Annotated in this window: 28 protein-coding genes (1 of these 28 running past the window's edge); 13 read left to right on the top strand and 15 right to left on the bottom strand. The window is 73.0% G+C overall.

What is annotated here, in order from left to right; genetic code table 11:
- Positions 1-406: the 3' portion of a TetR/AcrR family transcriptional regulator gene (locus ACZ7OH_RS42030; protein WP_470286004.1), read on the top strand. Its footprint begins 161 nt before the window's first position; the window shows 406 of its 567 coding nt (coding positions 162-567); its start codon lies off the left edge, out of view; the stop codon is at positions 404-406.
- 84 nt (positions 407-490) lie between these two features.
- Here ACZ7OH_RS42030 and ACZ7OH_RS42025 read toward each other — a convergent pair whose 3' ends face one another.
- Positions 491-1,483, bottom strand: a complete 993-nt coding sequence (locus ACZ7OH_RS42025; RefSeq protein WP_470286003.1) for a carbon-nitrogen hydrolase family protein — start codon at positions 1,481-1,483, stop codon at positions 491-493.
- Positions 1,484-1,564: 81 nt separating this feature from the next.
- Positions 1,565-2,524: an AraC-like ligand-binding domain-containing protein gene (locus ACZ7OH_RS42020; RefSeq protein ID WP_470286002.1), complete on the bottom strand. Its 960-nt coding sequence runs from the start codon at positions 2,522-2,524 to the stop codon at positions 1,565-1,567.
- A gap of 822 nt (positions 2,525-3,346) precedes the next feature.
- Here ACZ7OH_RS42020 and ACZ7OH_RS42015 point away from each other — a divergent pair.
- The 5 genes from ACZ7OH_RS42015 to ACZ7OH_RS41995 all read left to right on the top strand — a co-directional run bounded on the left by ACZ7OH_RS42015 (position 3,347) and on the right by ACZ7OH_RS41995 (position 38,477).
- On the top strand, positions 3,347-4,621 hold the full coding sequence (locus ACZ7OH_RS42015; RefSeq protein ID WP_470286001.1) for a serine hydrolase domain-containing protein: 1,275 nt from the start codon (positions 3,347-3,349) through the stop codon (positions 4,619-4,621).
- A gap of 71 nt (positions 4,622-4,692) precedes the next feature.
- A complete protein-coding gene (locus ACZ7OH_RS42010) occupies positions 4,693-22,293 on the top strand; it encodes a non-ribosomal peptide synthetase (RefSeq protein WP_470286000.1) in 17,601 nt (5,866 codons plus the stop codon).
- A gap of 10 nt (positions 22,294-22,303) precedes the next feature.
- Entirely contained in the window at positions 22,304-37,024 is a 14,721-nt protein-coding gene (locus ACZ7OH_RS42005) for a non-ribosomal peptide synthetase (protein WP_470285999.1), read from the top strand.
- A complete protein-coding gene (locus ACZ7OH_RS42000) occupies positions 37,021-38,280 on the top strand; it encodes an MFS transporter (RefSeq protein ID WP_470285998.1) in 1,260 nt (419 codons plus the stop codon). The genes ACZ7OH_RS42005 and ACZ7OH_RS42000 overlap by 4 nt, the downstream gene beginning before the upstream one ends.
- Entirely contained in the window at positions 38,280-38,477 is a 198-nt protein-coding gene (locus tag ACZ7OH_RS41995) for an MbtH family protein (protein WP_400881891.1), read from the top strand. The genes ACZ7OH_RS42000 and ACZ7OH_RS41995 overlap by 1 nt, the downstream gene beginning before the upstream one ends.
- 43 nt (positions 38,478-38,520) lie before the next feature.
- Here the strand turns inward: ACZ7OH_RS41995 and ACZ7OH_RS41990 are convergent, their stop codons facing one another.
- From ACZ7OH_RS41990 to ACZ7OH_RS41980, 3 genes are all read right to left on the bottom strand, one after another.
- Complete coding sequence (locus ACZ7OH_RS41990; RefSeq protein ID WP_470285997.1) at positions 38,521-39,015, bottom strand: roadblock/LC7 domain-containing protein; 495 nt, start codon at positions 39,013-39,015, stop codon at positions 38,521-38,523.
- Positions 39,012-39,380 (bottom strand): hypothetical protein, encoded by a 369-nt coding sequence (locus ACZ7OH_RS41985; RefSeq protein WP_470285996.1) that lies wholly within the window; start codon positions 39,378-39,380, stop codon positions 39,012-39,014. The genes ACZ7OH_RS41990 and ACZ7OH_RS41985 overlap by 4 nt, the downstream gene beginning before the upstream one ends.
- A gap of 221 nt (positions 39,381-39,601) precedes the next feature.
- Entirely contained in the window at positions 39,602-40,252 is a 651-nt protein-coding gene (locus tag ACZ7OH_RS41980) for a DUF4230 domain-containing protein (RefSeq protein ID WP_470285995.1), read from the bottom strand.
- Positions 40,253-40,311: 59 nt separating this feature from the next.
- On the opposite strand from ACZ7OH_RS41980, the gene ACZ7OH_RS41975 reads away from it, so the two are divergent.
- Positions 40,312-40,458: a hypothetical protein gene (locus tag ACZ7OH_RS41975; RefSeq protein WP_400890526.1), complete on the top strand. Its 147-nt coding sequence runs from the start codon at positions 40,312-40,314 to the stop codon at positions 40,456-40,458.
- Between the two features lie 45 nt (positions 40,459-40,503).
- Here ACZ7OH_RS41975 and ACZ7OH_RS41970 read toward each other — a convergent pair whose 3' ends face one another.
- Together ACZ7OH_RS41970 and ACZ7OH_RS41965 are read right to left on the bottom strand one after the other, a co-directional pair.
- Entirely contained in the window at positions 40,504-41,862 is a 1,359-nt protein-coding gene (locus ACZ7OH_RS41970; protein WP_470285994.1) for a glycoside hydrolase family 10 protein, read from the bottom strand.
- An 11-nt stretch (positions 41,863-41,873) separates the two neighbouring features.
- Complete coding sequence (locus ACZ7OH_RS41965; RefSeq protein ID WP_470285993.1) at positions 41,874-42,626, bottom strand: GH12 family glycosyl hydrolase domain-containing protein; 753 nt, start codon at positions 42,624-42,626, stop codon at positions 41,874-41,876.
- A gap of 235 nt (positions 42,627-42,861) precedes the next feature.
- Between ACZ7OH_RS41965 and ACZ7OH_RS41960 the strand changes: the two genes are divergently transcribed.
- Together ACZ7OH_RS41960 and ACZ7OH_RS41955 are read left to right on the top strand one after the other, a co-directional pair.
- Positions 42,862-45,738 carry a glycoside hydrolase family 9 protein gene (locus tag ACZ7OH_RS41960; RefSeq protein WP_470285992.1) on the top strand — a complete coding sequence of 959 codons (2,877 nt, stop codon included), beginning with the start codon at positions 42,862-42,864 and terminating at the stop codon, positions 45,736-45,738.
- A gap of 118 nt (positions 45,739-45,856) precedes the next feature.
- Positions 45,857-47,467 (top strand): long-chain fatty acid--CoA ligase, encoded by a 1,611-nt coding sequence (locus tag ACZ7OH_RS41955; protein ID WP_470285991.1) that lies wholly within the window; start codon positions 45,857-45,859, stop codon positions 47,465-47,467.
- Here ACZ7OH_RS41955 and ACZ7OH_RS41950 read toward each other — a convergent pair.
- The gene (locus ACZ7OH_RS41950; protein ID WP_470285990.1) at positions 47,464-49,137 is read right to left on the bottom strand and encodes a helix-turn-helix domain-containing protein; all 1,674 of its coding nucleotides are present in this window, start codon (positions 49,135-49,137) and stop codon (positions 47,464-47,466) included. The two genes, ACZ7OH_RS41955 and ACZ7OH_RS41950, sit on opposite strands and share 4 nt — an antisense overlap.
- Positions 49,138-49,282: 145 nt before the next feature.
- Between ACZ7OH_RS41950 and ACZ7OH_RS41945 the strand changes: the two genes are divergently transcribed.
- Positions 49,283-50,665: an MFS transporter gene (locus tag ACZ7OH_RS41945; protein ID WP_470285989.1), complete on the top strand. Its 1,383-nt coding sequence runs from the start codon at positions 49,283-49,285 to the stop codon at positions 50,663-50,665.
- A gap of 157 nt (positions 50,666-50,822) precedes the next feature.
- Positions 50,823-52,304, top strand: coding sequence for a tannase/feruloyl esterase family alpha/beta hydrolase (locus ACZ7OH_RS41940; RefSeq protein WP_470286116.1), 1,482 nt, complete (start codon positions 50,823-50,825; stop codon positions 52,302-52,304).
- On the opposite strand, the gene ACZ7OH_RS41935 is transcribed toward ACZ7OH_RS41940, so the two are convergent.
- From ACZ7OH_RS41935 to ACZ7OH_RS41925, 3 genes are read right to left on the bottom strand one after another with little or no spacing between them, the layout of a single operon-like run.
- Complete coding sequence (locus ACZ7OH_RS41935; RefSeq protein WP_470285988.1) at positions 52,286-53,026, bottom strand: FAD:protein FMN transferase; 741 nt, start codon at positions 53,024-53,026, stop codon at positions 52,286-52,288. The two genes, ACZ7OH_RS41940 and ACZ7OH_RS41935, sit on opposite strands and share 19 nt — an antisense overlap.
- The gene (locus ACZ7OH_RS41930) at positions 53,023-53,145 is read right to left on the bottom strand and encodes a hypothetical protein (RefSeq protein WP_470285987.1); all 123 of its coding nucleotides are present in this window, start codon (positions 53,143-53,145) and stop codon (positions 53,023-53,025) included. Before ACZ7OH_RS41930 ends, ACZ7OH_RS41935 begins: the two co-directional genes overlap by 4 nt.
- Positions 53,146-53,178: 33 nt before the next feature.
- Positions 53,179-54,117 carry an SDR family NAD(P)-dependent oxidoreductase gene (locus ACZ7OH_RS41925; protein WP_470285986.1) on the bottom strand — a complete coding sequence of 313 codons (939 nt, stop codon included), beginning with the start codon at positions 54,115-54,117 and terminating at the stop codon, positions 53,179-53,181.
- 63 nt (positions 54,118-54,180) lie between these two features.
- On the opposite strand from ACZ7OH_RS41925, the gene ACZ7OH_RS41920 reads away from it, so the two are divergent.
- Positions 54,181-54,729: a TetR/AcrR family transcriptional regulator gene (locus tag ACZ7OH_RS41920; protein ID WP_470285985.1), complete on the top strand. Its 549-nt coding sequence runs from the start codon at positions 54,181-54,183 to the stop codon at positions 54,727-54,729.
- A gap of 5 nt (positions 54,730-54,734) precedes the next feature.
- On the opposite strand, the gene ACZ7OH_RS41915 is transcribed toward ACZ7OH_RS41920, so the two are convergent.
- On the bottom strand, positions 54,735-55,187 hold the full coding sequence (locus ACZ7OH_RS41915) for an ATP-binding protein (RefSeq protein ID WP_470285984.1): 453 nt from the start codon (positions 55,185-55,187) through the stop codon (positions 54,735-54,737).
- 105 nt (positions 55,188-55,292) lie between these two features.
- Here ACZ7OH_RS41915 and ACZ7OH_RS41910 point away from each other — a divergent pair, with 105 nt between their 5' ends.
- Positions 55,293-56,138 (top strand): MerR family transcriptional regulator, encoded by an 846-nt coding sequence (locus tag ACZ7OH_RS41910; RefSeq protein WP_470285983.1) that lies wholly within the window; start codon positions 55,293-55,295, stop codon positions 56,136-56,138.
- Here ACZ7OH_RS41910 and ACZ7OH_RS41905 read toward each other — a convergent pair.
- The 3 genes from ACZ7OH_RS41905 to ACZ7OH_RS41895 form a co-directional block, all read right to left on the bottom strand.
- Positions 56,103-56,396: a DUF3099 domain-containing protein gene (locus ACZ7OH_RS41905; protein ID WP_470285982.1), complete on the bottom strand. Its 294-nt coding sequence runs from the start codon at positions 56,394-56,396 to the stop codon at positions 56,103-56,105. The genes ACZ7OH_RS41910 and ACZ7OH_RS41905 overlap by 36 nt on opposite strands.
- Positions 56,393-56,761 (bottom strand): hypothetical protein, encoded by a 369-nt coding sequence (locus ACZ7OH_RS41900; protein ID WP_470285981.1) that lies wholly within the window; start codon positions 56,759-56,761, stop codon positions 56,393-56,395. The genes ACZ7OH_RS41905 and ACZ7OH_RS41900 overlap by 4 nt, the downstream gene beginning before the upstream one ends.
- The coding region (locus tag ACZ7OH_RS41895; protein ID WP_470285980.1) for a cytochrome b at positions 56,758-57,671 on the bottom strand (914 nt) is incomplete at its 5' end. The genes ACZ7OH_RS41900 and ACZ7OH_RS41895, both read right to left, overlap by 4 nt.

The following is a 57,671-nucleotide window of genomic DNA, read 5'->3' as shown; positions in this document are numbered from 1 at the left end:
GTCCGAGCAGCTGCTGCTCGACGTCATGGAGGGCGCGGACCTCCCGCTGTTCAAGGACCCGGAGACCCCGGTCCGGCCCTGGCTGCGGCGGCAGCTGCGGCAGCTGGCCGACGAGGTGCTGCCGCCGGCCGTCGCCGCGCTGTCGCTGGCCATGATGCAGTCGGCGATCTGGGACGCGGAGCTCGCCCGCCGCCGCGACGAGTCGAACGCGACGATCCGGACGCGGATCCACGAGGCGATCCGGATGGCCGTCGCGGCGCACGAGCTCGAAACGGACGCCGACCCGTCGGACCTGGTGTCGCTGCTGGTCGGGCCGATCGTCTACCGCACGGCGATGCAGCGCGACGCGGTCCCGGACAGCCTGATCGACCGGTTGCTCGACAGCATCGGGACTTGGCGCGGCTGAGCCGCGCCGCCCGGAAGATCGCCACGTGGGTCGGGTGGGCTCCGCTCGACCGTCAGGTGGGCCGGGATCGCGGACTCCACGCCGTCACGCCCCTTCGGGGACGAGGTCGACGTCCTCGAACTCCGGCGCTCCACTGTGGACGATCCGGGGCGTGGGCGCGAGGTTGACCTGCAAGCGGAACACGTCCGGGCGCGCGTAGTGGCCCACCGGGTCCGCGGCGGACTTGGCGATCGCGATCAGCGAGAAGTCCAGGTCCGCGAACAACAGTCCCTCGTCGGTCTCGGCGAGCGGGGCCGCCAGTTCGCTGCCTTCGGGACCGTAGATCCGCGCGAACCCGCCGCCCTTGAGCAGCAGCTGCTTCTTCGTGTCGTCGTCGCAGAACACCTCCTGCGCCGCGTCGCCGACGACCCCGCACGGCGCGAGGACGAAGGTCTGGCCTTCCACCGCGTAGACGAGGCTCGCCGCGGTGTTGACCTCGGGACCCAGCGCCCGCGCGCCGCCGCGGTACACCGAGAAGCTCGGCCACGAGCCCACGTGGATCTGCTCGCCCAGGCTGTACATCGTGTACTTGGTCAGCGGCTGGAAGTGCTCCCAGCAGTTCAGCCCGCCGAGGCGGCCCAGCTTCGTGTCGTGCACCTGCAGGTCGCTGCCGTCGCCTTCGCCGAACACCGCGCGCTCGACGTGCGTCGGCTTGAGCTTGCGGCGCACCGACAGGACGCGCCCGGTGTCGTCGATGAAGGCTTGCGCCATGTACAGGCTGCCGCCCGCTTTCTCGCTGAAGCCGAGGACGACGTGCACGCCGTGCTCGGCCGCGGCGGCCGCGATCCGGGTCATCTCGGCGCCGTCGCGGGTCATCGAGTTTTCGCGGTAGCCGGGCACGAACCGCATGCCCCAGGCGGGCGAGGCGAGCCAGATCCACCACGGGTAGCCGGGCAGGAAGGTCTCCGGGAACGCGACCAGCCGGGCCCCGCCGGCCGCGGCGCCGGCGATCAGGCCGACGACTTGATCGACTCCGGCGGCCAGCTCCAGCCACTTCGGTTCCGCTTGGACAACGGCGACGCGCACCTGCTCGGTCATGGCCGGCCTCCTGGGTGAGTCGTGGGTGCCCCCCACTATCGGGCGCTCACGGCGGGGCGCGGACCGACAGCCCGTGCCACCTCACTGACCGGACGTGCCGCGGAACTGCCCGGGCGTCCGGCCGGTTTCGGCCCGGAACACCCGGTAGAACTGGCGCTCCCCGGCGAACCCGCACGCCGCTGCGATCGACTCGAGCGGGCGGGTGCGGTCGGCGCGCAGCAACGCCTTCGCGTGCTCCACCCGGATGCGCCGCAGCACCGTGCTCACCCCGTCGGGGCTGCCGTCGAACAGACGGTAGAGCGTCCGCTTCGAAACGAGGAACGCGTGGGCGACGTCGTCGACGGTGAGGCCGGGGTCGGCGTGCCGGGCGTGCAGGAAGGACTGGACGCGCCGGCGGGTCAGGGCGTCCCCGTGCGGCGGCTCACCGGCGGAAAGGGTGAGCGCGGCCGCCATCAGCCCGCGGCCCTGCGTCGCGAGCGCGGCCGCGCCCAGCGGGTCGGCCTGCTGGAGGCGGGCGAGACCGTGGAAGAACTGGGCGACGACGCCGGCGGTGCTGTGCGCGCCGAGCTTCGTCGCGGTGACGCCCCGCGCGTCGCGCAACCCGGTTTCGGCGAGCATGTCCCGCAGCGGCACCTGCACGACGACCTGCTCGAAGGCGGCGTCGAAGTGCAGGGTGTAGGGGCGGGTGCTGTCGTAGAGGGCCATTTCGCCGGGAGCGAGCTCGGCGACGCGGCCGTCCTGCTCGATCCGGCCGCGGCCGCGCGTCTGGATGCTGGCGAGCAGGTACTCCTCGCCGGCGCGCGCGATCAGCCGCGGGGTCCGGCGCACCCGCTGCCCACCGGCGTGCACGGTCGTCATTTCGAACGACCCGAGGTCGGCGTGCGCCAGCCGGCCGTCGAACGGGCCCGGCGTGGTGGGGGCCGCCGACAGCTGGACGAAGGTGTCGCAGATCAGGTCCCGCCAGTATTCGAAAGCGCGCGCCGAAGTGACCGCCGATGTCGACCAGACGTCGGCGGAGCCCGGGCGCGGCTCGCCGTTCATCGCGTCATGATGCGCCGCCGCGCGCGGGCCGTGCAACAGGCGGAATAGCGACGCCGTATTCGCCGTACGGGCTCTCCGCTCGGCCGGTGAAACGGCGCGACCGGGCCGTCCGGAGCGGCGCCGTAAGGGCCGAAAGTCGGGAAAAAGCGGCTTCTCGTTTCGTTACAGGTCAATCGTGTGATCGTGAAAATATCCTTTCTCGCATTCTGGAACGGTGTGACACATATCGCGAGATGTGTTCACTGCACACGAGAATGCACGTGCGCTCGACGGGCGGGTCCGGTTTCCGGAAGAAGATGGTGGCCGCATTTCCGCAGTTCTGAGCGCTGCCGGGGGATGTGGTGATGATCCTTTTCGCAATGGGCTCCGGTTGGCCGATCCAGGGTCGCGTTTCCCCGCGTTTGAGAGCGGGTGGCCGTGGGAAGACTGCATCGGCGGCAGCGAAGCCGCAGGTGCGCGGAGTGGCAAGGAACTCGCGGCTGGAGTGGGCGAAGGGAGCAGGGGCGCAGGGGCAGTCCGCCTGGTCGGCGCGTCGATTGTCGGGGCGTTGTTTTGTGCTGCTTGATTGTGGTATTCGGTCTCGTTGCCGGTAGTTCACGTTCCGGAATGGTGTCGGTAATGTCGCGACGGGGAGTGGCCGTGAATGCGGATCGGCCGCCGATCGAATCCCACTATTGGCGGTACTGACGATCACGGTATGCGCGGCAGCGTATGTGTTCCAGCCGAGCTGAAGCCGCCGGCTGACGGGGGATGGAACGGTTCGGTACGGGGTGTGCGCAATTCCCGGCACCGGCCACACGAAGCTCGAAAGGGTTCGCTCAGATGCAGTCCGAAAGAGATGTCCTCGACCGGCGGACGTGCTCGCGCCCGGTGCCGGCGGCCCGGCTGGACGCGCTCCTCACGGGGCTCGCCCGCCGCTACCGGGTGCCCGGGGCGCAGCTCGCGGTGTGGCAGGGTGACGAAGCCGCCGTGGTGCAGGCCGGCGTCCGCCACCGCGGCCGGGGCGGGGCGATGCTGCCCGCGTCGGCGGTCCCGGTGGGGTCGATCACCAAGCTGGTCACCGCGACGCTCGCGATGGTGCTCGTCGCCGACGACGACCTCGACCTGGACGAGCCCGTGGGCGACGTCCTGGGTGTCTCCGGGCTGCCCGGCGAGCTGACCACCCGGCGGCTGCTGAGCCACACCGGCGGTCTCCCGTCCGACCCGGCCGACGGCGCCGGCTCGGTGCTGAGAGAGGTGCGCGGCGCCGCGCCCGTCTGTCCACCCGGGACGGCGTTCTCGTACTCGAACCTCGGTTACGCGCTGGTCGGCTCGGTGATCGAAGCGGTCACCGGGATGGGCTGGCGCGAGGCGGCCGAGGCGATCGTCCTGCGCTCGCTGAAGATCGACCCGGTCTTCATCGACGACCCGGGTGTCGTGTCCGGGCACGCCGGTGACCACCCGGTCGAGCAGATCCTGCCGCCGATGCTCGACCCCGCCGGCGCGCTCGCGATGAGCGCCGCCGACCTCGTCGCGCTCGGCCGGGTCCACCTCGGCAAGCCGGGCCTGCTGGACGTCGTCACCGCGGCCGACATGCACCGGCGGGTCCCGGTCGCCGAGCCGTTCGGCCTGGCCGACGGCTGGGGACTGGGCATCGCGCACTTCGGCGACGCCGACACCGGCTGGCTCGGGCACGACGGCACCGCCGACGGCACCTCCTGCCACCTGCGGATCGACCAGGCCGGCGCCTGCGTGGTCGCCCTGACCACCAACGGCACCACCGGCGCCGATCTGTGGCACGCCTTGGCCGCCGAGCTGGCCGACCTCGGCATCGACGTCCCGTCCCGCGCCGCCCAGACCGCCGACGCGACGCGCGTGGTCCCGGTGCCGCCGGGCGACTTCGGCACGTACCGCAACGGCGCCATCGACTACGTGATCACGGCCGACCGCCTCGTCGTCGACGGGGAAGTGTTCCCCGAGCTGGTGCTCCACGACGACCGGACGTTCACCGTCCGCGACCCGGCGACCGGCCGGGTCACCCCCTGCGGCCGGTTCCGCGGCGAGCCCGGCGCGTCCGCCGCGGTCGAAATCGGCGGCCGTCTCGCCGGGCGTCGCTGAGCAAGTCCCCCCCTCTCCCTCCCCGCCGGCACCGGCGGGTTCCCCGTCCTGCCCGGAAGGTAGCGAAGACGATGACCGTGCAAGACACGCCGGCCGAAACGGACGGTACGGCGCCGAGAACCGTCGGCCTCGCGGAACTGTTCGCCGCGCGGGCCCTCTCGGCGCCGGACGCCGTCGCCGTGCAAGGCGAAAACATCCGGCTGACCTACGGCGAACTGCACGAACGGGCCGACCGGCTCGCCGCCCACCTCGTGCGGCTCGGGCTGCGGCCGGAGGACCGGGTCGGGTTGCTGCTCGACCGGTCGGCGGAGCTGGTCGTCGCCGAGCTGGCCGTGGTGACGGCCGGGGGCGCGTACGTGCCCCTCGACCGCCGCGCGCCGGACAGCCGGCTGCGCACCCTCCTGGCCGACGCGGCGGTGTCGGTGCTGGTGACCGACGACCTGGACCGGGCCAGAAAGATCCACAATGGACTCACCGTGCCCGCTGCGGACCCGTTGCCGGACGCGGAATTCGTCGTGCCGCCGGCGGACCCGGACCGGCTGGCGTACCTGATGCACACCTCGGGCTCGACCGGGACGCCCAAGGGGGTCGCCGTCCGGCACCGTGACGTCGTGGCGCTCGCCGCGGACCGCCGCTTCGCCGGCGGCGCCCACGAGCGGGTGCTGCTGCACTCGCCGGTCGCCTTCGACGCGTCGACTTACGAGCTGTGGGTGCCGTTGCTGGGCGGCGGCACCGTGGTGGTCGCCCCGCCTGGCGACCTCGACGTCGAGACGCTGCGGACCGTGCTGGCGCGGCACCGCGTGACGGCGCTCTGGCTGACGGCGGGCCTCTTCCGCGTCGTCGCCCAGGAAGCACCGGACTGCTTCCGCGGCGTGCGCGAGGTCTGGACCGGCGGCGACGTCGTCCCGGCCGAGTCCGTGCGGCGCGTGCTGCGGGCGTGCCCGGGCCTGACCGTGGTCGACGGCTACGGCCCGACCGAGACGACCACGTTCGCCACCTCCCACCGGCTCCCGTCGGCGGACCGGGTGCCGGCGGCCGTGCCGATCGGCCGCCCGCTCGACGACGTGCGCGCGTACGTCCTGGACGGCGACCTCACCCCGGTCGCCGACGGCCAACCCGGCGAACTCCACCTGGCCGGCGCCGGACTGGCCCGCGGCTACTGGGCCCGGCCCGGCGCGACGGCGGAGAAGTTCGTCGCCGACCCGGCCGGCGCGCCCGGCGACCGCATGTACCGCACCGGAGACCTGGTGCGCCGCACCGGAACCGGCGAGCTGGAGTTCCTCGGCCGGGTCGACGACCAGGTCAAGGTCCGCGGCTTCCGGGTCGAGCTGGGCGAGATCGAGACCGTGCTCGCCGCGGCCCCGGGCGTCGCCGAGGTCGTCGTGGTGGCCCGCGAGGACCGGCCCGGGGTCAAGCGCCTGGTGGCCTACGTCGTGGGGGAGCCGGGGGACCTCGAAGCGGTGGCGGCCGCGTCGCTGCCCGACTACATGGTGCCGTCGGCGTTCGTCGTGCTCGACGCGCTTCCGTTGAGCAGCAACGGAAAGGTCGACCGCCGGGCCCTGCCCGCGCCGCCCGCCGAGCCCGCCGAAAGCGCCGAGCCACGGACGGACACCGAGCGTGCCGTGGCGGCGGTCCTGGCGGACGTGCTGGGCGTCGCGCGCCTCGGCGTCGACGAAGACTTCTTCGCCCTCGGCGGCGACTCGATCCTGGCGGTCCAAGCGCTTTCGCGCTTGCGCCGGGAGTTCGGCGCCGGGCTGTCGGCGCGGACGCTGTTCGACGCGCCCACCGTGGCCGCGCTGGCGAGCGTCCTCGAGAAAGCGCCGCGAGATGACGCCGCTATCCCGGTCGCGCCGTCGTCGGACGTGCTCCCGCTGTCCCCGGCCCAGCGGCGGTTGTGGTTCCTCGACGAACTGACCGGCGGCAGCGCCGAGTACAACACCGGCGTCGGGCTCCGGCTGTCCGGCCCGCTCGACGTCGACGCGCTGCGCGGGGCGCTGGCGTCGCTCTGCGCGCGGCACGAATCGCTGCGGACGACGTTCGGGGACGGTGTCCAGCTGATCGCGCCCACGGGCGAGATCCCTTTGCGCATCAACGAAGAACCGCCGGACGACGACGTGCTGAAGGCCGAGCTGAGCGAGCCGTTCGACCTGCGGACCGGCCCGCTGACCCGCGCCACGCTGTTCCCGCTCGGCCCCGGCGAGCACCTGCTCCTGCTGTGCCAGCACCACATCGTCACCGACGGCCGCTCGATCGGCGTGCTCACCGAAGAACTCCTCGACTTCTACAGCGGCGTGACCCCGCCGCCGCTGACCCTGGGCTACCGCGACTACACGCACTGGCGGCTCCAGTCCACTTCGGACGACCAGCTCGGCTACTGGCGCGAAACCCTGGCCGGCATCGAACCGCTCGCCCTCCCGACGGACCGGCCCCGCCCGCCGCAGCGCACGACCGACGGCGCGGTGCACCGTCACGATCTCCCGGCCGGCCTGGTCCGCCGGCTCGCCGACGCCGGCCGTCCGCACGGCGCCACGCTCTTCATGACGCTCACCGCCGCGGTGCAGGTGCTCCTGGCCGCCTACGGCGGGCAGCGCGACATCGCCATCGGCACCGCCGTCGCGGGACGCGACCGGGCCGAACTCGAGGCGCTGACCGGCTTCTTCGTCAACACCCTCGTCCTGCGGTCCGTTGTGGACGGTGACCGGCCGTTCGCCGGGTTCCTCGGCGAGTTCCGGGAGACCGTGCTGGCGGCGTTCGCCCACGGCGACGTCCCCTTCGACCGCGTCGTCGAAGAGGCGCAGCCGAATCGCGACCCGTCCCGGACGCCGCTGGTGCAGGCCGTCGTCGTCCTGCAGACCCCGCTGGTGGCTCCCCGCGAGGTGGCCGGCCTGCGGGTGAGCGAGTACGACCTGCCGCGCCCGTCGGCCCGGTTCGACCTGGTCGTCGAGTTCTGGCCGCACGCGGGCGGCCTGCGCGTCACCGTCGAGTACGCCACCGCGCTCTTCGACGCGGCCACGATCGAGCGCCTCACGCGCAGCCTGGAGACGCTGCTGACCGGGATCGCGGCCGACCCCGCGCGCCCGGTGGGCGACCTCCCGCTGCTCACCGACGAAGACCGCCGCTTCCTGCTCCCGGCGCCCACGAAAAGCGCGGAAGGCACCGTCCCGGACCTCTTCGACCGCCGCGCCGACCGTCACCCGGACGCGACGGCCGTGGTCGGCGACGACGAGCTGACCTACCGCGAACTGAAGAACCGCGCCGACCGGCTCTCGCGGCGGCTGGTCCGGCTCGGCGTCCGCCCGGAAGACCGCGTCGGCGTGCTCATGGACCGCTCGGCCGACCAGGTCGTCGCGGTGCTCGCGATCCTCAAGGCCGGCGCCGCCTACCTCCCGCTGGACCTGCGGGCCCCGGCGGACCGGATGCGGCTGGTCCTCGACGGCACCCCGCTGCTGCTCACCGACGAGCGCTGGCAGGACACCGCGGCCGACGTCCACCCGGCTCCCTTCGTCGTCGCGGACGTCGACGAGCCCACGTCGGCGCCGGACCTCGCGCTGGATCCGCACCACCTGGCCTACGTCGAGTACACCTCCGGGTCCACCGGCGTCCCGAAGGGCGTGGCCGTGCGGCACGCGGACGTCGTGGCGCTCGCCGCCGACCCGCGGTTCGCCGGCGGCGCCCACGAGCGGGTGCTGCTGCACTCGCCGCTCGCCTTCGACGCCTCGACCTACGAGCTGTGGGTCCCGCTGCTCACCGGCGGCACCGTCGTGGTCGCGCCACCCGGCGACCTGGACGCCGACGCCCTGCGCCGGCTCACGGCCGAGCACAAGATCACCGCGCTGTGGCTGACCGCCGGGCTCTTCCGGCTCTTCGCCGAAGACGACCCGGCGTGCTTCGCCGGCCTGCGCGAGGTCTGGACCGGCGGCGACGTCGTCCCGCCGGCCGCCGCGCGCCGGGTTCTCGACAGCTGCCCGGGCCTCACGGTCGTCGACGGCTACGGCCCGACCGAGACCACCACGTTCGCCTCGTCGTTCCCGATGCCGTCGGCGGCCGCGGTCCCCGAGACCGTCCCGATCGGCACGCCACTGGCCGGCATGCGGATCTACCTGCTCGACGACCGGCTCCGGCTGGTGCCGCGCGGCGCGCTCGGCGAGGTCTGCATCGTCGGCGCCGGTCTCGCCCGCGGGTACTTCGACCGGCCCGGCGCGACCGCCGAGCGGTTCGTCGCCGACCCGTTCGGGGCCCCGGGCGACCGGATGTACCGCACCGGCGACCGCGGCCGCTGGCGCACCGACGGCACCCTGGAGTTCGCCGGCCGCGCCGACGACCAGGTCAAGATCCGCGGCTTCCGCGTCGAACCCTCCGAGGTCGAACGCGTGCTGGCCGCCCAGCCGGGCGTCGCGCAGGCCGTCGTGGCCGTCCGCGTCACCGGCGCGCGCAAGCAGCTGACCGGGTACGTCGTCCCGGCCGAAAAGTCCACTGTGGACACCGAAGCGTTGAGGCGCGCGGTGGGGCGCACGGTGCCGGACTACATGGTGCCGTCGGCGATCGTCGTCCTGGACGCGTTGCCGCTCAACGCCAACGGCAAGGTCGACCGGCACGCCCTGCCCGAGCCGCGCTTCGAGTCCACCGGGGACCGGACGCCGCGCACCGAGCGGGAAGCGGTCCTCGCCGGGATCTGGGCCGACGTGCTCGGCGTCGACCGCGTCGGCGTCGAGGACAACTTCTTCGCCCTCGGCGGCGATTCGATCCTCAGCATCCAGGTCAGCGCCCGGGCCCGGCGCGCGGGCCTCGCCGTGACCACGGCGGACCTGTTCCGGCACCAGACGATCGCGGCGCTCGCCCCGGTGATCGGGGACGCCGCCGCGAGCCCGGACCGGGGGCCGGTGACCGGCGACGTCGTGCTCACGCCGATCCAGCGCTGGTTCTTCGAGACCGTCGCCGTGCCGTACCGGTTCGACCAGGCGATCGCGGTCGACCTCGCGGACAACGTCGGCGAGGTCGCCCTCGCCACGGCGCTGGCCGCGCTGGCCGAGCACCACGACGCCCTGCGGATGCGGTTCGAGCCCGACGGCGCCGGCTGGCGGCAGCACAACGCTCCCGTCGGCGAGGGGCACTCGATGCTGCGGTGGGCGCTGTCCGGCGAGCCCGGCCGGCGCGTGCTGCACCTGGCCGCGCACCACCTGGTCGTCGACGGCGTGTCGTGGCGGCTGCTGCTCGAAGACCTCGACCGCGCCTATCACCAGGTCACCCGCGGCGAAGCGGTCGACCTCGGCCCGCGGACGACGTCGTTCCGCGACTGGGCCGCCCGCTTGGCCGCCCACGCCGAAGCCGGCGGTTTCGACGACGAACTCGACCACTGGCGGCGCCTGCCCGAGGCGGCCCCGATCCCCGTCGACGGCCACGGCGCGAACACGGTCGGTCGGGCCCGCGAGGTCACCGTCCGGCTCACCGCCGAGGAGACGCGGGCGCTGCTGCGGCAGGTGCCCGAGGTCTACCGGACGCAGGTCAACGACGTGCTGCTGACCGCGCTCGGCCGCGTGCTGGGGGAGTGGACCGGGCACGTACCGGTGATCGACCTCGAAGGCCACGGCCGCGAAGAACTGTTCGACGACGTCGACCTCTCGCGGACGGTCGGCTGGTTCACCAGCATGTTCCCGGTCGCGCTCGACGTCCCGGACGACTGGGGCATCGCGCTGAAAGCGGTCAAGGAGCAGCTGCGGGCGGTGCCGCGCCGAGGGATCGGCTACGGCGCCCTGCGGTACCTGACCGGGACGGCGCCGGTGGTCACGCCGCCCATCAGCTTCAACTACCTCGGCCAGTTCGACCTGCCCGGCGACCTCTACGCCGGCCTGCACCGCGAGCTGACCCTCGACGCCGACCCCAGCGACAGCCGGCCCCACCTCCTGGAGGTCGTCGGCCAGGTCGACGGCGACACCCTCGAGTTCGGCTGGCACTACGCCGAAGGCGTCCACGACGAAGCCACCGTCAAGCGGCTGGCCGACGGGATGCTGGATGCGTTGCGGGCGATCGCCGCGCACTGCGCGGACCCGGCCGCGGGCGGCCGGACGCCGGCCGACTTCCCCCTCGCGGGACTCGACCAGTCCACTCTGGACGAACTGGTCGGCGACGGCCGCGAAGTGGAAGACATCTACCCGCTGACGCCGATGCAGGCGGGCATGGTCTTCCACGACCTGGCCCAGCCCGGCGAACGCGTCTACTTCGAACAGATCTCGTTCACCCTCGACGACGTGCCCGACCCGCGCCGGCTCGGGGAAGCGTTCCAGCGGATCGTCGACCGGACCCCGGTGCTGCGCACCCGGATCGTCTGGGACGGCGTGCCCGAGCCGCTCCAGATCGTCCGGCGCACCGCCGAACTCCCGGTCACCTACGACGTCGACGAAGCCGAGTACCTCGCCGCGGATCTGGCCGAAGGGCTGGACCTGACGAAGGCGCCGCTGGCCCGGCTGGCCGTCGCGAAGGTGTCCGGGACGACCGTGCGCGTGATCTGGACGTTCCACCACGTCCTGCTCGACGGCTGGAGCGTCTTCGGCATCCTCAACGACGTCGTCGCGCTGCTGCGCGAAGAAGAACCGCCTTCGCGGCGGCCGTTCCGCGAGTACGCGGCCTGGCTGGCCGACCAGGACGAGACCCTCGCCGAGACGTACTGGCGTGCGGAACTCGCCGGCGTGACGCCCACCGCGTTGCCCGGCGACCGAGCCTCGGGTCGGGCCCACTCGGCCAGTTCCAGCGCCCGTGTCCCTCTCGAACTCGACGACGCCGGGTCGGCGGCGGTGTACGCCTTCGCCCGCCGCCACCGGCTGACCGTGAACACCCTCGTCCAAGGCGCCTGGGCGGCCCTGCTGTCCCGCTACAGCGGCGAACCCGAAGTCTGCTTCGGCGCGACGGTCTCCGGCCGCCCGGCCGAACTGCCCGGCGCGGACGACATCCCCGGCCTGTTCATCAACACGCTCCCGGTGCGCGTCCGGCTCGACCGGGACCACGGTGTCGCCGCCTGGCTGCGCGAACTCCAGGCCGCGCAGGCGGAATCCCGGCGGTTCGGCCACGTCGGGCTGCCCCGGCTGCAGACGTGGAGCGGCAACGGCGGCAGCCTGTTCGACAGCATCGTCGTGTTCGAGAACTACCCGGTCGACGAAGTCTCCGGGCTCCGGGACGTCCGGGCGGCCGAGCGCACCAACTACCCGCTCGGGCTCGTCGCCTACCCGGGCCGCCGGCTGTCGCTGGTGCTGACCCACGACCCGGCGCTCATCGCCCCGGCCGTCGCCGCGCGGCTCGCCGCCCACCTCGAAGCCCTGGTCCGGGGCATGGTCGCCGCGCCGGACGAACCGGTGACGCGGGTGCCGATGCTGTCCGCCGCCGAGGTCCGGCAGCTGGTCACCGACCGGAACGACACCGCGGTCCCGGTGCCGGCGGTGACCGTGCCCGAGCTGTTCGCGGCCCGCGTCCGCAGCCATCCGGGCGCGGTCGCGCTGGTGACCGACGACCGGAGCGTCACCTACGGCGAGCTCGACGTCCGCGCGAACCGGCTGGCCCACCGGCTGCTCGACCTCGGCGTCCGGCCCGAGGACCGGGTCGCCGTCCTGATGGACCGCTCGCCCGCGCTCGTCGTCGCCGAGCTGGCGATCCTCAAGGCCGGCGGCGCGTACCTGCCCCTGGACCTGCGCGCCCCGGCCGACCGGCTGCGGCTGCTGCTCGCCGAAGCCGGGGCCGACGTCCTGGTCGCCGACGAGACCTGGCTGGCGACCGCCCGCGAAGTCCACAGTGGACCGATCGTGACCGGCGCGGACGATCAGCCGGAGACCGCGCCGGGCGTGGCCCTCGAGCCCGACCAGCTCGCCTACGTCATCTACACGTCCGGGTCGACGGGCAAGCCCAAGGGCGTGGCCGCGCGGCACCGCGACGTCGTCACGCTGGCCGCGGACCGGCGGTTCGCCCCCCACGACCGGGTGCTGCTGCATTCGCCGCAAGCCTTCGACGCCTCGACCTACGAGCTGTGGGTGCCGCTGCTGAACGGCGGCACGGTCGTGCTCGCTCCGCCCGGAGACCTCGACGTCCACACGCTCGGCCGTGCGCTCACCACGCACGGCGTCACCGGCGCGTTCCTCACCACCGGGCTGTTCCGGCTGGTCGCCCAGGAAGCCCCCGAGGTCTTCGCCGGTCTGCGCGAAGTCTGGACCGGCGGCGACGCCGTGCCCGCGGCCGCCCTGCGCCGCGTCCAGGCCGCCTGCCCCGGCCTCCTCGTCGCCGACGTCTACGGCCCGACCGAAACCACCACCTTCGCGACCGTGCACCCGCTGCCCGGCGAAATCCCCGACGTCGTCCCGATCGGGGCGCCGCTGGACAACACGCGCGTCTACGTCCTGGACGGCGACCTGCGGCTGGCCCCGCCGGGCGCGCCCGGCGAGCTGCACATCGCCGGCGCCGGGCTGGCGCGCGGCTACCTCGGCCGGCCCGGCCTGACCGCCGACCGGTTCGTCGCGGACCCGTTCGGACCGCCGGGGGAGCGGATGTACCGCACCGGCGACCTCGTGCGCTGGACCGACGACGGCGCGCTCGAGTTCGTCGGCCGCGTCGACGAGCAGGTGAAGGTCCGCGGGTTCCGCGTCGAGCCGAGCGAGATCGAGGCGGCGCTCGGCGAGCACCCGGACGTCGTGCAGGCCGCGGTGCTGGCCCGCGCGGACGGCGGCGTGAAGCGGCTGGTCGCCTACGTCGTCGGCGAGACCGCCGGGCTGGCGGAGTTCCTCGGCCGGACGCTGCCCGACTACATGGTGCCCGCCGCGTTCGTCCGGCTGGACCGGTTCCCGGTGAACGTCAACGGCAAGCTCGACCGGAACGCGTTGCCCGCGCCCGACTTCGGCGGCCGGGAGCACGTGGCCCCGCGCACCGACCGCGAACGCGTGGTCACCGAAATCTGGGCGGAGGTGCTGGGCGTCGAGCGCGTCGGCGCGACGGACGACTTCTTCTCCCTCGGCGGCGATTCGATCCTCAGCATCCAGGTCGTGTCCCGCGCTCGCCGGGCCGGGCTGGAGCTGTTGCCCGGCGACTTGTTCGCCCACCGCACGCCGGCCGCGCTCGCCGCGGCGGCGCGCACCGCCACCGAGACCGTCGAACGCGGCCCGGTCAGCGGCGCCGTGCCGCTGACGCCGATCCAGCGCTGGTTCTTCGGGACGCAGACCGCCGCACCGGACCACTTCCACCAGTTCGTCCACTTGGGACCGGACGCCGTGGACGGCGGCGCGGCCAGCCAGGCCGTCGACGCCCTGCTGGCGCACCACGACGCCCTCCGGATGCGCTTCACCCACGACGAAAACGGGTGGCACCAGGAGAACGGCCCGGTCGGCGCGGAGACCCCGCTCGTCCGCCTCGACGTCTCCGAACACGATGTCAAGCTCGCCGTGCACCACCTGGTGGTAGACGGAGTGTCCTGGCGAGTGCTCATCGAGGACTTCGAGCGCGCCTACGAACAAGCGCTGGGTGGCGAGCCGATCGACCTCGGCCCGCGCACGACGTCGTTCCGCGAGTGGGCCACCCGCCTGACCGAGCACGCCGAGGCCGGCGGCTTCGACGACGAACTCGCCCACTGGCGCGGCCTGCCCGAGGCGGCGCCGATCCCGGTCGACGGCGAAGGCGACACGACGGTCGCGGGGATGCGGTCGGTGACCGTCCGGCTGCCCGAACCGGAGACGAACGCGCTGCTGCGCGAGGTCCCGCCGGTCTACCGGACGCAGGTCAACGACGTGCTGCTGACCGCGCTCGGCCGGGTGCTGCGCGACTGGACCGGGGCGACGCCCGTCGTCGACCTCGAAGGCCACGGCCGCGAAGACCTGTTCGCCGATGTCGACTTGTCGAGGACGGTCGGCTGGTTCACCAGCGTGTTCCCGGTGGCCCTGGACGTCCCGGACGACTGGGGCGCCGCGCTCAAGGCCGTCAAGGAGCAGCTGCGTGCGGTCCCGCGCCGCGGTCTCGGCTACGGCGCCCTGCGGTACCTGGCCGATGCGGCCCCGGCGATCGACCCGCAGGTCAGCTTCAACTACCTCGGGCAGTTCGGCTCCGGGCGCCTCGAATCCGACGAGAGCCCGCGTTCGGCGCGGGCGCACCTGCTCGACGTCGTCGGCCGCGTCGAAGCCGGCGAACTGGAACTGACCTGGTACTACGCCGAGGGTGTCCACCAAGAGTCCACTGTGGACTCACTGGCCACCGCGATGCTCGACGCCCTGCGCGCGATCGTCCGGCACTGCGCGGAACCCGGCGCGGGCGGCCGGACGCCGGCCGACTTCCCCCTGGCCGCGCTCGATCAGTCCACTCTGGACGAACTGGTCGGCGACGGGCGCGCGGTCGAGGACGTCTACCCGCTGACGCCGATGCAGTCCGGCATGGTCTTCCACGCGCTCTCCCAGCGCGAGGAACGCGTCTACTTCCAGCAGGTCTCCTTCGTGCTCGACGGGGTCCGCGACCCGGCCGCGCTCGACCGCGCGTGGCGGCGGGTCGTCGACCGGACGCCGGTGCTGCGGACGCGGATCGTGTGGGAGGACGTGCCCGAGCCCGTCCAGGTCGTGCAGCGCCACGCCGATGTCCCGATCACCCACCTCGACTGGCGCGGCCACACCGCGGCCGAGCGGGATCGGGCCTGGCAGGACCTCCTCGAAGCCGACCGCGCGCGCGGCCTCGACCTCACCGAGACGCCGTTGCTGCGGCTGGTGCTGGCGCGCCTGTCCGACACCGAAGTCCGCGTGCTGTGGACGTTCCACCACGTCCTGCTCGACGGCTGGAGCGTCTTCGGCGTGCTGTCCGACGTCTTCGCCGCCTACGCCGGTGCTGAGCTGCCCGAGCGGCCGCCGTTCCGCGACTACGTGGCCTGGCTGGCCCGCCAGGACGACTCCGCGGCCGAACGGCATTGGCGAGCGGAACTCGGCGACTTGACGGAACCCGCTCGGCTGCCGTTCGACCGCGTGCCCACGCAGGCCCACACCACCCGGTCTTCGCAGTGGCTGCGCATTCCGCTCGAAAACTCCGAGCGGTTGCGGGACGCGGCCCGTCGCGCCGGGCTCACGGTGAACACCGTCCTGCAGGGCGCGTGGGCGCTGCTGCTGGCCCGCCTCGGCGGCGAGCCGGACGTCTGCTTCGGCACGACGGTCTCCGGCCGCCCGGTCGAGCTGCCCGGCGCCGACGACGTCACCGGCATCTTCATCAACACCCTGCCGGTGCGCGTGACCGTGGCGGGGTCATCGGTGGCGGAGTGGCTGACCGCGTTGCAAGGCCGCCAGGTCGAGTCGCGCCGGTACGGGCACCTGCCGCTGACGAAGCTGCAGGCGTGGAGCGGCAGCACGGGAAGTCTGTTCGACAGCATCGTCGTGTTCGAGAACTACCCGGCCGACACCGCGGCGGCGCACGGCCTGAGCTTGCGGGACGTCGACGCGGCCGAGACGACCAACTACCCGCTCAGCGTCGTCGCCTCGCCGGGGGAGCGGATCACCCTCGACGTCGGCTACGACCCCGACCTGTTCGACACCGCGACGGCCGAGCGGATCGCCCGGCAGCTCACCGGCGTCCTCGACGCCTTCGCCGCGGACTTGAACCGGCCCCTGGCCGAGGTCGACCTGCTCACCGACGCCGAGCGCCACCAGGTGCTGGTCGAGTGGAACGCCACCGCGCACCCGCTGCCCGAGGGCGACCTGGCCGAGCTGTTCGCCGCGCAGGTCGAGCGCACCCCGGACGCCGTCGCGTTGACCGGCGACGGCCTTCGAATGACCTACGCCGAACTGGACGAGGCCGCCGACCGGCTCGCGCGGTACCTGGTGTCGCTCGGCGCCGGGCCCGAACGCCTGGTCGGGGTGCTCATGGACCGCTCGTCCCGGCTGCTCGTCACCGAACTGGCGATCATCAAGGCCGGCGCGGCCTACCTGCCGCTGGACACCCGCGCGCCGGCGGCGCGCCTCAAGACCCTCCTCGCCGGCGTCACCATTCTCGTCGCCGACGAGCCCTGGGCCTGGACCGCCCGGGCGATCCACAATGGACTCGTCGTCGGGCCGGACGACCGGACGGCGGACGTGCCGCTGCCCGCCGCGGACCCGGACAACCTCGCGTACGTGATGTACACGTCCGGCTCGACGGGCACGCCGAAGGGCGTGGCCGTGCGCCGGCGGGACGTCGTGGCGCTGGCCGCCGACCACCGGTTCGGCCCGCACGACCGGGTGCTGCTGCACTCGCCGCACTCGTTCGACGCCTCGACGTACGAATTCTGGGTGCCGCTGCTCAGCGGCGGCACGGTCGTCGTGGCGCCGCCGGGGGACCTCGACGTCGACACCCTCGGCCGGCTGCTCACCACGCACGGCGTGACCGGCGCGTTCCTCACCACCGGGCTGTTCCGGCTGGTCGCGCAGGAGGCCCCGGAGGTGTTCGCGGGCATGCGGGAGGTGTGGACCGGCGGCGACGCGGTGCCGGCCGCGGCCCTGCGCCGGGTCCGGGAAGCCTGCCCGGACACCGTGGTCGCCGACGTCTACGGACCCACCGAAACCACGACCTTCGCGACCGTGTACCCGATGCCCGGAGCGGTCCCGGACGTCGTCCCGATCGGGCGGCCCCTGGACAACATGCGCGCCTACGTCCTCGGCCCGGACCTGCGGCCGGTGCCGCCGGGCGCCCCCGGCGAGCTGTACCTCGCCGGGGAAGGCCTGGCGCGCGGGTACCTCGGCCGGCCCGGCCTGACGGCCGAGCGGTTCGTCGCCGACCCGTTCGGGCCGGCGGGGGAGCGGATGTACCGCACGGGCGATCTCGTGCGCTGGAGCGGCGAGGGCGCGCTCGAGTTCGTCGGCCGCGCCGACGAGCAGGTCAAGGTGCGCGGGTTCCGGATCGAGCCCGGTGAGATCGAGGCCGCGCTGGCCGCGCACCCCGGGATCGCCCAGGCCGCGGTGGTGGCGCGCGAAGACCACGGCGTCAAGCGCCTGGTCGCCTACTTCACCGGCGACGCGGGCGACCTGGCCGAGTTCCTCGGGCAGACGCTGCCGGACTACATGGTCCCGGCCGCGTTCGTCCGGCTCGAGAGCTTCCCCTTGAACGTCAACGGGAAGCTCGACCGGAACGCCCTGCCCGCCCCGGACTTCGCCGCGGCCGGCACCCACCGGGCGCCGTCGACCGAGGCCGAGCGGGCGCTGGCCGCGATCTGGACGGACGTGCTCGGCGTCGAGGACGTCGGCGCCGAGACGAACTTCTTCGAGCTGGGCGGCGACTCGATCCTCAGCATTCAGGTCGTCTCCCGCGCCCGCCGCGCCGGCCTGACCCTGTTGCCGCACGACGTCTTCCGGCACCCGACCCTGGCCGCGCTCGCGGCGCACGCGAGCGTCGACGACGGTCCGCGCGCCGAGCAGGGCCCGGTCACCGGCGAGGCACCGCTCACGCCGATCCAGCGGTGGTACTTCGAGACCCAGCCCGCGCGGTTCGACCAGCGCGTGGTCCTCGAGTTCCCCGAGGACGTCGACGAGCAGGCTCTCCGCCGGGCGCTGGAGACGGTGTGGGCCCACCACGACGCCCTTCGCCTGCGGTTCGAGGGTGAGGTCCAGCACGGCGAGCCGGTGTGGCCCGCCGACCTGCGCACCGACGAGGTCTCGTTCGACCTCACTCGCGGGCCGCTGCTGAACGCCGTCCTCGACGGGCGGCGGCTGCTGCTGGCCGCGCACCACCTCGTCATCGACGGTGTCTCGTGGCGGATCCTCCTGGAGGACTTCCACGCCGCCCACCGCGGTGAAGCCCTCGCGCCGAAGACGACGTCGTTCCTCGCCTGGGCGCGGAAGCTGGCCGAGCACGCCGAGGCCGGCGGCTTCGACGACGAGCTGGACCACTGGCGCGCGCTGCCCGCGGTGCCGCCGCTGCCCGCCGACGGCGAGGGCCCGGCCACCGTCGCCGACAGCCGCGAAGTCACCGTCCGGCTCAGCGCCGACGAGACGCGGGCGCTGCTGCACGACGTCCCCGAGGTCTACCGGACCCAGGTCAACGACGTGCTGCTGACCGCGCTCGGCCGGGTGCTGCGGGACTGGACCGGGCACACCCCCGTCGTCGACCTCGAAGGCCACGGCCGCGAGGAGCTGTTCGACGACGTCGACCTCTCCCGGACGGTCGGCTGGTTCACCACGATGTTCCCGGTCGCGCTGGACGTCCCGGACGACTGGGGCACCGCGCTGAAGGCGGTCAAGGAACAGCTGCGGGCGGTGCCGCGGCGCGGCATCGGCTACGGCGCCCTGCGGTACCTGACCGGCACGGCGCCCGCGATCGACCCGCTGGTCAGCTTCAACTACCTGGGCCGGTTCGACGACGCCGCCGGCGGGCTCGACGCCGACGTCGACCCGGACGCGCCCCGCACCCACGCCCTCGACGTCGTCGGCCGGGTCGTGGGCGGCGAGCTGGAGCTGACCTGGTCGCACATCGCCGGAGTGCACCACCGGAGCACCGTCGGGAACCTGGCCGAGCGGATGCTGACGGCGTTGCGGGAGATCGTCGCGCACTGCGCCGATCCGGGCGCGGGCGGCCGGACCCCGTCGGACTTCCCGCTGGTGTCCTTGAGCCAGTCCACAGTGGACGATCTTGTCGCCCGGGGCGCCGAGGACGTGTACCCGGTGACGCCGATGCAGGGCGGCATGGTCTTCCACGGGCTTTCCCAGGCCTCGCAAGGCTTGTACTTCGAGCAGGCGACGTTCGTGCTCGACGGCGTCACCGACGTCGACCGGCTCGCCGAAGCCTGGCAGCGGGTCGTCGACCGCACGCCGATCCTGCGCACCGCGTTCGTCTGGGCCGGGGTCGCCGAGCCGGTCCAGGTCGTGCACCGCGGAGTCACCCTTCCGGCCCGCCGCCTCGACTGGACCGCGCTCGACGAGCCGAAACGCGCCGAAGCACGGCAACGGCTGCTCGACGAGGACCGCGAGGAAGGCCTCGACCTCGGGACGGCGCCGCTCGCACGGGTCGCGCTGGCCCGGCTCTCGGCCACCGAAGTCCAAGTGCTGTGGACGTTCCACCACGTGCTGCTCGACGGCTGGAGCGTCTTCCAGGTGCTCTCGGACGTCTGCACCGCCTACGCCGGGCAGCCGCTGCCCCCGCGGCCGCCGTTCCGCGAGTACCTCGCCTGGCTGGGCCGCCAGGACCAGGCGGACGCCGAACGCTTCTGGCGCGCCGCGCTCGACGGCGTCGAGGGGCCGACGCCGGTGCCCGCCGACCGGCCGCCGGCCCCGGGGCACGCGCCCTGCTCGGCCGAGTGGCTGCCGGTCAAGCTCGACGAGACCGCCACAGCCCGGCTCGACGCGTTCGTCAAGCGCCACGGCCTCACCCACAACGTCGTGCTGCAGGGCGCCTGGGCGCTGCTGCTGTCGGTCTACAGTGGACGCGACGACGTCGTGTTCGGCGCCACCACCTCCGGCCGCCCGGCCGAGGTGCCCGGCGTGGACGACATCACCGGCATCTTCATCAACACCCTGCCGGTCCGGGCGGCCGTCGACCGCCGCGCCCGCGTCGCCGACTGGCTCGCCGGGCTGCAGGCCGCGCAGGCGGAGGCCCGCGGCCACGGCCACGTGCCGCTCGCCCGGGTGCAGGGCTGGGCCGGGCTGCCGGGCGGGGTCGACCTGTGCGCCAGCCTGGTGGTGTTCGAGAACTACCCGATCACCGGCGCGTCCGCCGGCCACGGGCTGAGCGTGCGCGGCCTGTCCGCGCGGGAGACGACCAACTTCCCGCTCACCGTGGTCGCGTCGCCGGGGGCCGAGCTGTCGGTCGACGTCGGGTACGACCCGGGCCTGTTCGACGCCGCAACGGTGTCGAGGCTGGCCGGGCACCTGCTGACCGTCGTCGGCGAGCTGGCCGCGGACGGCGGCCGGGCCCTCGGCGCGGTCACGATGACCACGTCGGCCGAAGCCCGGCTGCTGGCGCAGTGGTCGGCGACCGGCGACGAGCCCCCGGCCCGGTCGCTGCCGGAGCTGTTCGCCGAGCAGGTCCACGTCCGGCCGGACGCGGTCGCGGCCGTCCTCGACGGCGAGCCGGTCACCTACGCCGAGCTGAACCGGCGGGCCAACCGGCTCGCGAACCGCCTGGCCGGGCTGGGCCTGCGGCCGGAGGAACCGGTCGGGCTCGCCGTCCGCCGCGCCGACGCCGTGGTCGCCGAGCTGGCCGTGGTCAAGGCCGGTGGCGCCTACCTGCCGATCGACACCCGCGCCCCGGCCGAGCGGCAGAAGCTGCTGCTCGACGGTATCCGGTTCGTCGTCTCGGCGGACGAATACCCCCTCGGGCGGACCGTGCTGCTGTCCTCTGTGGACGATGAGTCCGCCGCGGACCCGGAGGTGGCCGTCGATCCGGACCAGGCGGCGTACGTGATGTACACGTCCGGTTCGACCGGCGTGCCGAAGGGCGTCGTGGTGCGCCACCGGGACGTGGCCGCGCTGGCCGCCGATGAGCGGTTCCGCGGTGGCGCGCACGACCGCGTCCTGCTGCACTCGCCGCTGGCCTTCGACGCCACGACGTACGAGCTGTGGGTGCCGCTGCTGGGTGGCGGCCGCGTGGTCGTCGCCCCCGGCGAAGGCGTCGACGCTCCGGCGTTGCGGGAGCTCATCCGCGAGCACGGCCTGACCGCGATGTGGATCACCGCCGGGCTCTTCCGCGTCCTCGCGCAGGAGACGCCGGACTGCTTCGCCGGTCTTCGCGAAGTCTGGACCGGCGGTGACGTCGTCCCGGCCACGTCGGTGCGGCGGGTCCTCGCCGCGTGCCCCGGGCTGCGGGTCGTCGACGGCTACGGCCCGACCGAGACCACGACGTTCGCGACTTCGCACCCGATGGCCGACGTGGTCCCGGACCGGATCTCGATCGGCCGGCCCCTCGACGGGGTGCGCGCCCGGGTCGTGGACACCGACCTGCGCCCGGTGCCGCCGGGCGTCCCCGGCGAACTGTGCCTGGCCGGCGCGGGCCTGGCCCGCGGCTACCGGGACCGGCCCGGCCTCACCGCGGACCGGTTCGTCGCCGATCCCTTCGGCGCGCCGGGGGAGCGGATGTACCGCACCGGCGACCTCGTCCGCTGGACGGCCGAAGGCACCCTCGAATTCCTCGGCCGCCGCGACGACCAGGTGAAGCTTCGCGGGTTTCGCGTCGAACCGGGCGAAGTCGAGGCCGTGCTGGCCCGGCACCCGGACGTGGCGCAGGCCGCGGTCATCGTGCGGGAGGACCAGCCGGGCGCCAAGCAGCTGGTCGCCTACGTCGTGTCCGATGTGGACGAAGCCGCGCTGCGGGAGTTCCTGGCCCGCACACTGCCGGACTACCTCGTGCCGACCGCGTTCGTCACGCTCGACCGGCTGCCGGTCAGCGCCAACGGCAAGGTCGACCGCCGCGCGCTGCCCGCCCCCGCCGCGCCGGAAACCCGGCACGTCGAACCGGAGACCGAAACCGAGCGCGCGCTCGCCGGGATCTGGGCCGAGGTGCTCGGCGTGGACCGGGTCGGCGCCGAAGACAGCTTCTACGCCCTCGGCGGCGACTCCCTGCGGAGCCTGCAGATCGCCGCCCAAGCGAGCGCGCTGTTCGACGTCCGGCTCACCCCGGCCGACGTGCTGACCGCGCGCACGGTCGCCGGGCTGGCCGGAACCGTCGAGGAACTCATCCTGGGCGAGCTGGAAAGCCTCGCCTTCGACCAGGAATCGTGAGGACTGCTCCATGACCACGTCCCGACAGGACCGCATCGCGGCGCTGCCCGCCCACCTGCAGGAAGCGCTGCGCCGGCGGATGGCGGGAGCGGGCGCGCGCACGCCGGAGATCCCGGCCGCCGCCGACCGCTCCCACCCGATCCCGCTGTCGTCGGCCCAGCGCCGGCTCTGGTTCCTCAGCCGGCTGCGCCCCGGCGACCCCGAGTACAACAGCGCGTTCGCCCTGCGCCTCACCGGCGAACTCGACGTCGCCGCCCTGGGCACCGCGCTGCGGCTGCTCGTCGCCCGGCACGAGCCGCTGCGCACGACCTTCACCGAGGTCGACGGCGAAGGCGCGCAGGTCGTCCGGCCGCCGTACGACGTGCCGCTGCCCGTCGTCGACGTCGGCCCGGACGACCTCGACGCCGTGCTGCGCGAGGAGTACGTGCGGCCGTTCGACCTCGGCCGCGGGCCGCTGCTGCGCGCCCTGCTAGCCCGGCTGGGCCCGGCCGAGCACGTGCTGCTCGTCTGCGTGCACCACATCGCCACCGACGGCGCCTCGATGGGCGTGCTCACCGAAGAACTCGGCTTGCTCTACCGCGACGGATCGCACGCCGAGCTGCCGCCGCAGCCCCTGCAGTACGCGGACTTCGCGCTGTGGCAGCACGACCGGCCCACCCGCGCCGCCGGGCTCGAGCACTGGAAAGACCAGCTCACCGGGATCACGCCGCTGGACCTGCCGGCCGACCACCCGCGTCCGGCCACCCGCGGCACCGCGGGCGCGGTCCGCGAGTTCACCGTCCCCGACGCCGTCGCCCGGCGGCTGGCCGAGCTGGCCCGCGCGTCGGAGACGACGCTGTTCACCGTGCTCGTCGCCGCCTGCCAGGCGCTCTTCGCGCGCTACACAGGGCAGGACGACATCGCGCTCGGCACCGTCGTGCAGGGCCGTGACCGGCCGGAGCTCGAGCGGGTCGTCGGGTTCTTCGTCAACACCGTCGTCCTGCGGTCCACAGTGGACGTATCGGTGCCCTTCGCCGACCACCTGGCCACCGCGCGGCAGACGGTGCTGGACGCCTTCGCGCACGACGACGTCCCGTTCGAGGAACTCGTCGACGCCGTGCACGCCGGCCGCGACCCCGGCCGGCACCCGCTGTTCGACGTCATGGTGCTGCTGCACAGCGCCGGCGGCGGCCCGGCGTTCCCCGGCCTCACCGCCGAACCGGCCGAGGTCGCGCGCGACTCCTCGAACTTCGACCTGTCCCTCGAGTTCGAGGAGTCCGGCGGGCGGCTGGCCGGGCTCGTCGAGTACAGCACCGAGCTGTTCGAGGCCGCGACCGTCGACCGGCTGCTCACCCACCTGCTGCGGCTCCTGGCCGGCATCGCCGCGGACCCGGCCCGCCGGATCGCCGACCTGCCGCTGACGACCGAGGCCGAAGAGGCCACGCTGCTGGAGTGGGGGAGCAGCCCGCTCGACGTCCCCGCCACGACCGTCGTCGACCTCCTCGACCACCAGGCGCGGACCCGGCCGGACGCGACCGCGCTGGTCTGCGGCGACGTCCGGCTCAGCTTCGCCGACCTCGCCGCCCGCACCGACGCGCTCGCCGCGGACCTCGCCGCGCGGGGCGCCGGGCCGGACCGCGTCGTCGCCGTGCTGCTGCCGCGCTCGGCCGAGGCGATCGTCGCGCTGTTCGCCGTGCTCAAGGCGGGCGCGGTGCACCTGTCCATCGATCCCGGGCTGCCGGAGGAACGCATTCGCGTCCTGCTGGCCGACACGCGGCCGGTGGTCGTGCTGGACGGCACGGTCGTGCCCACCGGAAGATCGAGACCGGCCGGGCCCCGCCCGTCCGACGCCGCCTACGTCATCCACACCTCCGGCTCGACCGGCACGCCCAAGGGCGTCGTCGTGGAGCACGCGGCCCTGGTCAACCTCCTCGCCAACCACCGGCGCGTGTTCGGACGCGAGCCGATGCGCGTGGCGCTCACCGCGACCCTGTCGTTCGATACCTCGTGGGAAGGCCCGCTGCTGCTGGCCGACGGCCACGAACTGCACCTGATCACCGACGAAACCCGGCTCGACCCGGCCGCGCTCACCCGGTACGTCCGCGACTCGCGCGTCGACTTCCTCGACGTGACGCCGTCCTACCTGCGGCAGCTGCTGCCCGCCGGGCTCCTGATCGGCGAGCACCGCCCGCGGTTCCTGATGGTCGGCGGCGAGGCCATGGACCGCGACCTGTGGCGCGAACTGGCTGCCGCCGACACGGCCGCCCACAACTACTACGGACCCACCGAGTCCACTGTGGACGCCACCTGCGCCCCGGTGACCGGGGACCGCCCGCTGATCGGCCGCCCGCTGGGCAACATCGGCGCGTACGTCCTCGACGAGCACCTGCGGCTCGTCCCGCCCGGCGTGCCGGGTGAACTCTGCCTGGCCGGCGCGCAGCTCGCCCGTGGCTACCTCGGCCGCCCGGGCCTGACCGCCGACCGGTTCGTCGCGAACCCCTTCGGCGAACCGGGATCGCGGCTGTACCGCACCGGCGACCGCGTCCGCTGGGTGGACGGGCAGCTCGAACACTTGGGCCGGATCGACGACCAGGTCAAGGTCCGCGGGTTCCGGATCGAGCCGGGCGAGGTCGAGGCGGCGCTGCGGCCGTTCGTGACCGACGCGGCGGTCGACGTGCGCGGGGGACGGCTCGTCGCCTACGTCGTCGGCGACACCGCCGACTTGAAAGCCGAGCTGTCCCGCACCCTGCCGGCGCACCACGTGCCGACCGCCTTCGTGCGCCTGGACCGGCTGCCGCTGACCCGGCACGGCAAGCTGGACCGCCGGGCTTTGCCGGAACCGGAACTGGCCGCGGCCACGGAGTACGTCGCCCCGCGAGACGATCGCGAGCGGCTGGTGACCCGGGTGTGGGCCGAGGTGCTCGGCGTCGAACGCGTCGGCATCGACGACGACTTCTTCGACCTCGGCGGCGACTCCCTGCGCGGCATCCGGGTCGTCTCCCGGCTGCGCGACGAGCTCGGCGCCGACGTCCCGGCCCGGCTCGTCTTCACCGCACCCACCCCGGCGCAGCTGGCCGCGCAACTGCCCGAGGCGGCCGCGCCGCAGGCGGCGATCCCGCTCCTGCCGCGCGACGGCGGGGCGCTCGAAGCGCCGCTGTCCTTCGCCCAGCAACGGCTGTGGTTCCTCGACGAGTTCGAGCCGGGCAGCACCGAGTACGTCTCGCCGACCGTGCTGCGCCTGCGTGGCGAGCTGGACACCGCCGCGCTGAACCGGGCGCTCACCGCGCTGGTCGCCCGGCACGAGTCGTTGCGCACGACGTTCGCGACCGTCGACGGCCGCGGCGTCCAGGTCATCCACCCGCCGTACGCGGTCGACGTCCCGGTGGCGGACGGTGACCTGGCCGCCGTCCTGAACAGCGCGACCGGCCCGGTCGACCTGCGCACCGGACCCCTGCTGCGCACCGCGTTGACCCGGCTCGCGCCCGATGACCACGTGCTGACCCTGGTGCTGCATCACATCGTCACCGACGGCTGGTCCTCGGGCGTGCTCCTCGGCGAGCTGGCCACGCTCTACGCCGCGTTCAGCCGCGGTGAGGACCCGGCGCTGCCGCCGTTGCTCCTGCAGTACGCCGACTACGCGGTCTGGCAGCGGAACCGCACGGAGTTCGACGAGCAGCTCGGCTACTGGCGGCACCGCCTCGACGGCGTCCCGGTGCTGGACCTGCCCACCGACCGGCCGCGCCCGGCCGTCCGCACCAAGAACGGAGCCCTGCACGAGTTCAGCGTCCCGGCCGGCACCACCGCGCGGCTCAAGGAACTGTCCCGGCAGCACGGCGGCACCCTGTTCATGACGCTGCTCGCCGCCTGCCAGCTGCTGTTCGCCCGCTGGTCGGGGCAGGACGACGTCGCCGTCGGGACCGTCGTCACCGGCCGCGAGCGCACCGAACTCGAAGGCCTCATCGGGTTCTTCGTCAACACCCTCGTCCTGCGGTCCACTGTGGACCTGCGGCGCGGGTTCGACGCCTTCCTCGGCGACGTGCGCGACACCGTGCTGGACGCCTTCGCCCACCAGGACGTCCCGTTCGACCGCGTCGTCGACGACCTGCAGCCCGAACGCGACACCAGCCGCACGCCGCTGTGCCAGGTGATGGTGGTGCTGCACAACACCCCGGACGCCCGGCCCGCGCTGCCCGGCCTCGACGTCGAAGAGCTGGCCCCGCCGGTCATCACCGCCGGGTTCGACCTGATGGTGCACTTCCAGGAGACGGGCGGCCGGCTCGACGCGCTCGTCAACTACAACACCGATCTCTTCGACGCGGCCACGATCGAGCGGCTCACCGGCTGGCTGCGCACCCTCCTGGACGGCATCGCGGCCACGCCGTCGCGCGCACTGGGCGGGCTGCCGTGGCTGACCGATGTCGAGCGTGATCTGGTTCTGCGCGAATGGAATCCGGCCGGTAAGCCGGAGCCGCAGCCGACGCTGCCCGAGCTGTTCGCCGCGCAGGTGGCACGGACGCCGGACGCCGTCGCCGTGACGCACGAGGGCACCGAGCTGACCTACCGCGAACTCGACCGGCGGGCAAACCGCTTGGCCCACCGGCTGATCGCCGAGGGCGCGGGGCCCGAGCGTCTGGTGGCGCTTCGGCTGCCGCGCTCGGCCGACCTCGTCGTCGGGGTCCTCGGCGTGCTCAAGTCGGGCGCCGGGTACCTGCCGATCGACCCGGACTACCCGCCCGCGCGCATCGAGGCGACGCTCGCCGACGCCCGGCCGGTCTGCGTCGTCGACGACGTGGGTGCCGAGGACCGCCCGGACACCGACCCCGGGGTGCGGGTGGCCCCGGAGAACACCGCGTACGTCATCTACACCTCCGGCTCCACCGGCGTGCCGAAGGGCGTGCTGGTCCCGCACGCGAACGTCACGCGGCTGTTCTCCTCGACCGCGCCCTGGTTCGGCTTCGACGACCGGGACGTGTGGACGCTCTTCCACTCCTACGCCTTCGACTTCTCGGTGTGGGAATTGTGGGGCGCGCTGCTGCACGGCGGCCGGCTCGTCGTCGTCCCGGCCGACGTCGTCCGCGCCCCCGAGGACTTCCTGACGCTGCTGGCCGAGCAGCGCGTGACCGTGCTCAACCAGACGCCGTCGGCGTTCTACCGGCTCGGCACGCTGCCGTCGCCGCCGCTGAGCCTGCGGTACGTCGTCTTCGGCGGGGAAGTCCTGGACCCGGTGCGGCTGGCGGACTGGCGCCGCGGGCACCCGGACGGCCCGCGGCTCGTCGACATGTACGGCATCACCGAGACCACCGTGCACGTCACCCACCGCGTCCTCGACGACGACCGCGCCACGGTCGGCGTGCCGATCCCGGACCTGCGCGCCTACGTCCTGGACGCCGATCTCGCTCCGGTCCCGCCCGGCGTCACCGGCGAGCTGTACGTCGCCGGCGCCGGGCTCGCCCGCGGCTACCTGAACCGGCCGGGCCTGACGGCGTCCCGGTTCGTCGCCGACCCCTTCGGCGCGCCCGGCACCCGGATGTACCGCACCGGCGACCTGCTGTGCTGGACTTCCAGGGGCGAACTGGCCTACCGCGGCCGCGCCGACCACCAGGTCAAGATCCGCGGCTTCCGCATCGAGCTGGGCGAGGTCGAGGCGGCGCTGACCGCGCACCCGGACGTGACCGGCGCCGCCGTCGTCGCGCACGGCACCGGCGACACGCGCCGGCTCGTCGCCTACCTGACCGGGACCGTGCCCGGGACCACCGCGCTGCGCGAGTTCCTCGGCCGCTCCCTGCCCGCGCACATGGTGCCCGCGGTGTTCGTCGGCCTGGCCGAACTGCCGCTCAACGCCAACGGCAAGCTCGACCACAAGGCCCTGCCGGAACCCGGCGCGCGCACCGAAACCCGTTATGTGGCACCGCGTACGCCCGAGGAGTCCGTGCTGGCCGACGTCTGGTCGGCGGTGCTCGGCGTCGACCGCGTCGGCGTCGAGGACAACTTCTTCGGCCTCGGTGGCGACTCGATCCTCAGCATCCAGGTCGTCGCCCGCGCCCGGCAGGCGGGGCTGGGGATCTCGTCGAAGGACCTGTTCCAGCACCAGACCGTCGCCGAGCTGGCCCGGGTCGCCACGCCGAGCGCGGCGCCCGTGGTCGTCGAAGAGACCGGGCCCGCGCCGCTCGGCCCGATCCAGTCGTGGCTGGTCGAGCACCTCGACGACCCGTGGCGGCTGACCATGTCCGTCCACGTCGTACTGTCCGCTGTGGACAGAGTCCGGCTCGTCCGCGCGGTCGCCGCGGTGACCGCGCGGCACGACGCCCTGCGCATGCGGTTCTCCCATGCGGACGGCACCTGGCGGCAGGAACCCGCCGCCACCGAGACCGCCGACGTCCTCCGGCACGTCGATCTGTCCGAAGTGGACGACGTCGTCGCCGCGATGCACGCCGAAGCCGTCCGCGCGCAGACGTCGCTGGACATCGCGAACGGCCCGGTGTGGCGGGTCGTGCTGTTCACCTTCGCCGACCGCCCGCCCCAGCTGTTCCTCACCGCCCACCACCTCGTCATGGACGGCGTCTCCTGGCGCATCCTGCTCGGCGACCTCGACCGCGCCTACCACGGCGAAGCGCTGGAACCGGTGGGCAGCTCGTTCACCCACTGGGCCCGGTCGCTGGCCGAGCACGTGAAAATGGGACACCTCGACAAGCACGCCGCGTATTGGGAAACTGCCCTCCGTGGTGCGCGGACGGACCTCCCGGTCGACCACCCCGGCCGCGACCGCGCGAAGTCGGCGCGCGCGGTCTCGGTGTCACTTGGCCGGGCCGAGACCGCGGCGCTCCTGCACGACGTGCCGGCGGCGTACCGCACCGAGGTCAACGACGTCCTGCTCAGCGCCCTCGGCCGGGTGCTCGCCCGCTGGACGGGCCGCCCCCGCGTCGTCGTCGCGATGGAAGGCCACGGGCGCGAGGAAATCGCGGCCCCGCTGGACCTGTCCCGGACGATCGGCTGGTTCACCGCCCAGTATCCCTTGGTTCTCGCGGTGCCCGACGGCGATTGGGGCGAAGTCCTCAAGGCCGTCAAGGAACAGCTGCGCGCGGTGCCCGACAAGGGCGCCGGGTACGAAGCGCTGCGCTACCTGAGCCCGCCGGACGCGCCCGGTGCCGCGCTGCGCGACGACCCGGCTCCGCGGATCTCCTTCAACTACCACGGGCGCTGGGACGTCGAAGGCGACGGCTGGTACCAGGGCCGTGGTGAAGCCCTCGGGCACGACAGCGACCCCGACGGCACCCGGCCGTACCTGCTCGACGTCGTCGGCGTCGTCGAAGCCGGCGAGCTGCACTTCACCTGGGAGTACTCCGAAGAAGTGCACGACGAGACCACCGTCCGCGCGCTCGCTTCGGAGCTGGTCGACGCTTTGGCCGAGGTGGTGGACCACTGCGCCGGCGCCGGTGGCCGCACCCCGTCCGACTTCCCGCTGGCCCGGCTCGACCAGGCCACCGTCGACCGGCTCGCCGGCGACGGCCGCGACGTCGAGGACCTCTACCCGCTCACCCCGCTGCAGGCCGGGATGGTGTTCCACAGCCTGGTCGACCGCGATTCGAGCGCGTACTTCGACCAGTTCCGCCTGCGGCTGGCCGGCGTCCGCGACCCGCGCGCGCTCGCCGAGGCGTGGCAGCGCGTGGTGGACCGGACGCCGATCCTGCGCAGCAGCATGGTCTGGGACGGCGTCGACGAGCCGCTCCAGCGTGTCCACCGGCACGTTCGCGTCCCGGTCGGGCAGCACGACTGGCGTGACCTGGCCGAGCCCGAGCAAGAGGCGGCCCTGGCGTCGCTGCTCCAGGCCGACCAAACGGCCGGGATGGATTTGGCGGCACCGCCGTTGATGCGCCTGGAAATCGCGCGCGTCGCCGACGACGAGGTCCAGCTGGTCTGGACGTCGCACCACGTCCTGCTCGACGGCTGGAGCACGGCGCAGGTCTTCGGCGAGGTGGCCGAGCAGTACGCGGCGATCGCCGGCGGCCGCACCGCCGAGCTGGCCCCGCGCCGCCCGTTCCGCGACTACCTCGCCTGGCTGGCGGCCCAGGACCACGCCGAAGCCGAACGCCACTGGCTGGCCGTGCTCGGTGACTTCTCGGCTCCGACGCCGTTGCCGTACGACCGCCGTCCCCAGGAGGCTCACCGCGCCGAGTCGGCCGCCGAGGTGCGCGTCGAGCTGTCCGATTCGGAGTCGGCCCGGTTGCGCGAGGTGGCGAAGGCGGCCGCGCTGACGGTGAATTCGGTCGTGCAGGGCGCGTGGGCGCTGCTGCTGGCCCGCCACAGCGGCGAGTCCGACGTCCTGTTCGGCACCACGGTCTCCGGGCGCCCGGCCGAGCTGCCCGGCGTCGAGGCGATGATCGGCATGTTCATCAACACCGTGCCGACCCGCATCGAGGTCCACAATGGACTTCCGGTGACCGAATGGCTGCGAGGAATCCAGGGCTCGCAGGCCGAAGCGCGGCGGTACGACTTCCTCGCGCTGTCGCGGCTGCAGGCGTTCACCGAGGTCCCGGCCGGCACGGCGTTGTTCGACAGCGTGGTGGTCTTCGAGAACTACCCGATCGAGGACAGCGGGCAGGACGGCGTGCGGGTGCTGGACGTCAGCTCGCTCGACACGACGAGCTACCCGCTGAACCTGACGGCGTTCCTGCACGACCGGCTGGGCCTCGAGCTGTCGTACGACCCGCGGCTGTTCGACGAGCCGACGGTCCGGCGGCTGGCCGGGCAGCTCGCCCACCTGGTCCGCGCCATCGCCGCCGACCCGGACCGCCGCCTGGGCGAGCTGTCCCTCTCGACGCCCGACGAGCGGCGGGAACTGGTCGAGGCCGGGGTGGGTGCCGCGCTCGATGTCCCGGCGGGCACGGTCCTGGACGTGTTCGAAGCGACGGTGGCGCGCACCCCGCACGAGACGGCGCTCGTCTTCCGCGGCACCCGGCTGACCTTCGCCGAGCTCGACGCCCGCGCCACCGAGCTGGCGCGCGGGCTGACCGCCGCGGGGGCCGGGCCCGAGCGGGTGGTGGCGATCAGGTTGCCGCGCTCGGCGGAGGCGGTCATCGCGATCCTGGCCGCGTTCAAGGCCGGGGCGGCTTACCTGCCGATCGATCCGGGGCTGCCCGAAGATCGGGTGCGGATGCTGGTCGAAGACGCGAGCCCGGTGGTGGTGCTGGACGGCACCGAACCGCCGCGAGCAACGGCCACCACGGCAGTACGCCCGAGTCCCGCGAACACCGCCTACGTCCTCTACACCTCCGGGTCCACCGGGCGCCCGAAGGGCGTGCTCGTCGAGCATCGCGGCCTGATGAACATGCTCGCGAACCACCGCGGCGTTTTCCTCGGCGGTCCCCGGATCCGGGCCGCGCTCACCGCGTCGTTCTCCTTCGACACCTCCTGGGAGCCCCTGCTCGCCCTCGTCGACGGCCACGAGGTGCACGTCTTGGACGACGACACCCGGCTCGATCCGCACGCCGCCGTCCGGTACGTCCGTGACCACCGGATCGACCTGCTCGACCTCACCCCGACCTACCTGCAGCAGCTCCTCGGCGCCGGCCTCCTCAGCGGGGAGCACCGGCCCGCCACCGTGCTCGTCGGCGGCGAAGCGACCGGTGAGGCGCTCTGGCGCGAGCTGGCCGGTTCCGGCGTCAGCGCCCACAACTACTACGGCCCGACCGAAGTGACCGTCGACGCCACGCACGCGCCCGTCACCGGCGACCGGCCCTCGATCGGGCGGCCCCTGGCCAACCTGGCGGCCTACGTGCTCGACGCGGCCGGCCACCCCGTGCCCACCGGGGTGGCGGGGGAGCTGTTCCTCGCCGGACCCCAGCTGGCCCGCGGCTACCTCAACCGGGCCGGCCTGACCGCCGACCGGTTCGTCGCCGACCCCTTCGGGCCGCCGGGGTCCCGGATGTACCGGACCGGCGACCGCGTGCGCCGGGCCGCCGACGGCCGGCTCGACTACCTCGGCCGCGTCGACGACCAGGTCAAGATCCGCGGCTTCCGCGTCGAACCGGGCGAGATCGAGGCCGTGCTCCGGCAGCACCCGGCGGTCACCGACACGACGGTGGTGGCCCGCGAGGGCCGGCTTGTCGCCTACGTCGTCGGTGAGACACGCGAGCTGCGGACGTGGCTGCGCGGCCGCCTGCCGGACTACCTCGTGCCGTCGGCGTTCGTGGCGCTGACCGCGATCCCGTTGAACCGCAACGGGAAGATCGACCGCGCCGCGCTGCCCGCGCCCGAGCGGGACGCCGAAGCCGAATACGTCGCTCCGAAATCGGCGACCGAGATCCGGCTCGCCGAAATCTGGGCCGACGTGCTGCGCGTCGAGCGCGTCGGGCTCACCGACAGCTTCTTCGAACTCGGCGGCGACTCGATCACGAGCATGCGGATCACCTCCCGCGTCCGCGCGGAGTTCGACGTCGAGGTCTCGCCGCGCGCGTTGTTCACGGCGCCCACGCTCGGCCGGTTCGCCGCCGGGCTGCCCGGGCTGCGGGCCACCGCGCGGCCGATCCCGGCCGTGCCCCGCGACGGCGCCCTGCCGCTTTCCTTCGCACAGCAACGGTTGTGGTTCCTGGACGAGTTCGAACCGGGCAGCACCGAGTACCTCTCGCCGACGGCGCTTCGGCTGCGCGGCGAGCTCGACGTGCCCGCTTTGCGCCGGGCGCTGAACGCCGTCGTCGCCCGGCACGAGTCGCTGCGGACGACGTTCGGGACCGTCGACGGCCGGGGCGTCCAGCTCGTCCACGAGCCCCACGACGTCGAGCTGCCGGTCGAGGACTTCACCGAAGAGGCGCTGACGCGGGAGCTGCGGGAGCCGTTCGACCTGCGCACCGGGCCGCTGCTGCGGGTGCGTCTGTTCCGGCAGGCGCCCGACGAGCACGTGCTCCTGCTGGTGCTGCACCACATCGTCACCGACGGCTGGTCCTCCGGCGTGCTGACGTCCGAACTCGACGCCTGCTACACCGCGTTCACCCAGGACGCGGAGCCGAACCTGCCCGCACTGCCCGTGCAGTACGCCGATTTCGCCGTCTGGCAGCGGGAATCCCTCGACGGCCCGGTGCTCGCCGAGCAGCTCGGCCACTGGCGCGAACGCCTCGACGGCGTGGCGCCGCTCGAACTGCCGACCGACCGCCCGCGCCCGCCCGTGCGCACCACCGAGGGCGACTGGGTGGAGTTCACCGTGCCGGCCGAGGTCACCGCGCGGCTCAAGGAGCTGGCGGGCGAGGGCGACGGCACGCTGTTCATGACCCTTGTCGCCGCTTGCCAGGTGCTGCTCGCCCGGTGGGCGGGGCAGGAGGACGTCGCGGTCGGCACGGTCACCGCCGGCCGCGAACGTCCCGAGCTGGAACGGCTGATCGGCTTCTTCGTCAACACCCTGGTCCTGCGGTCCACTGTGGATGGTAAACAGCCGTTCCGCGAGTTCCTCATTGACGTGCGGACCACGGTCCTCGACGCCTTCGCCCACCAGGACGTGCCGTTCGAGCGGGTGGTGGACGCGGCGCAGCCGGTCCGCGACTCGAGCCGGACCCCGCTGTTCCAGGTGATGGTGGCGCTGCAGAACACCGGCGACGAGCCGGGCGGCGGCAGCCTGGCGGCCGAGGAGGTCGCGCTGCCGATGACGTCCGCGACCTTCGACCTGCTCGTGCAGTTCGAGGAGCACGACGGCACCCTGCGCGGGGCGATCAACTACAGCACCGGCCTGTTCGACGCGGCCACGATCGAGCGCGTGGCCGCACGGCTGCGGGTCCTGCTGAGCGAAGCCGCGGCGGACCCGGACCGGCCCGTCGGCGACCTTTCGCTGTTCCTGCCCGGTGAGCGTGAGGACGTGCTCGCCACGGCCCCGCGGGATCCGCGCCCGGACGTCACGTTGCCCGCCCTGCTGCGCCACGACTCCGACGACGTCGCCGTGTCCGACGACCGGGTTTCCCTCAGCCACCGCGAACTGGACGTCCGCGCCAACCGGCTGGCCCACCGGCTGCTCGCCGCCGGGGCGGGGCCGGAGACCCGGGTCGCGGTCCTGCTGCCGCGGTCGGCGGACCTGCTGGTGGCGCTGCTGGCGGTGCTCAAGACCGGGGCGGCGTACGTCCCGATCGACCCGGGCTACCCGGCCGACCGGATCGCCTACATGCTCGAAGACGCGCGTCCGGTCTGCGTGCTCGACGACGTCGACGCATCCGGTTTCCCGGACCACGCACCGGAAGCCGCGCTCGACCCGGAGCAGCCGGCGTACGTCATCTACACGTCCGGCTCGACCGGCCGGCCCAAGGGCGTGGTCGTGAGCCACCGCGCGGCGGCGAACTACCTGCGCTGGGCGGTCGACGCGTACCCGGGCCTGGGCGGCACCGCCGTGCTGCACTCCTCGGTGTCGTTCGACCTCACCGTCACGACGCTTTTCGGCCCGCTCCTGGCCGGTGGCCACATCCGGGTCGCCGACGTCCTGGAAGCCGAGCCCGTGCCGTGCACGTTCCTCAAGGCGACGCCCAGCCACCTGCCCGTCCTGGCGGGCGACCCGCGAGACCTCGTCGTCGGCGGCGAACAGCTGCTCGGCGACGTGCTGGACCGGTGGCGGCAGGCGCACCCGGGCGCGACCGTGATCAACGAGTACGGGCCGACCGAGACGACGGTCGGCTGCATGGAGTACCGCGTCGAGCCCGGGGACACGGTCCCCGCCGGGCCGGTCCCGATCGGCCACCCGATCCGCAACACCCGGCTCTACGTGCTCGACGCCGGGCTGAACCCGGTCCCGCCGGGCATCCCCGGCGAGCTGTACATCGCCGGCGACGGGCTCGCCCGCGGCTACCTCGACCGGGCCGGGCTGACGGCGGCGCGGTTCGTCGCCTGCCCGTTCGGGCCGCCGGGGGAGCGGATGTACCGCTCGGGCGACCGGGTGACCCGGCGGCCGGACGGCGAGCTGGTCTACCACGGCCGCGCCGACGAGCAGGTCAAGATCCGTGGCCACCGCATCGAACCCGGCGAGATCGAAGCCGCGCTGCGCGCGCACCCGGCCGTCACCGACGCGGCCGTGCTCGCGCGGGACGGGCGGCTGGTCGCCTACGTCGTGCCGGACGCCGAACCGGACCTGCGCGAGTTCCTCGGCCGGTCGCAGCCGGACTACATGCTGCCCTCGGCGATCGTCGCGCTGGACGCGTTGCCGGTGACCCGCAACGGGAAGCTCGACCGGGCCGCCCTGCCGGACGCCGACGCCGAAGAACACCGGTACGTCGAGCCGTCCGGACCGGTCGAGCCGGCGCTGGCCGCGATCTGGGCCGAGGTGCTGGGCCGCGAGCGGGTCGGCGCGCGCGACAACTTCTTCGAACTGGGCGGGGATTCGATCCTCAGCATCCAGGTCGTGCACCGCGCTCGCCTCGCGGGACTGCGGATGCGCTCGAAGGACCTGTTCGCCCACCAGACCGTCGCGTCGCTGGCCACCGTCGTCACCGCGGCCGACGACGGCCAGGCGCACCACGAGGCCGTCGTCGGCGAAGTCCCGCTCACGCCGATCCAACGGTGGTTCCTCGACGCGGAGCCCGCGAACCCGGCCCACTTCAACCAGTCCGTGCTGCTCGAACTGGCCGGGCCGCCGAACGAGGAGGCGCTGCAGCAGGCGCTCGACGCCGTCGTCGCCCACCACGACGCCCTGCGCCTGCGGTTCACCCGGGACGACGGGCAGTGGCGGCAGCACAACGACGCCCCCGAACCGCCGGTGCCGTTGCGGATACTGTCCACTTCGGACCCGGAAGCCGTCGCCGACGAGGTGCACGCGAGCTTCGACCTCGCGCGGCCACCGCAGCTGCGGGCGGTGCTGTTCGCGCCGGACCGGCTCTTCCTCGCCGCGCACCACCTGGTCGTCGACGCGGTGTCGTGGAGCATCCTGGTGGAGGACCTCGAGCGGGCCTACGGCCAGGTCCTGGCGGGGGAGAAGCCGGACCTCGGCTCGAAGACGACGTCGTTCCGCGACTGGGCGCGACGGCTGCGGGAGTTCGCCGAAGGCGGCGCCCTGGACGACCAGCGCGAGTTCTGGGCGCGGGAGCTGCCGGGCTGCGCGCTCCCGCTCGACCACACCGGCGACGGCCCGGCCGCGGTCGAGTCCGTGCCGGTCGAGGTCGGCGAGCGCGACACCGACGCCCTGCTGCACCTGGCGCCCGGCGCGTACCGGACGCGCATCAACGACGTGCTGCTCAGCGCGCTCGCGTGGGCGGTCCGCCGGTGGACCGGACAGGACTCGGTCGCCATCGACCTGGAAGGCCACGGGCGTGAGGAGGTCATCGACGGCGTGGACCTGTCCCGGACGGTCGGCTGGTTCACCACGCTGTTCCCGGTCGGGCTGACGATCGACCCGGACGCGGACTGGCGCGCGCTGGTCAAGTCCGTGCGGCGGCAGCTGCGGGCGGTGCCGGGCAACGGGTTCGGCCACGGCGTCCTGCGCACCTACCGGTTCCCGGAGCTGGGCGCGAACACCCCGCAGCTGGCGTTCAACTACCTCGGGCAGGGTGACGGCACGGGCGGCGGCGACGGCCTCTTCCGCGCGTCGCACCCGCCGATCGGCCGCGAGCAGGACCCGGCGAACGTGCCCGCGCACCTCCTGGAGGTGGTCGGCGGCGTGCGGGCGGGCCGGCTGGAGTTCACCTGGTTCTTCCGGCCGGACCGGCACGACCGCGCGACGGTCGAGGCCGTCGCCGCCGGGTTCGCCGACGCCCTGCGGCGCATCGCCGCCGACTGCCGGGGGGAGGAAGCGTGAGCGCGCCGAGCGACGTCAAGCTGTCCCGCAACCGGGACTACCGCCTGCTGTGGAGCGGCCAGGTCGTCTCCGAGGCCGGGTTCAGCACCACGACGATCGCGTTCCCCTTGCTGGTCCTGGCGATCACGGGCTCGGCCGCGCAGTCCGGGCTGGTGCTCGGCGCGATCGCGATCGCGCAGCTGGTCGCCGGGCTGCCGGCCGGCGCCCTGGTGGACCGGTGGTCGCGCAAGCGGATCATGCTCGGCTGCGAGGCCGTGCAGGCGCTCGGGGCGGCGAGCCTGGTGCTCGCCCTGTGGTGGGGCGTGGCCGGGGTGGCGCAGCTCGTCGTCGTCGCCGTCCTGATGGGGCTGTGCCGGGCGTTGTTCGAGCCCGCCGAGGAAGCCAGCCTGCCGCGGCTGGTCAGCACCGAGCAGGTGCCTTCGGCGGTGGCGCTGAACGCGGCGCGCACCAGCGCCGGCCAGTTGTCGGGCACCGCGCTCGGCGGGTTCCTGTTCGCCCTGGGCCGGCTCGTGCCGTTCGTCTTCGACGTCGTCGCGCACGTGGTCGCGTTCGTGTCGCTGGTGTTCGTCCGCCTGCCCGCGCGGCCCGAACCGGCGGCGGACCGGCCGCCCGCGCACCTGGGCCGCGAAATCGCCGAAGGGCTGCGCTGGGTGTGGCACCAGCCGCGCGTGCGCGTCACGGCGGTGTGCGCGATCGTCCTGAACCTGTTCTTCGCGGCGTACTACCTGGTGATCATCGTGCTGGCGAACGAACGCGGCGTACCGCCCGGCGAGATCGGCGTGATGGCCGCGATGCTCGGCGCCGGCGGCATCGCCGGGGCGCTGGCCGCGCCGTACCTGCACCGCCGGTTCACCCCGTACACGCTGATCATCGGCGTGTTCTGGGGACTGACGCTGCTGACGCCGCTGGCGGTGTTCGTGCGCGGCGGCTACCTGATGGGGCTGCTGTTCGCGGCGATGGCGTTCCTGGCCCCGGCGGCCAACACGACCATCAACACCTACCAGCTGCTCTACACACCCGACGAGCTGCGCGGCCGCCTCGGCGGCGTGATGGGCGTGACCGGCGGGCTGGCCGCCGCGCTCGGCCCGGCGCTCGGCGGCTGGCTCGTCGACCTCCTCCCCGACTCGGCCGCCGTGCTCACCTGCGCGGGGGCGATCGCGGCGGTCACCGTGCTGACGACGTTCAGCCGGACCCTGCGCGGCTTCCCGGCCGTCGCGGACCTCGAAGAAGAAACCCTCAACCCCAAGGAGTCCTGATGGACGAGAACACCACCTACCAGGTCCTGGTCAACGACGAGGGCCAGTACTCCCTCTGGCCCGCGGACAAGGAGGTCCCGGCCGGCTGGCAGCCCGACGGCACGCGCGGCACCCGGCAGGAGTGCATGGACCACGTGGACGAGGTGTGGACCGACATGCGGCCCCGCAGCCTGCGGGAACGGATGTCGGCGGGCTGAGGCCGGCGGACGCCCGGGCTCCGGCCCGGGCCCTCGCCCGGGTTCACTGCGCGCGGCGGGTGGCTTTCGGCGGGGTGGCCTGCCGCAGCAGGGTCACCGCTTGCTTGGCGGCCAGCGTGAACAGCCCCATCGTGATGTCCGGCTCGCCGAACACCACGAGCAGGAGCGACGCTTCGATGGGGAAGACGCCGACGTAGCCGGAGCTGCCTTCGAACATCGCACCGCGGGACTCGCCGATCTTGGCCTGGGCGGCGAACTGGGTGGCGAGCCCGACGGCCGCCGCCGACATGGCGGCGACACTGTCCGGCTCGATGGCGTCGTTGTCGTTGGCCAGGACCAGGCCGTCATAGGTGGCGACGAGCAGTCCGGCCACCTGGTCGACCTGGTCGCGGATCCGGCGCAGCGCCTCCCGCGTCTCGCCCGGGTCGGGCGGTGGGCTCGCCACGGCCGGATCGGGCGGCGGGCCGGTGTCCGCGGACGGGCGGCGGATCGGCAGCGGGCCGCCCGGGTACTGGCCGTAGGTGTCGGCACCCCTCATACGGAGAGACTGGTCTCGATGCGCTTGAGGCTGTGGCGGGCGAGCGCGAGGTTCGCGCGTTCGCGGTCCAGCGCCAGGTAGAGGAACAACGTGGAGTTCCCCCGCGCCGTCAGGGGCCGGATCAGGTGGTACTGGCGGTTCAGCGTGATGAGGATGTCCTCGATCGCGTCGTCGAGCCCGAGCGAGGCCATGACCCGCAGCTTCGCGCGGACGACCTCGGTGTTGCCGGCGGCCGCGACGTCCAGGTCGAGCCATTCACCGCCACCCGCTGAGCCGAGCGACATTCCGCTGTCGTAATCGACCAGCGTCGCGCCGAGCGCGCCGGGAATGGACATCGCTTCTTTCAAAGCCAGTTCGATCGTCATGGGGAAAGGGGCCCTTTCGCTTGCGAAGGCATGTGACGTTATGTGTTCGCGAAGGTTTCCCGTACGACCAATCGGAGCAACTTGAACGCGGTTCGCGGCGGTATTTCTGCCGGGGCCCGGTGGATTCTTCTCACACAAGGTGAGCGAGTGCGGAATTCGTTTTCTGTGCCGGACCGCCGTCAAGCGGATCTGCAAATTGCAGGTCGCAAACAGCGGCCGGATCAGCCGGACGTGTTGTCCGCGTACGTCACGGTGATGTTCTTGAACCCGAGGGACTGCAGCAGGCCGACCAGCATCGTCTTCGTGTTCCGCTCCGCGTCGGCCACGAGCGTGCTCTTCCCGGCCGCCTCGCCGATCTTCTTCTGGGCCAGCTCGTACAGCGCCTGCTGCGAATTCGGGTTGCCGTTCAGGAAGTCGTTGACCCGGGTGAACAGGCCCTGCTGCTGGGCGTACACATAGGACTCCTTGACGTCCAGGTTCGCCGGCTCCAGCTGGGCGTGGGGGAGGGTGATCGTGGCGGACAGGCGGTCGTCGGACACCTTGACCGCGTCGCCCTTCAACCGGGAGAAGTCCACGTACGAGTTGTCCGTGCCCACGCCGACGAACATCGTGTCGCTGCCCACGAGGAAGCTCGGCAGGATCGAGCTCGTCGTGATGTCGACGATCACCTGGAACGACCCGCTCGCCGCCTCGTAGCGCGACAGCTCGACGATCGACTGCAGCAGCACCGGACCCGAGCGCTCCTCGGTCTTCTCGGCGAAGGGGTTGCGCAACTGGGGTAACAGGTGCACCGCCGACGCGACCAGCACCGCCACCGCCAAAAGCACCACTGCCACCCCGAGCGCGACCAGCCGCTTGCCCCAAGCTCCCATGCCGCAAGGTTACCCAGGCCGGCGCGCGGTCAAGCGGGCCCGGCGGTACGGTGTCCGGTGTGCGCAAGTCCGTGTGGCTGTGGATCCTGGTGATCGTCGTCGTCATCGTGGTGCTCGGGCTGATCTTCGGCGGGTACCGCAAGGGCGAGAAGCTCGGCGAACCCGCCGGGCCCGTGGCGGCGTGGAGCGTCGCCCGGGCGGCTTGACGCCCAGGCGACGCTGTCGTCCACAGTGGACCTACCGGCCGCGGCTCAGCGGGCCGCGCAGGTCGACGTGACGCCGTCGGCGCTGCCGGTGCCCTGGAAGCCGAACTCGGTGGACTGACCGGCCGCCACACTGCCGTTGTAGCTCACGTTGGTCCAGGTCACCGCCCCGCTGCTGCCGCTGTTGCCGGCGCTCCAGCCGTTCGTGACCGCCGCGCCCGCCGGCAGGTTCGTCGTCACCGACCAGCCGCTGAGGGCGCTCGACCCGGCCGTGACCCGCACCGTGGCCACGAAACCGCCGTTCCACGAGTTGAGCGACACCGAGCTGGTGCAGCCGGCCGGCCCCGAGGTGGTCGGGGTGGTCGGTGTCGTGGGTGTCGTCGGCGTGGTGGGTGTCGTCGGCGTCGTGGTGGCGCCGCCGGCGTTCAGCGCGTCGAGGACGCTGGTGTACGCGGCCTTCTTGTTGCCGTTGGCGTCGAACAGGAGCGGGTTCTCGCCGGTGCGCCAGGAGTCGCTGTCGCGGATGCCCCACACGGTGATGCCGGCGCAGCGGGCGACGGCCATGCAGGCCCGCGTGACCGTGCCGTACACCGCGGCCTGGTTCGACCCGGAGATGTCCAGCTCGGTGATCTGGACTTCGACGCCGAGGGCGGCGAACCGCTGCAGGTTGGCCTGGTAGTCGCCCGGAGCGGAGTTGCTGAGGTGCGACTGGAAGCCGACGCAGTCGATCGGCACACCGCGGGCCTTGAAGTCCTGCACCATGTTGTAGACGCCGGTGCTCTTGGCGTTGACGCCGTCGGTGTTGTAGTCGTTGTAGCAGAGCTTCGCGCCCGGGTCCGCGGCCCGCGCGGCGCGGAACGCGGCTTCGATCCAGTCGTTGCCGGTGCGCTGGAGGTTCGAGTCCCGGCGTCCGCCACCACCGCCGTCGGCGAACGCCTCGTTCACGACGTCCCACGCGTAGATCTTGCCCTTGTAGTGGGTGGCGACCTGCGTGACGTGGTTGATCGCGGCCTGGCGCAGGGCGGAACCGCTGAGGCCCTGGGCCCAGCCCGGTTGCTGCTGGTGCCACAGCAGGGCGTGGCCGCGCACCCGCTTGCCGGTGCTGACGGCCTGGTTGAGGATGCGGTCGCCGCCCGAGAAGGAGAACTGGCCCTGGCTGGGCTCGGTCGCGTCCCACTTCATCTCGTTCTCCGGCGTCACCATGGAGAACTCGCGGTCGAGGATGCCGACGTACGTCGAGTCCCCGAGCTTCCCGGCCGAGACGGCGGTGCCGAAGTACCGGCCGGTCTGGGCGGCCGACGCGCCGAGCGTCGAGGCCGCCCCGGCGGACGTGGCGAGCACCAGCGAAACCCCGAGCGACGTCGCCAAGAACGTCGACGCGAGTGCGGCGCGCGAGATCGGTTTCATGGCTCCGCCCCTCAGCCGATGCTCGTCGAGAAGGAGTTGACCGCGAGGCCGACGCCGCCGCTCCACGGCTCGAACCCGGCCTGGATGCTGGTCAGGTACCAGGACCGGTCCACCCGGGTGCGGTTGTCGACGTCGTTGACGAAGTCCATGACGTTGAACGACCAGCCCGAGATCGCCGACTGGGCCACGTAGGACACCACGTCGTTGCCGCCGTTGTTGCCCTGCCACACTTCCCAGCTCCGGCCGCCGATCGTCGTCGTGCCGACCCGGCCGCCGACCGGCTGCACGCCGCCGACGTGGTTGAACCAGATCATCAGCTCCATCTGGTTGACGCCGTTCGTCTTCGCGGTCGGGTCCATCCAGATGTCGTAGGAGGCGTCGAAGGTCGAGCCGCCGACGTAGGTGTAGGAGATCGACGACGGCGCGCTGCCGATCCGGCTCAGCTGCCGCGGCAGGGGCGAGCCGGGGGAGCAGTTCCCGTAGTGGCACCCGAGGTAGACCGCCGGGTACGACAGGGGCGCGCCGCCGCTGGTCGAGCCCTGCTGGGTCTGGATGCGGAACCCGCTGCCGGTGACGTTGATGCACTGCTGGGCGCTGCTGCCCCAGCGGTTGTTCATGACCACGTACCGGCCGCCGATCGTGGTCGAGCCGTACTGGTCGCAGATCAGGGTGTCCGCGTGGGCGGCCGGCGCCGCGCCGACGACCGGGGCCAGCAGGCCGGCCGTGAACAGTGCTACCGCGGACAGGGCGTGCTTGAGTTTCACGTGCCGCTCCACTTCGTCGTGGGGAACGCTTCTGGGAGCGCTCTCAGCTCGGACCGTTCTCGATGAAACCACACCGGAACCGGCGAGCAAAGACCTGAACGGTGATCAATTTTCCGGGCGCCCTTCGAAAGTTTCGCCGTCATTGCCAACGGCGTCCGGGAGCGGTTACCGTCACCTGGGAGCGCTCTCAGTCCGGATCACCATCGGCACGCCGACGAAGACGAGGAGATGGGGAATGCGGGCAAGAAAGCTGCGGGCCGGTCCGGCCCTGCTGGTCGCGGTGGCGCTCGGGCTGACGGGCGGCACCGCCCCCGCGGCCGCCGCGGAGTACGAGCGCCTGCTCAACGGCACGTTCTCGAGCGGCACGCTCGACCCGTGGTGGGCCGGGTCGGGCACGACGGGGCACGTCACCGCCGGGGAGTTCTGCACCGACGTCCCCGGCGGCACGGCCAACGGGTACGACGCGCTGGCCGGCCAGAACGGCGTGCCGTTCGAGGCGGGGCAGCAGTACACGCTGACGTTCGACGCGCACGCGACGACCGCCCAGCAGATCTCCGCCGTCGCGGGCGAAGCGGTCTCGCCGTACCGGCAGATCTCGCGAACCGACCTGACGGTGACGCCGTCGACGCAGCACTTCAGTGTAACTTTCACGTCCACTTTGGACTTCCCGGCCGCGGGCAACGGGCAGCTGGTGTTCTGGTTCGGCGGCCAGGCCGCCGCCAACACCGTGTGCCTGGACAACATCTCCCTCGTCGGCGGCGTCGTCCCGCCCGGCGGCCTGCCGCCGACCAGCGGCATCCGCGTGAACCAGGAAAGCTACGCACCCGGCCTGCCCAAGCGGGCCACCCTGGTCAGCGACTCGACGACCGCGCAGACCTGGACGCTGAAGAACTCCGCCGGCACCGCCGTGGCCACCGGGCAGACCCGCCCGCGCGGCGCGGACGCGGCGTCCGGCGAGAACGTCCACGAGATCGACTTCTCCGCCTACGACACCGTGGGGACCGGGTACACGCTCAGCGTCGGGTCCGAGACGAGCTTCCCGTTCGACATCTCCACCGCCGGGCCGCAGAAGCTCCGGTACGACTCGCTGGCGTTCTTCTACCACCAGCGCAGCGGGATCGCGATCGACGCCGCCTACGTCGGTGCCGCCTACGCGCGTCCCGCCGGGCACGTGAACGTGCCGCCGAACCAGGGGGACGACAATGTTCCCTGCCGGTCGGACCTGAACTGCGGCTACACCCTCGACGTGCGCGGCGGCTGGTACGACGCCGGCGACCACGGCAAGTACGTCGTCAACGGCGGCATCGCCGCGTGGGAGCTGCTCGACGAGTACGAGCGCGCGGTCCGCCTGGGCGACGCGAGCGCGCTGGGCGACGGCAAGCTGGCGATCCCGGAACGCGCCAACGGCGTGCCCGACATCCTGGACGAAGCCCGCTGGGAGGTCGACTTCCTGCTCTCGATGCAGGTGCCGGACGGCAAGCCGAGCGCGGGCATGGTGCACCACAAGATCCACGACGCCCAGTGGACGGCCCTGCCCACCCGGCCGGACCAGGACAGCCAGCCGCGCCGGTTGTCCCCGCCGAGCACGGCCGCGACGCTGAACATGGCGGCGGTCGCCGCGCAGGCGTCCCGGCTGTGGCAGACCATCGATCCGGCGTACTCGGCGAAGCTGCTCGCCGCGGCCGAGAAGGCGTACGCGGCGGCGAAAGCCAACCCGAACGTCCTGGCCGACCCCAACGACGGCACCGGCGGTGGTACCTACAGCGACAACACGGTGACCGACGAGTTCTACTGGGCCGCCGCGGAACTGTTCGCCACCACCGGGAAGAGCAGCTACCGCACCGACGTCACCGGATCGGCGCTTTACCGCGGGAAGAGCTTCAACACCCACGGCTTCGACTGGGCCTCGACGGGCGCGCTCGGCGACATCACCCTGGCCCTGGTGCCCACCGACCTGCCCGCGGCGGACGTCGCCGCGATCAAGGCGGCGATCACCACGACCGCCGACAGCCACCTGGCGCAGCTGGCGACCATGGGCTACCCGGCGCCGTACCGGACGGCCGACGGCACGTACGAGTGGGGATCCAACGGCCTGGTGGCCAACAACGGTGTCGTGCTCGCGCTGGCGTACGACTTCACCAAGCAGGACAAGTACCGCGACGGCGCGTTCGCGGCGATGGACTACCTGCTCGGCCGCAACCCCGCGAACTACTCGTACGTCTCCGGCCACGGCGACCAGCCGGTGCGCAACGTGCACCACCGGTTCTGGGCGCACGAGCTGGACGCGTCGCTGCCGACCGCGCCACCCGGTGCGTTGTCGGGCGGGCCCAACAGCGGCCTGCAGGACCCGACCGCGGCCCGGCTGCTCGCCGGGTGCGCGCCCCAGCGCTGCTTCGTCGACGACATCCAGGCGTACTCGGTGAACGAGGTCGCGATCAACTGGAACGCGGCGCTGGCCTGGCTCTCCGGCTGGGTCGCCGAGAAGACGTCGTCCACTGTGGACACGACGGCGCCCGCCGCGCCGGGTACCCCCGCCGTGTCCGCGGTGACGAGCGGCGGCGCCGCGGTGACCTGGCCGGCGGCCACGGATCCCGAAAGCGGTGTCAAGAGCTACGACGTCGTCCGCGTGAACGGCTCGGCCCGCACGGTCCTCGCCACCGTCGCCGGCACGACGGCGACGCTCACCGACCTTTCGCCGTCGACCGCGTACACGGTGGTCGTCGTGGCCCGCAACGGCGCGGGCCTGACGAGCCAGGACTCGCCCCCGGCGCAGTTCACGACCCAGCCCGCCACACCGGCGGGCGGCTGCGCGGTGACGTACGCGGCCAACACGTGGAACGGCGGCTTCACGGCGGCGGTCACGGTGAAGAACACCGGCACCACGCCGTGGACGAGCTGGAAGCTGGGCTTCACGTTCCCGGGCACCCAGAAGGTGACGCAAGGCTGGTCGGCGACCTGGACGCAGTCGGGCACGAACGTGACCGCGGCGTCCCTGTCCTGGAACGGTGCGCTGGCCCCGGGCCAGTCGGCGTCGATCGGCTTCAACGGCAGCTACACCGGAACCAACGCGAACCCGGCCGCCTTCGCCGTCGACGGGAGGGCGTGCGGCTGAGTGGAGGTAGCTGACACCGAAGAGGGCGGATGAGTGGGATCTTCCGCCCTCTTCGCCTTCCCGTGACCGCGCTTAAGGTCGTGCCTGCTGGGACACCCGACGACCGAAAGAGACGATCATGGACGGGCTGATGCAGCCGCGGCCGCTCACCATCGCCCACATCCTGGACCGAGCCGAGCGGCTCTTCGCGCACAAGGAAGTCGTGACGCCGGGCGAACGGCGCACGTACGCCGAGGTGCTGGGCGACGTCCGCCGCCTCGCCACCGCGCTGGACGCCCTGGGGGTCCCGGCCGGCGCGCGCGTCGGGACGTTCGCGAGCAACACCCGCCGCCACCTGGAGCTCTACCTCGCCGTGCCGGCCACCAAGCGGGTGCTGCACTCGATCAACATCCGGCTCTCGGCGGAGCACCTCGAGTACATCGTCGACCACGCCGAGGACGACGTGGTGTTCGTCGACCGCGGGCTGCTCCCGCGGATCTGGCCGAGTGCCGGGAAACTGCCGAAGGTGCGGCACTGGGTGGTGCTGCCCGACGGCACCGACACCGAAATCCCGGCGGACCCCCGGATCTCGGAATACGACGAGCTGATCGCGGCGGCCGAGCCGGCCACAGGCTCGTTCGAGGCCACCTTCACGCTCGCGGAGGAGAACCTGGCCGCCGGCCTCTGCTACACCTCCGGCACGACCGGGCCGCCCAAAGGCGTGCTCTACAGCCACCGGTCCACCGTGCTGCACTGCCTGGGCACCCTCGCGGCCGGATTGATCGGCCTCTGCGAAAGCGACGTCGTCCTCCCGATCGTCCCGATGTTCCACGCCAGCGCCTGGGGCCTGCCCTACGGCGCGATGATGGCGGGCGCCTCGCTGGTGCTGCCCGGCCCGTCCGCGGAACCGGCGCACCTGCTGGGGTTGATGGCGGCCGAGCGGGTGACGGTCGCCGGCGCCGTCCCCACGGTGTGGACCAGCCTTGCTCCCGAGCTGGCCGCGCACGACCTGAGCGCGATGCGGTTCCTGCTCGGCGGCGGCTCCGCCGTTCCCCCGGCCCTTTCGGAGACCTACCGGGCCGCGATCGGGGTCCCCATCACCCATTCCTGGGGGATGACGGAGGTGAGCCCGGTCGGGGTCATCGGCGGCACGCGGTCCCAGCACGCTGCTTTCGCCGAGTCCGAGCAAGTGGCTGTCCGGGCCGCCCAGGGCCAGCCGCTGCCGCTGGTGAACGTCCGGATCGTCGACGTCGAGACCGGCGACGAGCTGCCGTGCGACGGACGCGCCGTCGGCGAGCTGCAGGTCGCGGGCCCGTGGGTGGCCGGCGGCTACTTCCGGGTGGACGCCCCCGGCAGCTTCACCGGCGACGGCTGGCTGCGCACCGGCGACCTGGCCACCATCGACGGCGCGGGCTACCTGCGGCTGGTGGACCGGATCAAGGACCTGATCAAGTCCGGCGGCGAGTGGATCTCCTCGGTCGAGCTGGAGGCCGCGATCGCAGCGCACCCCGACGTCGTCGAGGTCGCCGTGATCGGCCGCCCGGACCCGCGGTGGATGGAACGGCCCGTCGCTTACGTCGCCTTGCGCGAGGGGCGTGCCACCACGGCCGACGACCTGCTGCGGCACCTCACGCCGCTGGTCGCGAAGTGGTGGCTGCCCGACGAGTTCATCTTCCTGCCCGCACTGCCCAAGACGGGCACCGGCAAGCTCTCCAAGCTCGACCTGCGGGAGGCGCAGCGGATCGCCTAGGTCACGGTCGCGCGGAGGGCGTGCAGGCGGAGACCCAGCTGCAGCTCCAGATCGTTGCCCTGGCGCCAGTCGAAGCCGAGCACGCTCCCCGCGCGGTCGAGCCGCTTGAGCAGCGTGTTGACGTGGACGTGCAGCGCCCGCGCGGTCGCCGCCACGTTCGCGCGGTTGTCGTAGTAGGCGCCCAAAGTCTCCACGAGTTCGGTGCCGCGCTGCTCGTCGTACTCCAGCAACGCGCCGAGCGAGCCGGCCAGGAACCGGTCGAGCTCGCCGGCTCGCTCGGCGTCGAAGACCATCGCGTACAACGCATACCGGCGCGTGGTCGCGCCCGTGTCGGTGTGGCCGAGCGCGCGGAGCACCGCGCCGCAGCGGCCCGCCAGTGAAAACGCGCGGGACCAGTCGTGGCCGGCCGCCCGTTCGCCGACGACCAGGACCGGGGCGCCCAGCGTGCGCCGGAGTCTACTGTGGACTTCCGATACCGTCTCCTCGTCGTCGGCGCCGGGCAGCAGCAGCGTGGCCCGGCCCAGGTGCTCGCCGGCCAGCCCGGCGTGGTCGCGGGCGATGTCGTGCAGGTGGCGGGCCAGGTCGGTCGGGGCCACCGCGGGGGAGTCCGCGACGACGACCAGCTCCAGCCGATCGGCGTCGATGCCGCGCGCGCGAGCGCGGGTGCGCTGGGCCGGGCTGATCCCCGGGCTGCCGACCAGCAGCTCGGTCAGCAGCTCGCCGCTCACCCGTTCGCCGGCCTCCGCCACGGCCCGCTCCTTGAGGATCAGCAGGCCGAGGATGTGGGTGGCCCGCTCCACCGTGCGCAGGTCCGTGTCGTCCGGGACGCCGTCCCGGCGCCACACCAGCGCGCCCAGGTAGCTGTCGCCCGCCTGGATCGCCGCCACGCTCAGGCCGGCGGACACCGTGCAGCGGCCCGAGCGCCGGGCTTCTTCGACGGCGCCGGCCAGCTCGATCTCCCCGGCCCGGTCGAGGAGCGCGACGCTGCCGCCCAGCTGGTCGGCGAGCAGCTGCGCGACGTCGTCCGGCGTCCCGCCGGCCAGCACCACCCCGGTCAGCGCCTCGTGGATCGCCTGCGCCCGCTCGATCTTGCGGTACGCGCTTTGCAGCTCCTGCAACGCGGTCCGGCTCGCCTCGTAGAGCCGGGCGTTGTCGAGGGCGACCGCGGCGTGGTCGGCGAACGCGTTGAGCAGCGCGATTTCGTCGGCCTGGAAAGACCTTTCCGAGCGGTACGCGGCGAACAGCGCGCCCACCGCTTCGCCGCGGATGACCAGTGGCACCCCGAGCAGCGCGACCAGGTCCTCGGTGCCGACCAGCCGGTCGAAGTCCGGATCGTGCTGGATGAGCGTCGAGGACGCGTAGTCGCGCACCCAGTGCGGGCTCCGCGAGGCCAGCACCTTGCCCCCGAGCCCCACCGTGGCCGGGATGGCCGCCGCGAGGAACTCGGCCGAGATCGTGCCGTCCGACGCGCGGGCCGAGAGCCGGCCGTCCGCGCCGACCAGCGAAAGGTAGGTGAAGTCCGTGCCGATCAGGTCGTGGGCGTGGTGGACGATCGACTGCAGGACCTCGTCCAGCCCGCCGAGCGCGGTGAGGGACTTGACGGTCGCGTACAACGACGCCAGCTCCCGCTGCCGCCGCGCGAGCGAACCCGGTTCCGCCGTATCGGTCACCGCGCGCTCCTCCTCGCGATTCAGGTGGACGAAAAGCCCACCACCCCGCCGTGAGGAGTGGGTGGTCCACACCTCATCCGCAGCGTAACCGCGCCCTAGCATCACCGCCATCACCAGGCTGCGCTCAACGACGAAGGCGGCATCCATGGCACTCCCGCTCACCCAGCCCGAAGGGCAATCCGGCTCCGCCGTGTCCCCGGCCCCCCGCCGGGCCTTCCGCAAACTGCTGGCCGCCGGGCTCGTCGGCAGCTCGATCGAGTGGTACGACTTCTTCCTCTACGGCACCGCGGCCGCGCTGGTGTTCCCCAAGGTGTTCTTCCCGCATTCCTCGGCGCTGACCGGGACCCTCCTCGCCTTCAGCACGTTCTGGGCGGGGTTCGTGGCGCGGCCGATCGGCGGCGTGCTCGCCGGGCACCTCGGCGACAAGTACGGGCGCAAGCCGGTCGTCGTCGCCTGCCTGGCGGTGATGGGCGCGGCGACCTTCCTGATCGGCTGCCTGCCCACGGCGGCGGCCGTCGGCTCGCTCGCCCCGACGCTGCTGGTCATCCTGCGCTTCGTCCAGGGCCTCGCGACCGGCGGCCAATGGGGCGGCATCATCCTGCTGCTCACCGAATCCGCCGGGCCGAAACGGCGGGGCTTCGCCGGGACCTTCGGCCAGACCAGCGTTCCGGTGGCCGTGATCATCTCCAACCTCATCTTCGTCGCCGCCAGCGGCCTGATGCCGGACGCCGCGTTCCTGTCCTGGGGCTGGCGGATCCCGTTCCTGCTCAGCGTCTTCATGTTCGGGGTCGTCCTCTACATCCAGGCCAAGGTCGAGGACACGCCCGAATTCCGGGAGCTGCAGGAGGAAGCGGCGAAGTCCGACGACGAGGTGGTGGTCCGGGCGCCGCTCGCGCAGGTCCTGCGCAGCAAGTGGGGGACGATCCTGCTCGGCTGCGGGCTCCTGTCGGCCACCAACAGCCTGTTCTACGTCAGCATTTCCGGGCTCCTGAGCTACGGCACCGGAACGCTCGGCCTCAAGCGCGACGCGCTGCTGGCGGTCGTGCTGCTGGCGTCGGCGGCGATGCTCGCGACCATCCCGTGGTCCGGGCACCTCTCCGACAAGATCGGCCGCCGGCCGCTGATCCTCATCGGCGGCCTGGGCGTCGCCGCGTGGGGCTTCCCGTACTTCGGGCTCGTCGGCACCAAGTCCCTGCCGCTGATCTTCGTCGCGGTGGCGGTCGGGTTCATCTTCCAGTGCCTCACCTACGGCCCGATCGCGAGCTTCCTCAGCGAGCTCTTCGCGCCGGCGGTGCGGTATTCGGGCGCGTCGCTGGCCTACCAGCTCTCGGCGATCATCGTCAGCGGCGGGACGCCGTTCCTGATGACCGCGCTCATCGCGAACACCGGCAGCACGCTGCCGGTCGCCGGCTACATCACGCTGATGGGCCTGATCACCTTCGCCAGCGCGTGGTTCCTGCCCGAGACGAACCCCGCGTCGGTCCGCGAAGACCCGGAAGCACTGCCGGGCGCCCACCTCTACCGCTGAGCCGTCCCCGAACTCCCGAAAGGAGGCCAGAGTGCGGAAGTTCACCCTGTTCGCCGTGGTGCTGGTGGCCGGTGCGGCCACGCTCGCCGGGGCCGGCCCCGCCACCGCCACGACGGCGTGCGCCGGGCTGACCGGGCTGACGATCCCGGCGTCGACGATGAGCCTGCCGACCACCGGCGGCCGCGTCACGGCGGCGTCGGTCGCGACCGGTCCCGCCGGCGAGTACTGCCGGGTCGACGCGGACATCTTCCCGGTCGACCCGACGGCGCCGTCGATCAAGATGCGCGTCGCGCTGCCCCGCGACTGGAACCGCAAGGCGCTGATGTTCGGCGGTGGCGGCTACAACGGCACCATCCCCGACGTCGCGTCGAACGTGCCGTTCGGCCCGGCCGACCAGCCCGTGCCGCTGGCCCGGGGGTACGCGACCTTCGCGAGCGACTCGGGGCACCAGCAGAACCCGGCGTCCCCGCCGTCGCTGGACGGCTCGTTCGGCGCGAACGACGAGGCCCTGGTCAACTTCGCGGCCGGTGACGCGCTGAAGAAGACCCGGGACGCGAGCCTGTTCGTCATCCGGCACGCCTACGGGACGTCACCCGCCGAGACGTTCTTCGCGGGCGGTTCGACCGGCGGCCGCGAAGCGCTGAACGTCGCGCAGCGCTGGCCGACCGCGTTCGACGGCGTCATTTCCGCGTTCCCCGCCTGGAACAACATGGCGGAGATCCTGGATCTCGGCTACCTGGTGCAGGTTCTGTCCCAGCCCGGTGCCTTCCTGGGGCCGGACAAGCAGAAGCTGTTGTACACCAGCGTCATCAAGGCGTGTGACGGGCTGGACGGCGTGAAGGACAACGTCGTGTCGAACCCCCGTGCGTGTCACTTCGACCCGCGCGCGCTGCGGTGCCCGGGCGGCGCCGACGCCGGTCCCGCGTGCCTGTCCGATCCGCAGATCGGTGCGGTGAAGGCGATGTCGTCGCCGTTCCGGTGGCCGTACCGGATCGCCAGCGGGGAAACGCAGTACCCGGGCTTCCCGTTCCTGTCGGGCGCGGACATGAGCACGCCGTTCCTCGGCTTCGGGACGACCGCCCCGGCGAATCCGATGCCGGTCACGAGCGGCTACGGGATGCAGTACTGGGACCAGTGGGTCAAGTACTTCCTGACGCGGGATCCGCAGTACCGCTCGCTCGACGTGGACCCGAGGCACCCCGGGCAGTGGCTGGCCCGGATCAGTGAGCTGTCGAAGATCGAGGACCGCAACAACGCGGACCTGCGCCCGTTCGCCCGGGCCGGCGGCAAGCTGATCCTGCTGCACGGCGCGGCGGACGAGCTGGTCTCGCCGTACTCGACGAGCGACTACTACGAGCGGGTGCGCTCGGTGGTGGGTCCCCGCTCGACCGACGCGTTCCTGCGGTACTACGTCGTGCCGGGCGCGAACCACGCCAACTTCGGCACCCCGGCGTTCGCCGCGGCTTGGGATTCGCTCACGGCGCTGGAACGCTGGGTCGACAAAGGACAGTCGCCGGTGAACCCGGTCGTGACCGACCTGGCCCACGCCCGAACCCGGCCGCTGTGCGCGTACCCGGGGTGGCCGCGGTACCGCGCCGGAGATCCGAACAGCGCGTCGAGCTACGTCTGCACCCGCTGATCGGTGATCCACCGCGGCTCACCGGAGCCGACGACGTACACCCCGTGGTCCCGCAGCCCGGCGGCCCAGCCGAAGACCCGGTCGCCCATGGCGAAGGCGGCGGTGGCGTACGCGTCGGCGCGGGTGAGGGACGGCCCCGTCACCGTGACCGCGGTCAGGTCGCGGGCCGGGGCCGCCGTCACCGGGTCGATGATGTGCGCCCCGCGTTCGGCGCTGCCCGACGTCGCCACCGCGAGGTCCCGGCCGGTCACGACGGTGAGGATCCGCCGGGGGTCGGCCGGGTCGCTGATGCCGATCCGCCACGGCTTCCCCGGCGCCGGCTCACCGGCCAGCCGGACGTCACCGCCGCCGTTGACCGCGTGGTTGCGGCTGCCGCGCTCGCGCAGCAACGCGCTCGCCCGCTCGATCGCCCAGCCCTTCACCAGGCCGGTCGGGTCGGGCGTGCCGCGCCAGCGGGCCGTGAAGTAGCCGCCGGTCTCGACCTCGAACCGCTCGCAGAGGCCGAACACCTCCGCGACGAGCGGGTCGGCCTCGGCGACCGTCAGCTCACCGCGGCCGACGCGGCTGACTTCGCTCTCGGGCCGGTAGGTGCTGAACAGCGCGTCGACCCGGTGCAGCCACGCGACGACCTCCGCGATCGGCCCGGCCCACTCGCCGGGGTCGCGGACGTCGATGCTGAACACCGTGCCCATGCAGTGCTCGACGTGCACCGTCCGGGTCACGACAGCCCGGCCTCGTCGTCGAGCTGCGGGATGGCGTTCTCGACGGTGATGCGGACCTGGACCGGCCCGAACCGCGTGACGGCGGTCGTGCCGGCGAAGGCGAAGATGACCCGTTTCATCGGGGAAGCCTTTCTCACCGGGCCGGTGGAAGGTCAGCGCTGGGCAAATCCGGTCAGTTCAGCCGAGACGTCCCAGAGCCGCCGGGCCTTCGCGGGGTCGAGGGCCCACTCCTTGACGCCGTGCGGGTGGTCGGCGAGCTCCGCGTCATCGGGGACGGTGTAGGCCTCCTGTGCGTCGTCGAGGTAGTGCCCGCCGGTGCGGGCGAACTCGGGGGCGACGGCGGCGACGACGGTCGTCGCGGCTCCCTGGCCGACGGACTTGTACCGGAAGATCCCGGCCGCTTCGGCCGCGGCCAGGGACGCCTTCTGCGCGTCGGTGAAGTCGCGCTGGAGGCCGGTCGCGACCCCGCCGGGGTTCACGGCGTTGGCGAAGATCCCGTCGGCCGCCCAGCGGCGCGTCGCTTCGACCGCGAAGAGCGAGTTGGCGGTTTTCGATCGGGCGTAAGCGATCTGGGGGTCGTACGGCCGCTTCGTGAAGTGCAGGTCGGTGAAGTCGATGCCGGCGCGCATGTGCGCGGTCGAGCTGACCGAGACGATCCGCGCCTCGCCCCGCTCCGCCGCGCCCGCCGCGAGGGCGTCGTGCAGGCCGGTGGCCAGGGCGAAGTGGCCGAGGTGGTTCGTCGCGAACTGCAGTTCCCACCCCTCCGGCGTGCGGGCCAGGCCCCCGGTGACGATGCCCGCGTTGGCGACGAGCAGGTGCAGGGGGCCGTCCCAGGCTTCGGTGAACCGCCGGACGGACCCCTGGTCGGCGAGGTCCAACTGCGCGACCCGCGACGGACCCGCGACGGCGGCCGGGTTCCGGACCGCGAACGTCACCTCGGCGCCGGCGGCGGCCAGCACGCGGGCCGTTTCCGCGCCGAGGCCGGAGGACGCGCCGGTCACGATCGCGCGGACCCCGGACATGTCGACACCGGCCAGCACCTCGGTCGCGGTGCCGGCGGCGGTGAACGGTGTGGTGATCAAGGTGGGCACGGCTTCAACTATACGGATTGGACTGAAGTTGTAAAGTGAGTCCAGTGCTCGTAGGGTGGCCGCATGGTTCCCGAACCGGCGAAGGCCGGCCGTCGTGAGGCGGTGCTCGAGGCGGCGCTGGAGACGTTCGCCCGGCACGGCTACCGGAAGACGTCCATGGACGAGGTGGCGCGCGCGGCCCGGATCTCCCGGCCGGGCCTCTACTTCCTGTTCGAGTCGAAGGAGACGCTGTTCCGGGCCGCGGTCACCCGCACGCTGGAGCAGGACCTCGCCGCGGCCGAGCGCCTCCTCGGCGACACGGGCAAGCCGTTGCGCGAACGCGTCGCCGGGGCGTTCGACCAGTGGGCCGGCCGCTACGTCGGGCCGTTGAGCCGGGACGTGACCGGGGTGATCGAGCAGAACCCGGACCTGCTGGGCGACATCGTCGAGACGGCTCCGGCGCGCTTCGAGGCGCTGGTGACCGACGCGCTCGCCAAGGTGACCGGGCGTGCGACGGCGACCCGCGTCGCGCAGACGTTGATCAGCGCGTCGGTCGGGCTGAAGCACCAGGTCGGCACCCGCGAGGACTACCTCCGCCGGTTCACCACCGCGGTCGAGCTCCTGGTCCCGTAGCCGCGCTACGAGGACCGCCAAGGCATCAAGGCCCACACGGTCTTCACGACGGCGTCGTGGTGGACGTCCCAAGCCAGCGCCAGGTTCGACACGACCGCGAGGCCGGTGCCGGGCCCGCGGGCGCCGTCGCGGATGGCCGTGAGCGTTTGCGTCCGGTACGGTGCCGCGTCGGTGACCTCGAGCAGGAGCCCCGTGCGGTGGCGGGTGTACCGCAGCTGCAGCGGTGCTTCGGCGTGCACGTACGCGTTGGTGACCAGCTCGTCGGCGACGAGCACCGTGTAGCCCAGCGCGGCGGTGGGTGCCGCGCCGAACGTGAGCCGGTCGGCGAGCCAGCGGCGGACCGTCGGGGCTTCCGGCCGGGGCCGGAGGTCGAGTCGGCCTTCGGCGACGTCGGCGATCTTCGCGCTCAAGCGGCCGACCTGGATGGTCAGCCAGCGGTGCTCGGGCTGGGTGTCCATGGCAGCACCTCCGATGCGAATGCGATCCAGCCGGGGGTTCCAGCGTGGCGACGTCCGGCCTGACCGGTCGTTCCGTGTTTCAATACGCGTCCAGAAGGAGGCCGGATGAGCCGTAACGCCGGACCGCGGCCGCTCAGCTCGAGCGAGGTGGCGCGGACGCTGGGGGTGTCCCAGGTGACGCTGCGCACCTGGGAGCAGCGGTACGGGATCGGGGCCGCGGAGCGGGAGGCGAACGGACGGCGGCGGTACACGCCCGAGGACGTCGAGCGGCTGCGCCGGATGCGGGCCCTGCAGGCCCAGGGGACCAGCGCGCGCGATGCCGCCCGGCTGGTGCTGGAGCGCTCGGCCGCCGAGGTGACCGCCGGGCAGCGCCGGCAGCGGCTGACCGAGGCGGCGGAGTCGCTGGACCTGGCCACGATGGGCGGCCTGGTCGACGACGCGCTCGGCAGCCTGGGTGTCGCGAAGGCCTGGACGGAGGTGATCGCGCCCGTGCTGCGCGCGATCGGGGAGCGGTGGGCGCGGCTGGGCGACCGCGCGGCGATGGCCGCGGAGTGGGCCTTGGCGACGGCGTCGTCCGCGGCGCTGGACCGGTACCCGGCGCCGGCCGGCGCCGGCCGGGCGCCGGTGCTGTTCGTGTGCGGCCCGGCCGAGCGCCACGAGCTGCCGGTCAAGGTGCTGTGCGCGGCGCTGAACGACGACGGCGCCCCGGCGTGGTTCCTGGGCGGCCTGGTCTCGCTCGACGTCCTGCGCGTGGTGGCCGACCGCTTCACGCCGTCGGGCGTGGTGGTGTGGTCGATGACCTCGCAGTCGGCGGACGTGCGGATCCTGCGCGCCCTGCACGCCGACGGGGTGCCGGTGCGCCCGGCCGGCCCGGGGTGGCGCGGGCTGCCGATCGTGGGGGAGCCGGTGCCGGCGTCATTCACGGCGGCCCTCGCGGCTTTCTCCGGGTGACAGCGCACGCCGCGGAAGGTGCAGGACGGGGTGCTTCCGCTTCGCCGGGACGTCGTTGGCGATGAGCACCGCCGCCCACGGCAGCGGCACGGACACCGCCAGGAACGCCAGGGCCAGCCACCAGATGTGCGCGGTGAGCCCGGCGAGGACCAGGCACGGGATCCGGCAGGCCATCATCACGACGTACTTGCGGCGCCGGCGGGCGAGCTGCTCGTCGGCCGACGGCGCGGCCGTGGTGATCACGACGGGCTTGGTCACGAAACCACCTTCGGTCCGTTGTGGACGGCGAGTACGGCCAGCGGCCCGGCGACGTTCTCGAGGATCTGTACGGCGATCAGGCCCGGCTGGCCGGGAAAGTGCGCGGCCGCGGTCCAGAGCGAACCGGCGAGCAGGAAGCACGCGAGCACCGAGTCGACGGTGATCGCCGTGCCGCGCAGCCGCCGGTCGTGACTGTCCACAATGGTCAGCAGCAGTACACCGTGGACGGTCAGCGCCATCCCCGCCGCCACGGCGGGCGATTCCAGGGGCAGCCACCCGAAGCTGGCCGTCGTGGCGAACGCGGACAGCAGCGCCGCCCCCGCCGCGCACCCGGCCGCCAGGCGGGTGGTGACCGTGACGGTCATCGCCGCCCCCGGTCCAGGGCGCGCGTCTCGTCGGGTGGGTCCGGTGTCAGCAGCGAGCCCGGGACGGCGTGGCCGCCGGAACCCAGCTTGTTCATCTTCTTCGGCACCGGCGCGCCCTGGTACTCGAGCGGCGTCGCGGCGAGGGGCTGGTGGATCTCGACGAACTCGCCGTGCGGCAGCCGCTTGATGATGCCCGTCTCGACGCCGTGCTCCAGCACCTCGCGGTCGGCCCGCTGCAGGCCGACGCAGAGCCGGTAGGCGGCGAAGTAGGCCAGGGGCGGCCCGACGAGCAGCCCGATCCGGCCGGCCCACGTCATGGCGTTGAGCGAGACGTCGAACTGGACGGCGAGGATGTCGTTGAAGCTGGAGAGGGTGAGCACGAGGAAGAACGTGATCGCCATCGCGCCCAGCGACGTGCGTACCGGGACGTCGCGCGGGCGCTGCAGCAGGTTGTGGTGCGCGGTGTCGCCGGTGAGCCGGCGTTCGATGAACGGGTAGCTCAGCAGCAGCGTGACGAGCACGGCGATGCCGATCGCGCCGGCGAAGAACACCGGCGGCACGGTGTGGTCGCCGAGGTAGAGCTCCCACGGCGGCCACACGCGCAGCAGCCCGTCGGCCCACCCCATGTACCAGTCCGGCTGGGACCCGGCGGAAACCTGGGAAGGGTTGTAGGGCCCGAAGTTCCACACCGGGTTGATCTGGAACAACCCCGACATCAACGCCAGCACCCCGATGACCAGGGTGAAGAACGCCCCGCCCTTGAGCGCGAAGTACGGCATGATCCGCACCCCGACCACGTTGGTCTCCTTGCGCCCCACCCCCGGGAACTGGGTGTGCTTCTGGTACCACACCAGCGCCAGGTGCACCCCGACCAGCGCCAGCATGATGCCCGGCAGCAGCAGGATGTGCA

It is taken from the genome of Amycolatopsis sp. NPDC114478, assembly GCF_055633805.1.
Note: the sequence above shows the minus strand (reverse complement) of the source record. Positions and strands in the feature narration are given on the sequence as shown.

Coding starts and splice junctions, on each gene's coding strand:
- ACZ7OH_RS41945 (WP_470285989.1), top strand. CDS start 49,283: ATGGCACTCCCGCTCACCCAGCCCGAAGGGCAATCCGGCTCCGCCGTG.
- ACZ7OH_RS41900 (WP_470285981.1), bottom strand. CDS start 56,761: ATGACCGTCACGGTCACCACCCGCCTGGCGGCCGGGTGCGCGGCGGGG.
- ACZ7OH_RS41915 (WP_470285984.1), bottom strand. CDS start 55,187: ATGGACACCCAGCCCGAGCACCGCTGGCTGACCATCCAGGTCGGCCGC.
- ACZ7OH_RS41955 (WP_470285991.1), top strand. CDS start 45,857: ATGGACGGGCTGATGCAGCCGCGGCCGCTCACCATCGCCCACATCCTG.
- ACZ7OH_RS41970 (WP_470285994.1), bottom strand. CDS start 41,862: ATGAAACCGATCTCGCGCGCCGCACTCGCGTCGACGTTCTTGGCGACG.
- ACZ7OH_RS41995 (WP_400881891.1), top strand. CDS start 38,280: ATGGACGAGAACACCACCTACCAGGTCCTGGTCAACGACGAGGGCCAG.
- ACZ7OH_RS41920 (WP_470285985.1), top strand. CDS start 54,181: ATGGTTCCCGAACCGGCGAAGGCCGGCCGTCGTGAGGCGGTGCTCGAG.
- ACZ7OH_RS41980 (WP_470285995.1), bottom strand. CDS start 40,252: ATGGGAGCTTGGGGCAAGCGGCTGGTCGCGCTCGGGGTGGCAGTGGTG.
- ACZ7OH_RS42010 (WP_470286000.1), top strand. CDS start 4,693: ATGACCGTGCAAGACACGCCGGCCGAAACGGACGGTACGGCGCCGAGA.
- ACZ7OH_RS41990 (WP_470285997.1), bottom strand. CDS start 39,015: ATGAGGGGTGCCGACACCTACGGCCAGTACCCGGGCGGCCCGCTGCCG.
- ACZ7OH_RS41940 (WP_470286116.1), top strand. CDS start 50,823: ATGAGCCTGCCGACCACCGGCGGCCGCGTCACGGCGGCGTCGGTCGCG.
- ACZ7OH_RS42015 (WP_470286001.1), top strand. CDS start 3,347: ATGCAGTCCGAAAGAGATGTCCTCGACCGGCGGACGTGCTCGCGCCCG.
- ACZ7OH_RS41910 (WP_470285983.1), top strand. CDS start 55,293: ATGAGCCGTAACGCCGGACCGCGGCCGCTCAGCTCGAGCGAGGTGGCG.
- ACZ7OH_RS42025 (WP_470286003.1), bottom strand. CDS start 1,483: ATGACCGAGCAGGTGCGCGTCGCCGTTGTCCAAGCGGAACCGAAGTGG.
- ACZ7OH_RS41960 (WP_470285992.1), top strand. CDS start 42,862: ATGCGGGCAAGAAAGCTGCGGGCCGGTCCGGCCCTGCTGGTCGCGGTG.
- ACZ7OH_RS42005 (WP_470285999.1), top strand. CDS start 22,304: ATGACCACGTCCCGACAGGACCGCATCGCGGCGCTGCCCGCCCACCTG.
- ACZ7OH_RS41985 (WP_470285996.1), bottom strand. CDS start 39,380: ATGACGATCGAACTGGCTTTGAAAGAAGCGATGTCCATTCCCGGCGCG.
- ACZ7OH_RS41930 (WP_470285987.1), bottom strand. CDS start 53,145: ATGAAACGGGTCATCTTCGCCTTCGCCGGCACGACCGCCGTCACGCGG.
- ACZ7OH_RS42020 (WP_470286002.1), bottom strand. CDS start 2,524: ATGAACGGCGAGCCGCGCCCGGGCTCCGCCGACGTCTGGTCGACATCG.